This is a genomic window from Leisingera sp. JC1 (assembly GCF_001679925.1).
Taxonomy (GTDB): Bacteria; Pseudomonadota; Alphaproteobacteria; order Rhodobacterales; family Rhodobacteraceae; genus Leisingera.
This window is the reverse complement of sequence record NZ_LYUZ01000158.1, coordinates 23,871-77,833: the sequence shown is the minus strand read 5'-3', so window position 1 is coordinate 77,833 and position 53,963 is coordinate 23,871. Positions and strand designations below refer to the sequence as shown.

Annotated in this window: 59 protein-coding genes (1 of these 59 only partly in view); 29 read left to right on the top strand and 30 right to left on the bottom strand. The window is 65.0% G+C overall.

Annotation, left to right across the window (positions count from 1 at the left end; translation table 11 throughout):
- Positions 1-333, top strand: partial view of an ABC transporter permease gene (locus A9D60_RS24735; protein WP_065270043.1) — the end only. The gene continues 480 nt to the left of window position 1, outside the view; the window shows 333 of its 813 coding nt (coding positions 481-813); the start codon falls outside the window, past its left edge; the stop codon is at positions 331-333.
- A 5-nt stretch (positions 334-338) separates the two neighbouring features.
- Here the strand turns inward: A9D60_RS24735 and A9D60_RS24730 are convergent, their stop codons facing one another.
- Positions 339-1,577 carry an MFS transporter gene (locus A9D60_RS24730; protein ID WP_065270042.1) on the bottom strand — a complete coding sequence of 413 codons (1,239 nt, stop codon included), beginning with the start codon at positions 1,575-1,577 and terminating at the stop codon, positions 339-341.
- Positions 1,578-1,708: 131 nt separating this feature from the next.
- Entirely contained in the window at positions 1,709-2,620 is a 912-nt protein-coding gene (locus tag A9D60_RS24725; protein WP_065270041.1) for a DMT family transporter, read from the bottom strand.
- A 431-nt stretch (positions 2,621-3,051) separates the two neighbouring features.
- Between A9D60_RS24725 and A9D60_RS24720 the strand changes: the two genes are divergently transcribed.
- The 4 genes from A9D60_RS24720 to A9D60_RS24705 all read left to right on the top strand — a co-directional run bounded on the left by A9D60_RS24720 (position 3,052) and on the right by A9D60_RS24705 (position 6,785).
- Complete coding sequence (locus A9D60_RS24720; protein ID WP_065270109.1) at positions 3,052-4,227, top strand: aspartate aminotransferase family protein; 1,176 nt, start codon at positions 3,052-3,054, stop codon at positions 4,225-4,227.
- Between the two features lie 79 nt (positions 4,228-4,306).
- Positions 4,307-5,233, top strand: a complete 927-nt coding sequence (gene argF / locus A9D60_RS24715; RefSeq protein WP_065270040.1) for an ornithine carbamoyltransferase — start codon at positions 4,307-4,309, stop codon at positions 5,231-5,233.
- Positions 5,234-5,398: 165 nt separating this feature from the next.
- Positions 5,399-5,974, top strand: a complete 576-nt coding sequence (locus A9D60_RS24710) for an isochorismatase family protein (RefSeq protein WP_065270039.1) — start codon at positions 5,399-5,401, stop codon at positions 5,972-5,974.
- Positions 5,975-6,065: 91 nt separating this feature from the next.
- Positions 6,066-6,785, top strand: coding sequence for an SDR family NAD(P)-dependent oxidoreductase (locus tag A9D60_RS24705; RefSeq protein ID WP_065270038.1), 720 nt, complete (start codon positions 6,066-6,068; stop codon positions 6,783-6,785).
- Positions 6,786-6,859: 74 nt separating this feature from the next.
- Here the strand turns inward: A9D60_RS24705 and A9D60_RS24700 are convergent, their stop codons facing one another.
- From A9D60_RS24700 to hrpB, 3 genes are all read right to left on the bottom strand, one after another.
- On the bottom strand, positions 6,860-8,341 hold the full coding sequence (locus A9D60_RS24700) for an inorganic phosphate transporter (RefSeq protein ID WP_065270037.1): 1,482 nt from the start codon (positions 8,339-8,341) through the stop codon (positions 6,860-6,862).
- 90 nt (positions 8,342-8,431) lie between these two features.
- Positions 8,432-8,890 carry an NUDIX hydrolase gene (locus A9D60_RS24695; protein ID WP_065270036.1) on the bottom strand — a complete coding sequence of 153 codons (459 nt, stop codon included), beginning with the start codon at positions 8,888-8,890 and terminating at the stop codon, positions 8,432-8,434.
- A 291-nt stretch (positions 8,891-9,181) separates the two neighbouring features.
- The gene (hrpB, locus tag A9D60_RS24690) at positions 9,182-11,629 is read right to left on the bottom strand and encodes an ATP-dependent helicase HrpB (RefSeq protein ID WP_065270035.1); all 2,448 of its coding nucleotides are present in this window, start codon (positions 11,627-11,629) and stop codon (positions 9,182-9,184) included.
- Between the two features lie 200 nt (positions 11,630-11,829).
- Here hrpB and meaB point away from each other — a divergent pair, with 200 nt between their 5' ends.
- From meaB to A9D60_RS24670, 4 genes are all read left to right on the top strand, one after another.
- Positions 11,830-12,807 (top strand): methylmalonyl Co-A mutase-associated GTPase MeaB, encoded by a 978-nt coding sequence (gene meaB / locus A9D60_RS24685; protein ID WP_065270034.1) that lies wholly within the window; start codon positions 11,830-11,832, stop codon positions 12,805-12,807.
- A 204-nt stretch (positions 12,808-13,011) separates the two neighbouring features.
- Complete coding sequence (rpmB, locus tag A9D60_RS24680; RefSeq protein WP_065270033.1) at positions 13,012-13,302, top strand: 50S ribosomal protein L28; 291 nt, start codon at positions 13,012-13,014, stop codon at positions 13,300-13,302.
- 149 nt (positions 13,303-13,451) lie between these two features.
- Positions 13,452-13,790 (top strand): DUF2946 family protein, encoded by a 339-nt coding sequence (locus A9D60_RS24675; RefSeq protein WP_254656796.1) that lies wholly within the window; start codon positions 13,452-13,454, stop codon positions 13,788-13,790.
- A gap of 52 nt (positions 13,791-13,842) precedes the next feature.
- A complete protein-coding gene (locus tag A9D60_RS24670; protein WP_065270031.1) occupies positions 13,843-14,325 on the top strand; it encodes a copper chaperone PCu(A)C in 483 nt (160 codons plus the stop codon).
- An 89-nt stretch (positions 14,326-14,414) separates the two neighbouring features.
- On the opposite strand, the gene A9D60_RS24665 is transcribed toward A9D60_RS24670, so the two are convergent.
- Positions 14,415-15,122, bottom strand: a complete 708-nt coding sequence (locus tag A9D60_RS24665) for an NAD-dependent deacylase (RefSeq protein WP_065270030.1) — start codon at positions 15,120-15,122, stop codon at positions 14,415-14,417.
- A 50-nt stretch (positions 15,123-15,172) separates the two neighbouring features.
- Here A9D60_RS24665 and A9D60_RS24660 point away from each other — a divergent pair, with 50 nt between their 5' ends.
- On the top strand, positions 15,173-15,610 hold the full coding sequence (locus tag A9D60_RS24660) for a low molecular weight protein-tyrosine-phosphatase (RefSeq protein ID WP_065270029.1): 438 nt from the start codon (positions 15,173-15,175) through the stop codon (positions 15,608-15,610).
- On the opposite strand, the gene A9D60_RS24655 is transcribed toward A9D60_RS24660, so the two are convergent.
- The 5 genes from A9D60_RS24655 to A9D60_RS24635 all read right to left on the bottom strand — a co-directional run bounded on the left by A9D60_RS24655 (position 15,611) and on the right by A9D60_RS24635 (position 18,515).
- Positions 15,611-16,576 carry a LysR family transcriptional regulator gene (locus A9D60_RS24655; protein ID WP_039185627.1) on the bottom strand — a complete coding sequence of 322 codons (966 nt, stop codon included), beginning with the start codon at positions 16,574-16,576 and terminating at the stop codon, positions 15,611-15,613.
- A 166-nt stretch (positions 16,577-16,742) separates the two neighbouring features.
- On the bottom strand, positions 16,743-17,054 hold the full coding sequence (locus A9D60_RS24650) for a hypothetical protein (protein WP_065270028.1): 312 nt from the start codon (positions 17,052-17,054) through the stop codon (positions 16,743-16,745).
- Between the two features lie 149 nt (positions 17,055-17,203).
- Entirely contained in the window at positions 17,204-17,386 is a 183-nt protein-coding gene (locus tag A9D60_RS24645; protein WP_065270027.1) for a hypothetical protein, read from the bottom strand.
- Positions 17,387-17,609: 223 nt separating this feature from the next.
- Positions 17,610-17,936: a TraR/DksA family transcriptional regulator gene (locus A9D60_RS24640; RefSeq protein ID WP_065270026.1), complete on the bottom strand. Its 327-nt coding sequence runs from the start codon at positions 17,934-17,936 to the stop codon at positions 17,610-17,612.
- A gap of 99 nt (positions 17,937-18,035) precedes the next feature.
- On the bottom strand, positions 18,036-18,515 hold the full coding sequence (locus A9D60_RS24635) for a hypothetical protein (RefSeq protein ID WP_141118056.1): 480 nt from the start codon (positions 18,513-18,515) through the stop codon (positions 18,036-18,038).
- A gap of 203 nt (positions 18,516-18,718) precedes the next feature.
- Here A9D60_RS24635 and A9D60_RS25865 point away from each other — a divergent pair, with 203 nt between their 5' ends.
- A complete protein-coding gene (locus tag A9D60_RS25865; RefSeq protein WP_019296116.1) occupies positions 18,719-18,856 on the top strand; it encodes an entericidin A/B family lipoprotein in 138 nt (45 codons plus the stop codon).
- Positions 18,857-18,929: 73 nt separating this feature from the next.
- Here the strand turns inward: A9D60_RS25865 and A9D60_RS24630 are convergent, their stop codons facing one another.
- The 4 genes from A9D60_RS24630 to lepA form a co-directional block, all read right to left on the bottom strand.
- Positions 18,930-19,169, bottom strand: a complete 240-nt coding sequence (locus tag A9D60_RS24630) for a hypothetical protein (RefSeq protein ID WP_065270024.1) — start codon at positions 19,167-19,169, stop codon at positions 18,930-18,932.
- Positions 19,170-19,429: 260 nt separating this feature from the next.
- Positions 19,430-20,218 (bottom strand): pentapeptide repeat-containing protein, encoded by a 789-nt coding sequence (locus tag A9D60_RS25860; protein ID WP_141118055.1) that lies wholly within the window; start codon positions 20,216-20,218, stop codon positions 19,430-19,432.
- Positions 20,215-21,045, bottom strand: a complete 831-nt coding sequence (locus tag A9D60_RS24620; RefSeq protein WP_065270022.1) for a hypothetical protein — start codon at positions 21,043-21,045, stop codon at positions 20,215-20,217. Before A9D60_RS24620 ends, A9D60_RS25860 begins: the two co-directional genes overlap by 4 nt.
- Positions 21,046-21,136: 91 nt before the next feature.
- Positions 21,137-22,951 (bottom strand): translation elongation factor 4, encoded by a 1,815-nt coding sequence (gene lepA, locus A9D60_RS24615; protein ID WP_065270021.1) that lies wholly within the window; start codon positions 22,949-22,951, stop codon positions 21,137-21,139.
- Positions 22,952-22,997: 46 nt separating this feature from the next.
- On the opposite strand from lepA, the gene A9D60_RS26400 reads away from it, so the two are divergent.
- The 5 genes from A9D60_RS26400 (at position 22,998) to A9D60_RS26395 (ending at position 28,289) form a co-directional block, all read left to right on the top strand.
- Complete coding sequence (locus A9D60_RS26400) at positions 22,998-24,137, top strand: hypothetical protein (RefSeq protein WP_141118054.1); 1,140 nt, start codon at positions 22,998-23,000, stop codon at positions 24,135-24,137.
- Between the two features lie 312 nt (positions 24,138-24,449).
- Positions 24,450-24,668: a TraR/DksA family transcriptional regulator gene (locus A9D60_RS24605; RefSeq protein WP_254656795.1), complete on the top strand. Its 219-nt coding sequence runs from the start codon at positions 24,450-24,452 to the stop codon at positions 24,666-24,668.
- Between the two features lie 220 nt (positions 24,669-24,888).
- Positions 24,889-25,542, top strand: a complete 654-nt coding sequence (locus tag A9D60_RS24600) for a protein-L-isoaspartate O-methyltransferase family protein (protein ID WP_065270018.1) — start codon at positions 24,889-24,891, stop codon at positions 25,540-25,542.
- Positions 25,543-25,670: 128 nt separating this feature from the next.
- On the top strand, positions 25,671-27,095 hold the full coding sequence (locus A9D60_RS24595) for a TolC family outer membrane protein (RefSeq protein ID WP_065270017.1): 1,425 nt from the start codon (positions 25,671-25,673) through the stop codon (positions 27,093-27,095).
- A 75-nt stretch (positions 27,096-27,170) separates the two neighbouring features.
- Positions 27,171-28,289 (top strand): hypothetical protein, encoded by a 1,119-nt coding sequence (locus A9D60_RS26395; RefSeq protein WP_065270016.1) that lies wholly within the window; start codon positions 27,171-27,173, stop codon positions 28,287-28,289.
- 116 nt (positions 28,290-28,405) lie between these two features.
- On the opposite strand, the gene A9D60_RS24585 is transcribed toward A9D60_RS26395, so the two are convergent.
- Positions 28,406-29,860, bottom strand: coding sequence for a cobyric acid synthase (locus tag A9D60_RS24585; RefSeq protein ID WP_175393037.1), 1,455 nt, complete (start codon positions 29,858-29,860; stop codon positions 28,406-28,408).
- A 192-nt stretch (positions 29,861-30,052) separates the two neighbouring features.
- Complete coding sequence (locus A9D60_RS24580; protein WP_008556013.1) at positions 30,053-30,370, bottom strand: DUF6280 family protein; 318 nt, start codon at positions 30,368-30,370, stop codon at positions 30,053-30,055.
- Positions 30,371-30,589: 219 nt separating this feature from the next.
- On the opposite strand from A9D60_RS24580, the gene efp reads away from it, so the two are divergent.
- Positions 30,590-31,153, top strand: a complete 564-nt coding sequence (efp, locus tag A9D60_RS24575; protein ID WP_065270015.1) for an elongation factor P — start codon at positions 30,590-30,592, stop codon at positions 31,151-31,153.
- A 136-nt stretch (positions 31,154-31,289) separates the two neighbouring features.
- On the opposite strand, the gene A9D60_RS24570 is transcribed toward efp, so the two are convergent.
- Genes A9D60_RS24570 through ygfZ form a run of 3 tightly spaced genes read right to left on the bottom strand, consistent with a single transcriptional unit; the run spans position 31,290 to position 33,430 of the window.
- Positions 31,290-31,835: a hypothetical protein gene (locus A9D60_RS24570; protein WP_065270014.1), complete on the bottom strand. Its 546-nt coding sequence runs from the start codon at positions 31,833-31,835 to the stop codon at positions 31,290-31,292.
- Between the two features lie 60 nt (positions 31,836-31,895).
- Positions 31,896-32,699, bottom strand: a complete 804-nt coding sequence (locus A9D60_RS24565; protein WP_065270013.1) for a fructosamine kinase family protein — start codon at positions 32,697-32,699, stop codon at positions 31,896-31,898.
- Positions 32,696-33,430 (bottom strand): CAF17-like 4Fe-4S cluster assembly/insertion protein YgfZ, encoded by a 735-nt coding sequence (gene ygfZ / locus A9D60_RS24560; RefSeq protein ID WP_065270012.1) that lies wholly within the window; start codon positions 33,428-33,430, stop codon positions 32,696-32,698. Before ygfZ ends, A9D60_RS24565 begins: the two co-directional genes overlap by 4 nt.
- A gap of 99 nt (positions 33,431-33,529) precedes the next feature.
- Here ygfZ and A9D60_RS24555 point away from each other — a divergent pair, with 99 nt between their 5' ends.
- Positions 33,530-34,210, top strand: a complete 681-nt coding sequence (locus tag A9D60_RS24555) for a TIGR04283 family arsenosugar biosynthesis glycosyltransferase (protein WP_065270011.1) — start codon at positions 33,530-33,532, stop codon at positions 34,208-34,210.
- Between the two features lie 46 nt (positions 34,211-34,256).
- Here the strand turns inward: A9D60_RS24555 and A9D60_RS24550 are convergent, their stop codons facing one another.
- Positions 34,257-36,119 carry an ABC transporter ATP-binding protein gene (locus A9D60_RS24550; RefSeq protein WP_065270107.1) on the bottom strand — a complete coding sequence of 621 codons (1,863 nt, stop codon included), beginning with the start codon at positions 36,117-36,119 and terminating at the stop codon, positions 34,257-34,259.
- Positions 36,120-36,325: 206 nt separating this feature from the next.
- Here A9D60_RS24550 and A9D60_RS24545 point away from each other — a divergent pair, with 206 nt between their 5' ends.
- A complete protein-coding gene (locus A9D60_RS24545; RefSeq protein ID WP_065270010.1) occupies positions 36,326-37,534 on the top strand; it encodes a pyridoxal-phosphate-dependent aminotransferase family protein in 1,209 nt (402 codons plus the stop codon).
- Positions 37,535-37,567: 33 nt separating this feature from the next.
- On the opposite strand, the gene A9D60_RS24540 is transcribed toward A9D60_RS24545, so the two are convergent.
- Positions 37,568-37,762 (bottom strand): histidinol phosphate aminotransferase, encoded by a 195-nt coding sequence (locus tag A9D60_RS24540; protein ID WP_065270009.1) that lies wholly within the window; start codon positions 37,760-37,762, stop codon positions 37,568-37,570.
- A 90-nt stretch (positions 37,763-37,852) separates the two neighbouring features.
- Positions 37,853-38,962: a pyridoxal phosphate-dependent aminotransferase gene (locus tag A9D60_RS24535; RefSeq protein ID WP_065270008.1), complete on the bottom strand. Its 1,110-nt coding sequence runs from the start codon at positions 38,960-38,962 to the stop codon at positions 37,853-37,855.
- Positions 38,963-39,056: 94 nt separating this feature from the next.
- On the opposite strand from A9D60_RS24535, the gene A9D60_RS24530 reads away from it, so the two are divergent.
- From A9D60_RS24530 to A9D60_RS24515, 4 genes are all read left to right on the top strand, one after another.
- On the top strand, positions 39,057-40,127 hold the full coding sequence (locus A9D60_RS24530; RefSeq protein WP_065270007.1) for an SMP-30/gluconolactonase/LRE family protein: 1,071 nt from the start codon (positions 39,057-39,059) through the stop codon (positions 40,125-40,127).
- A 77-nt stretch (positions 40,128-40,204) separates the two neighbouring features.
- Positions 40,205-40,990 (top strand): crotonase/enoyl-CoA hydratase family protein, encoded by a 786-nt coding sequence (locus A9D60_RS24525; RefSeq protein WP_065270006.1) that lies wholly within the window; start codon positions 40,205-40,207, stop codon positions 40,988-40,990.
- Positions 40,991-41,493: 503 nt separating this feature from the next.
- The gene (locus A9D60_RS24520) at positions 41,494-41,691 is read left to right on the top strand and encodes a hypothetical protein (protein WP_019296134.1); all 198 of its coding nucleotides are present in this window, start codon (positions 41,494-41,496) and stop codon (positions 41,689-41,691) included.
- On the top strand, positions 41,688-41,966 hold the full coding sequence (locus tag A9D60_RS24515; RefSeq protein WP_241482671.1) for a hypothetical protein: 279 nt from the start codon (positions 41,688-41,690) through the stop codon (positions 41,964-41,966). The genes A9D60_RS24520 and A9D60_RS24515 overlap by 4 nt, the downstream gene beginning before the upstream one ends.
- An 83-nt stretch (positions 41,967-42,049) precedes the next feature.
- Here A9D60_RS24515 and A9D60_RS24510 read toward each other — a convergent pair whose 3' ends face one another.
- From A9D60_RS24510 to A9D60_RS24500, 3 genes are all read right to left on the bottom strand, one after another.
- On the bottom strand, positions 42,050-42,952 hold the full coding sequence (locus A9D60_RS24510) for a fructose bisphosphate aldolase (protein ID WP_065270005.1): 903 nt from the start codon (positions 42,950-42,952) through the stop codon (positions 42,050-42,052).
- An 80-nt stretch (positions 42,953-43,032) separates the two neighbouring features.
- A complete protein-coding gene (locus A9D60_RS24505; protein ID WP_065270004.1) occupies positions 43,033-43,365 on the bottom strand; it encodes a J-domain-containing protein in 333 nt (110 codons plus the stop codon).
- 41 nt (positions 43,366-43,406) lie between these two features.
- The gene (locus A9D60_RS24500; RefSeq protein WP_065270003.1) at positions 43,407-44,777 is read right to left on the bottom strand and encodes an aminotransferase-like domain-containing protein; all 1,371 of its coding nucleotides are present in this window, start codon (positions 44,775-44,777) and stop codon (positions 43,407-43,409) included.
- 145 nt (positions 44,778-44,922) lie between these two features.
- Here A9D60_RS24500 and A9D60_RS24495 point away from each other — a divergent pair, with 145 nt between their 5' ends.
- Complete coding sequence (locus A9D60_RS24495; RefSeq protein WP_065270002.1) at positions 44,923-45,303, top strand: DUF983 domain-containing protein; 381 nt, start codon at positions 44,923-44,925, stop codon at positions 45,301-45,303.
- 177 nt (positions 45,304-45,480) lie between these two features.
- On the opposite strand, the gene A9D60_RS24490 is transcribed toward A9D60_RS24495, so the two are convergent.
- The 3 genes from A9D60_RS24490 to secG form a co-directional block, all read right to left on the bottom strand.
- Positions 45,481-45,792: a hypothetical protein gene (locus A9D60_RS24490; RefSeq protein ID WP_141118053.1), complete on the bottom strand. Its 312-nt coding sequence runs from the start codon at positions 45,790-45,792 to the stop codon at positions 45,481-45,483.
- A 144-nt stretch (positions 45,793-45,936) separates the two neighbouring features.
- Positions 45,937-47,580, bottom strand: a complete 1,644-nt coding sequence (locus tag A9D60_RS24485) for a CTP synthase (RefSeq protein WP_065270000.1) — start codon at positions 47,578-47,580, stop codon at positions 45,937-45,939.
- A gap of 172 nt (positions 47,581-47,752) precedes the next feature.
- Positions 47,753-48,118, bottom strand: a complete 366-nt coding sequence (gene secG / locus A9D60_RS24480) for a preprotein translocase subunit SecG (protein ID WP_065269999.1) — start codon at positions 48,116-48,118, stop codon at positions 47,753-47,755.
- A gap of 174 nt (positions 48,119-48,292) precedes the next feature.
- Between secG and nthA the strand changes: the two genes are divergently transcribed.
- The 5 genes from nthA (at position 48,293) to A9D60_RS24455 (ending at position 52,184) form a co-directional block, all read left to right on the top strand.
- Positions 48,293-48,907: a nitrile hydratase subunit alpha gene (nthA, locus tag A9D60_RS24475; RefSeq protein ID WP_065269998.1), complete on the top strand. Its 615-nt coding sequence runs from the start codon at positions 48,293-48,295 to the stop codon at positions 48,905-48,907.
- Positions 48,904-49,581, top strand: a complete 678-nt coding sequence (gene nthB / locus A9D60_RS24470) for a nitrile hydratase subunit beta (protein WP_065269997.1) — start codon at positions 48,904-48,906, stop codon at positions 49,579-49,581. The genes nthA and nthB overlap by 4 nt, the downstream gene beginning before the upstream one ends.
- Positions 49,578-49,910 carry a nitrile hydratase accessory protein gene (locus tag A9D60_RS24465; protein WP_065269996.1) on the top strand — a complete coding sequence of 111 codons (333 nt, stop codon included), beginning with the start codon at positions 49,578-49,580 and terminating at the stop codon, positions 49,908-49,910. The genes nthB and A9D60_RS24465 overlap by 4 nt, the downstream gene beginning before the upstream one ends.
- A 724-nt stretch (positions 49,911-50,634) precedes the next feature.
- Complete coding sequence (locus A9D60_RS24460; RefSeq protein ID WP_065269995.1) at positions 50,635-51,948, top strand: adenylosuccinate synthase; 1,314 nt, start codon at positions 50,635-50,637, stop codon at positions 51,946-51,948.
- Complete coding sequence (locus A9D60_RS24455; RefSeq protein ID WP_065269994.1) at positions 51,948-52,184, top strand: DUF2842 domain-containing protein; 237 nt, start codon at positions 51,948-51,950, stop codon at positions 52,182-52,184. Before A9D60_RS24460 ends, A9D60_RS24455 begins: the two co-directional genes overlap by 1 nt.
- 135 nt (positions 52,185-52,319) lie before the next feature.
- Here A9D60_RS24455 and A9D60_RS26765 read toward each other — a convergent pair.
- Positions 52,320-53,963: chemotaxis protein CheA (locus A9D60_RS26765; protein WP_254656794.1), on the bottom strand; the 1,644-nt coding region annotated here is incomplete at its 5' end.

Below are 53,963 nucleotides of genomic sequence, written 5' to 3'. Positions count from 1 at the left end.
GTGCTGGGAGCGGCCTTCTTGGGCGGCCTGGGTATCGTGGCCGGCGTGTTTGCCGACAAGTTCGATCAGATGGCAGCGATCACCAATTTCATCGTGACGCCATTGGCGTTTCTCTCCGGCACTTTCTACTCGGTGGAGGCGCTGCCGCCGGTTCTGAAAGTGATCTCGCATCTGAACCCGGTGTTCTACCTGATCGACGGGGTGCGATTCGGGGTGATCGGCACCTCCGACAGCCCGCCCTTGCTGGGGCTGATGGTCTGCAGCGGCGCCACCTTTGCCGTCTGCCTGCTGGCCTGGGTGATGCTGCGTACGGGCTACCGGCTGAAACCCTGACGCTGTTATTCCGCGGGCAACGGGTCTTCCGCTGACGGGGCTTCCGCCTTCTTGCGCCCCAGCCGCGGATGCAGCTTGCCTGCCAGCAGCGCGGCATAGGCGGCAGCTGCGGCGCCAGCCGCAAAGATGCCGGCCAGCGGAGAAACCATCAAGACCAGCCAGGCAGCCCCGGGCGTCAGGATGCCGGAGATATCCCGGTAGCTGGAGTAGACCGCCGACATCTCGGTCCGCTCGGAGGGTTTCACCGCCATCAGAAACGGCAGCCCGCCGCAGATATCCAAGAGGATCAGCGCTGCTGAGCCCGCCATCAGCAGGCCCACCGCAACCTCTGGCCAGCCCTGCAGCGCGGCTGCTCCGCCGAAACACAGGGTGACGATCAGAAAACCGGTGCGCACCGCCAGCCGGATCGAATGCCGCTGTACCCAGCGCTGCAGCAGCGGCGCGCCGAACAGGCAGGCGTTGGTCACGGACAGCAGGATGCCGCCCAGTTCCTGCCCCAGCCCTTTCTCGATGGCGAAAATCGGCAGGTAGACCACATAGATCCACCAGCCGGCTGAGCGGATCACCGCAAACAGAAAGCCGGTGATCAGCCGCGGCTGCTCCAGGAACCGCGGCAGGTATCTCAGCGGGTTGGAAGCCGGGCCGCGGGCGCGGGCGATCTGCTTGCCGTTGCCCATGCGCATCCACCAGAAGGCCGCCAGCATCAGGAGCGCGGCGGCGCCGGAAATCAGGAACGGAGCAGGCGGCCACCAATCCAGCAGCAGCACGCCTGCCATCGGCCCGGCGGTCCACCCAAGGGCTGAATAGAACATCCGCGAGGTCTCGCATTTGCCCAGCTCCACCCGGGAAATGTAGTCCAGCACATAGGCGTTGAAGCAGACAAAGGTGGTGACCGCCGCCACGGTGTTGAGCGCCAGCGCCGCCAGCACCGAGGCCGGGCTGCCCCCGATCGCCAGCGCTGCGGCCAGCACGAACATCGCCGCGCCCAGGGAGTAGGCCCAGCGGCGCGGCACCAGCCGCACCAGCGCGGGCACCATCAGCCCCGCCAGCAGCGACAGGATGCCGACCGCGAAATAGGAGGCCGAGACCAGCCCGGCATCCCCCAGCGCCCGGTACATGATCAGCGGAAACACCGAGATCAGCGTGCCGCGCACGACCGCCTCCAGCCCCGCCAGGATGCCGAAGTCCCGGACCGAGGGCACCGGCGCGTGGCGCAGCCATTCGGGGATTCGCCTTTCGTGCATGGGTATTCTCCTGTCCTGTTACAGGTCAGGGTGCCGTGCCGTGCAGGCGGAAATTGCCACTTTTCGACCTCGGCGTCGCCATGGGGCCATTGAATGCAAATAACTTTTTGTGAGGCCGGCTCCGGCGCGGGTTACTTCCCGGCCGCCGCCGCGCGGCCTGCAGGCGGGCGCACCCGGCCCTCGCGCCAGGCCAGAATGGCGGCCCCCGCCAGGATGATGCAGGCGCCAAGGAAGGAAATCGCATCCGGCACCACGCCAAAGCCAAGGAAGTCGTAAAGCGCCGCAAACACCAGCGTGGCATAGCTGAACGGCGCCACAAAGGACGCATCGGCCCGCGCCATGCCGTTGATGAAACAGGCCTGCGCGCAAGCCATCAAGAGCCCCAGCGCCGCAAGCGCCCCCCATTGGCCCGCGCTTGGCATCTGCCAGACCGGCAGCACCGCGCAACTGGCAATCATCATGCCCAGCAGGTTGTTGAACCACAGCACCTGCAGCGGCCCTTCGCGGCCTGCCAGCTTCTTGATGAAGATCAGCTCCAGCCCCATCACCGCCGCAGCCCCCAGGGCCAGCAGGGCCGCTGGCTGGAAACTGGCGGGTGTGGGCCGCAGCAGGATCATCGCGCCGATCATCGCAACCAGCGCCGCACCCCAGCGCCAGGGGCCGACCCGCTCGCCCAGGAGCGGGATGGCCAGCAGCATCCCGAAGACCGGGTTCAGGAAGGTGATCGCGGTGGCATCCGCCAGCGGGATATAGGCGACAGAGGCAAACATCAGCGTGACCCCGGCCCAGCCGAACGAAGTGCGCCCGATGTGATAGCCCCAATGCGGGCGGCTGAAGCGCGGGCGCAGGATCAGCACGGCAGTGGAAATCGCCATGAAGGCAAACAGGAAGCGCCCGTGGCTGATCTGCAGCGGATGCAGCGGCGCGCCCAGCACATCTGTCCCCAATGACTTGGCCAGCAGCGTGGTGCCCGCAATGAAGGTGGTTGCCGCCAGGATCAGGGCGGCGGCCAGGGCCGGGTTCTGCGGGGTGTTGCGCGTCATGGCACAACCGGTGCGGCAAGCCGCCGCGGGATGCAAGGGGAAAGGCTGCGGCAGCTGTCGTAAATTGCCGCCAGGGCGGGCGCGCTGCCCCCCGCAGGTTTGTAAGGAAGAGGGGCGCTGCCCCTCTTGGCCTGCGGCCAATTCACCCCGGAGTATTTCGCCAAAGGTGAATGGGCCAGGCGGCGCTTTGGCGGGGAGGGCTGCACAAAAGGGGTTTTCTTTCGCCAAAACCTCCACTATGGAACCCATCCATGATCAAACGCGCATATACCCCCATCTCGCGACGCCGACGCCGCCTGGCGTAACCGGCCCTTGATCCCCTGTGCCTGCCGTGCAGCACATCCCCCATCTGAAATCCATTGATCCACCGTTGACCCAAGGCCCTTGCTGATGCACAGCTTTGGCTTCCACCTTTGAAAAGGATGATCCCGATGATCCCGTCCGTTCTGCCGACCTACAACCGTGCCCCGCTTGAGTTCGTCAAAGGCGAAGGCGCCTGGCTGACCACGGCGGACGGGCGCCGCTTTCTGGATCTGGGCTCCGGCATCGCGGTCAACGCGCTGGGCCATGCCCATCCGGCACTGGTGGAGGCGCTGACCACCCAGGCGCAAGCCTTGTGGCATGTCTCCAACCTCTACCATATTCCCCAGCAGCAGGCGCTGGCGGACAAGCTGGTGGAGCATACCTTTGCCGATACCGTGTTTTTCACCAACTCCGGCACCGAGGCCTGCGAACTGGCGGTGAAGATGGCGCGCAAGTATTTCTATGACAAAGGCCAGCCGGAGCGGGTGGAGATCATCACCTTTGACGGCTCCTTCCATGGCCGGTCCTCTGCCGGCATCGCCGCCGCGGGCTCCGAGAAGATGGTCAAGGGCTTCGGCCCGCTGCTGCCCGGCTTCGTGCATCTGACCTTTGGCGATCTGGATGGCGTGACCAATGCGATCTCTGAGACAACCGCCGCGATCATGATCGAGCCGGTGCAGGGCGAGGGCGGCATCCGCCCGGTGCCGGATGCAGAACTGAAGGCGCTGCGGCAGATCTGCGATGAGCACGGCCTGTTGCTGATCCTGGATGAGGTGCAATGCGGCGTCGGGCGCACCGGCAAGCTGTTTGCCCATGAATGGGCGGGCATTACACCCGACATCATGATGGTGGCCAAGGGCATCGGCGGCGGCTTCCCGCTGGGCGCGGTGCTGGCCACCGAGGACGCCGCCAGCGGCATGACCGCAGGCACCCACGGCTCCACCTACGGCGGCAACCCGCTGGGCTGCGCGGTGGGCTGCGCGGTGATGGATCATGTGGCAGACCCGGACTTCCTGGCCGAGGTGAACCGCAAGGCGGGCCTGTTGCGGCAGAAGCTGGAAGGGCTGGTGGCCGACCATCCCGAGGTCTTTGAAGAGGTGCGCGGTTCCGGCCTGATGCTGGGCCTCAAGTGCAAGGCGGTGAACGCCGATGTGGTGAAGGCGGGCTATGACAACGCGCTGATCACCGTCCCGGCTGCCGACAACGTGATCCGCCTGCTGCCGCCGCTGACCCTGACCGATGAAGACATCGCTGAGGCCGTCAGCCGCCTGGAGAAAACCGCCGCCCAGGTCGAAGCCGCCTGATCTTCATCTTTGCAGAAATACTCCCGGGGGTCCGGGGGCAGGCAGCCCCCGGCCTTTGCCAGAACAAAGCGATACGACCATGAACCATTTTCTCGACATCCACAAAACCGACCCTGCCGACCTGCGCGCGATCATCGACCAGGCCAAGGCCACCAAACAGGCGCGCCTTGGCCGCCCCAAGGCGGCGCTGGATGATGAGCTGCCGCTGAAGGACCGGATGGTGGCGCTGATCTTCGAAAAACCCTCAACCCGGACCCGGGTGTCCTTTGACGTCGGAGTGCGCCAGATGGGCGGCCAGACCATGGTGCTGTCGGGCAAGGACATGCAGCTGGGCCATGGCGAGACCATCGCCGACACCGCCCGCGTCCTCAGCCGCTATGTCGACATGATCATGATCCGCACCTTTGACGAGACCGTGCTGACCGAGATGGCGGAATATTCCGACGTGCCGGTGATCAACGGCCTGACCGACCGCACCCACCCCTGCCAGATCATGGCCGACATTCAGACCTACGAGGAGCATCGCGGCTCCATCAAGGGCAAGAAGGTGGTGTGGGCTGGCGATGGCAACAATGTCTGCGCCTCCTTCATCCATGCAGCCGGCCAGTTCGGCTTCGACCTCACCTTCACCGGGCCTTCGCAGCTGGACCCGGAGGAGGAATTCATGGGACTGGCGCGCAAGGCGGGCTCCAAGGTTGTGGTCGAGCGGGATGCGGTGAAAGCCGTGGAAGGCGCCGATCTGGTCGTCGCAGACACCTGGGTGTCGATGCACGACAGCCAGTCCTCCAAGGAACGCCGCCACAACATGCTGCGGCCCTACCAGGTCAACGACGCGCTGATGGCCCACGCGAAGCCCGACGCGCTGTTCATGCACTGCCTGCCCGCCCACCGCGAGGAAGAAGTGACCTCCGCCGTGATGGATGGCCCGCAGTCGGTGATCTTTGACGAGGCCGAAAACCGCCTGCACGCGCAGAAAGCGGTCATGCGCTGGTGCCTGGGCGGCTGAGCTGCCAGCCATCCCGATTTTGCCAGGGCGCGCAGCAGGTGACACTGCTGCGCGCCTTTTTCGTGCGCTATGCGCCCGTGACGCAGGGGCATGGGAGTTTGCACTGGCCGCCGGACGCGGTTTCGGCAAACTTTCTGCCAAGGATTTCACCGCGAGGATTTTCCCATGGACCGCAGTACAGCCCTGTTGATCGTCGACATGCAGCAGGAGATGGCCAACGTGGCCGCCGCTGGCCGCCCGCAGGCCAACCCGGATGCGCAAGAGACAGTGGCAGAGCTGGCCGCGGCCTTCCGCACCGCGGATCTGCCGGTGGTGCACGTGATGCATGACGATCCGCGAACCGAGAGCAAGTTCCGCCGCGATCTGCCCAGCGGCCAGCCCTTGCCCTGTGCGGTGCCTCAGGCGGGCGAGGCGGTGTTCTGGAAAACCGGCTCCTCTGGGTTCTATGGCACCGGGCTGGAGCGTCATTTGCAGGACGCCGGCATCACCCGGCTGGTGATCGTGGGCGGCGTGGCGGCCTTCTGCGTCAACTCAACCGCCCGTTCTGCCGCCAACCTCGGGTTTGAAATCGAGGTGGTGGAGGATGCGCTGATCGCCTTTGATATGCCCGCGCGCAACGGCGGGATGCTGGATGCCGGGACCGTTCTGGAGGTTACGCTGTCAGCCCTGCACGCGGGCTTCGGCAAGGTGGTAACCTCGGCTGATGTTCTGGCGCAGCTGCCTGCCGCGGCAGAGGCCTGATGCAGCCAACGGCCAAAGCCTCCTTTTGGAATGACTTGTGTCTGCCCCGAATTGCCGTCAGCATTTCCCGTAGGACAGGGGAGGGCTGAACATGGCTCAGACATCATCCAAACCGCAGGCGCTCATCGTCGGGGCAGGGACCGGCCTGTCGGCGGCCTTTGCCCGGCAGCTCTCTGCTGCGGGCTATGCGGTGCATCTGGCGGCCCGCAATACGGACAAGCTGGAGAAGCTGGCGGCGGAGTCCGGGGCGGCGCTGCACGTGCTCGACGGCACTGACGCAGACGGAACTGCCGCGCTGATCGGCAGCCTGCCGGGTGATCTGCGTGTGGCCTGCTACAACCCTTCAGCCCGGCTGCGCGGCCCCATTGCGGAGCTGGACCCGGAGGCGGCGCGCAAGGCGGTGGAGGTCACCGCCTTTGGCGCCTTTGTGTTGGGCCAGACTGCGGCGCGGCGGATGCTTTCGCAGCAGCCAGAAAATGGGCGGCGCGGCACCATCCTGTTCACTGGCGCCTCGGCAGGCGTGAAGGGTTTTGCCCAGTCCGCGCCCTTTGCGATGGGCAAATTCGCGCAGCGCGGTCTGGCGCAATCCATGGCGCGGGAGCTGCATCCCAAGGGCATTCACGTCGCCTGGGTCAATATCGACGGCGGCATCCGTAATGCCGCCCGGCCGGAGCGGACAGAGGCCGCGGATAACCCCGACAGCATGCTGGACCCGGAGGCGATTGCCGCTGAGTACATGCATCTGATCCATCAGCACCGCTCCGCCTGGTCGGATGAACTGGTGCTGCGGCCCTGGGTGGAGCGGTTCTAGGGGCCTAAAACCAAGGCAAAGAAAAACCCCCGCAGTCGGACGGCGCGGGGGCTTTGATTTTCCGGCTGAACGGCTCAGCCGACGAAGGTGTTGAGCAGCAGGTAGATCACCGCCGACAGCAGCGCGGCGGCCGGAACAGTGATCACCCAGGCGGCCACGATGGTCATGAAGTGGCTGCGGCGCACCAGCTTGCGGCGGCGGCGTTCCTCCGGCGCGATGCGTTTGGCCTCCGGGCGGCCCGCGGCGGATTTCTTCAGGCGGCGCTCCATGTGCCACTCGCGGAAGAAGCCGACGCCGAACACTGCGCCCACTGCGATATGGGTGGAGGAGACCGGCAGACCCAGCCAGCTGGCCACGATCACGGTGATGGCGGCGGACAGCGACACGCAGTAGGCGCGCATAGGGTTCAGCTTGGTGATCTGGCTGCCGACCATGCGGATAAGCTTGGGGCCGAACAGGAACAAGCCAAAGGAGATGCCGAAGGCGCCGATCACCATGACCCAGGTCGGGATTGCCACCTTGGCGGCAAAATCGCCGAACTCGGTGGCGTGCACGATGGCGGCCAGCGGGCCGACCGCGTTGGCAACGTCATTGGCGCCATGGGCAAAGGACAAGAGGCCCGCGGAGATCACCAGCGGCAGGCCGAACAGCGCCTTCAGCGACTTGTTGCGGTTCTCCATACCCTCGGACTGGCGCTTGATCAGCGGCGCGGTGATCACATAGGAGACCGCCCCGACGCCGGCACCGATCAGCAGCGCGGTTTCGAGATCGATTTTGACGATCTTTTTCAGGCCTTTGAGGGCCAGGTACGCACCAAATGCGCCTGCCATGATGGCGACTAGCACCGGCACCCAGCGGCGCGCGGCTGCGATCTTGTCGTCCTGATAGATGATCCTGGCCTTGATGAAGGCAAGGAACAGGGCCGCGATGATACCGCCCAGAACCGGCGAAATGACCCAGCTGGCGGCGATCTTGCCCATGGTGGGCCAGTTCACCGCGGCGGTGCCTGCCGCTGCCACACCGGCACCCAGCACGCCGCCCACGACTGAGTGGGTGGTGGAGACCGGCGCGCCGACCCAGGTGGCCAGGTTCACCCACAGCGCCGAGGAGATTAGCGCCGCCATCATCGCCCAGATGAAAATGCTGCTGCTGCTCACCGCGGCGGGGTCGATGATACCCTTGGAAATGGTCGAGACCACATCGCCGCCTGCCAGCAGGGCGCCTGCGCTTTCACAGATGGCGGCAATCACGATGGCGCCGCCCATGGTCAGCGCATTTGCGCCCACCGCCGGCCCCATGTTGTTAGCAACGTCATTGGCGCCGATGTTGATCGCCATATAGGCGCCGAAGGCCGCGGCGGCGATCACCACCATGCTCATCGCCGAGCCGCCGAAGAAGACGCCGGCGGCAAGGCCCGCCAGCACGATGAAGGCCAGGGCGATGCCCGGACCCACCAGCGGGCGGGAGACATAGCTTGTGGCCAGTTCAAGCTGGGAGATCCGGTTCAGATCCCTGTCCAGCGTGTTCCATTGAGTGCGCTGCGGTGCATCGCTCATCGTCGCATTCCTGATTCCGAGGTCTGCGCACGCGCCTATAGCCGCTCCGAAGGCGGTTCAAGCGTTTGACATAAAAATGTCACATAACTTTTACAATTGGCGTAAAACGGCCTGCAATTGCGGTTCCTGCACCAGCTCTGCGGCCTGGGCCGGTGCCATCCACTGGCGGGTCCGTTCCGCGGATTCCGGATAGTCTTCCTCCAGCTGCTCCACCTCGGCTGAGAAGATCAGCGTGGTCACCGGCTCGTCCAGCCCGTGCTCGCGGCGCTTTACATAGTGGTACTCGCCGATCGGCTGCTTGGAGATGTGCGCTTTCCTGACGCCGGCTTCTTCCCAGGCTTCCTGCAGCGCCGAGGCCGGACCATCCTTGCCCTCGACCGGCCAGCCCTTGGGGATGATCCAGCGGCCGGTGCCGCGGCTGGTAATCATCAGCACTTCCTTGCCCTCCGCGCCCATGCGGTAGCACAGGGCGGCAACTTGCAGGCGGTTGGGTCGTTTCAGCATCGGCCTGAGGATTTCCTCCCAGGCGCGGGTCAGGGTGCGGGTCATGTCTGCTCAGCCTTGATGTGTTGGGTTTGTCCCGGTTTTTTGTGCGTAGTTGTGGAAAAATATGCATTATTGCCCGAAGATTCAAGGCGGGCGGCGGGGCCGGGCCGGAATTCTGCATCTGACAGGTATTTTTTACGGTGCTATGGCGCCGGAAGTCACCGATCGCGGAAAACCGTGAAAATGCGCTTAAACCCCGGCGCAGGCAGAAGGCGGGGCTCCCGCCCGCTGATCCGCGCATCACGGATGCGCTGCCAGCCGTTGGGCCGGGCAGCGCGGCTGCGTAATGCGGCGCTACTTTCGCCGTTTCGCCCTGAGCGTGGGGTCTTCCTGGGTCGGGTCCTCGGGCCAGGGGTGCTTGGGGTACTGGGCGCGCATGTCCTTGCGCACATCGGCATAAGAACCGGCCCAGAAGCCGGGCAGATCGCGGGTGATCTGGATCGGGCGCTGGGCGGGCGACAAGAGCGAGACCTTCAACGGCACGCCGCCCACGGACGGATGCCGGGTGACGCCGAACATCTCCTGCAGGCGGACCGAGATTTCCGGGATCTCGCCGTCATAGCTGATCGGGATCTTGCGCCCAAGCGGGGTGGTGAAACTGCCCGGCGCCTCGCGGTCCAGCACCTGCGTCTGTTCCCAGCTGAGCGCGGCCTTCAGCGCGGGCAGCAGGTCAAAGCGTTTCCAGTCCTCGGCCGATTTCACCCCGTCCAGCATCGGCAGCAGCCAGTGCTCCAAACTGTTTGTCAGGCCGGGCAGGGAAAAGTCCGGCAGGTCAAAGCCTTCCGCCCGCACCAGCTCCACCCGTGCTGCCAGCCGCGCCGCCGCACCTGACAGTCGCAGGCCGAGGTCGCGCACGCCGTCGAGCATGGCTTGCGCCACCGCCTCCGGCGGCACCTCCTTCCAGATCCGGTCATCCAGCACCACGGCGCCAAAGCGCTCCTGCTGGCGGGCCGCCACCCGCCGGTCGCGCTTGGACCATTCGCAGCTGTCCTCCCAGGCAATCTGATCGGCAAACAGCTCGCGGATTTCACCCAGCGAAATCTGCGCCGCCATGCGGATCTTCGCTTCGCGCGGGTTGCCGTCGGTATCCAGCGCCACGATGAACGGCGCCCCCGCTAGCGTGTCGCCGCCATCCAGAATGGCACCCTTGCCGCCGGACAGCACGAACCGCGGGCTGTCGCCCTTGCGGCGCTGGCCGACGCGGTCCGGATAGGCGAGGGCGGCCATCATCGCGGCAGACAGGCCTGCATCCCGGCGGCCCGCCTGTTTCTCCAGCCGCCGCGCCTCGCTCTTGATCCGCTCCGCTACCGGGCGGTTCAGCTGATAGGGGTGATTGCGCGCAAAGCCCTTTGCATCCCGCAGCGCCTTCAGCCGCAAGGACAGATCCGCAGGCGCGCCGCGCAGCGGGTCGCGTTCGCCCAACAGCGCCGCCAAGGGGGCAGCCGCAGGGCCTGCTTGCAACAGCATATGGCCAAGCCGCGGATGCAAGGGCAGGGCGGCCAGCGCCTTGCCGTGCTCGGTGATCCGGCCCTGAGCATCCAGCGCCCCCAGCATGGCAAGCAGCGCCTGCGCCTCTGCCATCGCACCCGCGGGCGGCTGGGTCAGGAACATCAGATCGTCCGGTGCCGCACCCCACAACGCCAGCTCCAGCGCCAGCGCGGTCAGGTCGGCGCTTTCGATCTCGGCCGGCGGAAACGCCATCAGCGCACCTTCCTCGCCCTTGGTCCAGAGCCGGTAGCAGATGCCCTCTGCCACCCGGCCCGCGCGGCCCTGGCGCTGGGTGGCTTCGGCGCGGGTCACTTTCTCAGTCACCAGCCGCGACATGCCGGAGCCGGGATCAAACCGGGCACGGCGCGCCTGGCCCATATCCACCACCACGCGGATGTCCTGAATGGTCAGCGAGGTCTCGGCAATCGAGGTCGCCAGCACCACCTTGCGGCCCTGCGCCTCGGGCTGGATCGCTGCGCGCTGCTCGGCAAAGGGCAGGGCGCCGAACAGCGGCCGGATATGGCAGTGGCCCGGCAGGCGCTTCTCCAGCGCGCCGGCGGCGCGGCGGATCTCGCCCTCGCCGGGCAGGAACACCAGAATGCCGCCGCCGGTGGCCTTGGTATCCCTTTCAGCTTGCACCACCAGATCCGCCAAGGCGTCCACGCGCCGCGCCTGGGCGGGCAGCGGGCGCTCCAGCCAGCGGGTCTCTACCGGGTAGCTGCGCCCCTCAGATGTCACCATCGGCGCATCCATCAGCGCTGCCACCGGCCCGGCGTCCAGCGTTGCCGACATCGCCAGCAGCATCAGGTCATCCCGCAGCGCGCCTGCGACTTCCAGGCATAAGCCAAGACCAAGATCGGCGTTCAGCGAGCGTTCGTGGAATTCGTCAAAGATCACCGCGCCGACACCTGGCAAGTCCGGGTCCGATTGCAGCATCCGGGTCAGGATGCCCTCGGTCACCACCTCGATGCGGGTGGATTTGGAGACCTTGGCATCGCCGCGCACCCTGTAGCCGACGGTCTGGCCGGGTTTCTCCCCCAGCGTTTCCGCCATCCGCTCCGCTGCGGCTCGGGCGGCTAGGCGGCGGGGTTCCAGCATCACGATGCGGCCCTTTGTCAGCCCGGCCTCCAGCATCGCCAGCGGCACCCGCGTGGTCTTGCCCGCGCCGGGCGGGGCCTGCAGCACGGCACGGCCGCGGGCGCGCAGGGCGGTCAGCAGTTCGGGGAGGGCGTCTTCGATCGGCAATCTGGTCATTCCCGCCTTATCGCCAAAGCGGAGGGGGAGGTCTAGCGGCCAGTCTGCCCCGGCGCGTTTGCGCAAACCGCATCAGGCGCGGCGGATTTGCCGCCTTTCCTGCGGCGTGCGCTGATGTAGGGTGCGCGCCAGACGGCAGGGGCTGGACTTTGCGGCGCGGCTTGCGCCAAGGTCCAGCCCATCAAGACAGGAAGGCGCGCATGGACACCGGACAATTGACACAGAAGATCCTCGACGGCGACCGCCGGGCGCTGGCCCGTGCCATCACCCTGGTGGAAAGCGGCCGCGAGGATCACCGCGCCAAGGCGGGCGAACTGCTGTCGGAGCTGGCCAAGCACAAGCGCCAGTCGCTGCGCATCGGCCTGTCGGGCACGCCGGGCGTTGGCAAATCCACCTTCATCGAAAGCTTCGGCATGATGCTGACCGGGCTTGGCCTGCGCGTCGCGGTTCTGGCGGTTGATCCCAGCTCCGCCCGCTCCGGCGGGTCCATTCTGGGCGACAAGACCCGGATGGAGCGCCTCAGCCGCGAGCGCAATGCCTTCATCCGACCGTCCCCCAGCCAGAGCCACCTGGGCGGCGTCGCCCGCCGCTCCCGCGAAGCGGTTTCCTTATGCGAGGCGGCAGGCTTTGACGTGGTGCTGATCGAAACCGTCGGCGTTGGCCAGTCGGAAACCGTGGTGGCAGAGATGTCGGACCTGTTCCTGCTGCTGCTGGCGCCTGCTGGCGGTGATGAGCTGCAGGGGGTGAAGCGCGGCATCATGGAAATGGCCGACCTCATTCTGGTGAACAAGGCCGACGGGCCGCTGAAACCCGTCGCCACCCGCACCTGCGCCGACTACGCCGGCGCCCTGCGGCTGTTGCGCAAGCGCCCGCAGGACCCCGAGGGTTTCCCCAAGGCGCTGATGGTCTCCGCTGTTGAAGAGCACGGGCTGGACAAGGCCTGGGAAGAAATGCAGGCGCTGACCGCCTGGCGCAAGGAGAACAGCCATTGGGACCGCCGCCGCGCCGATCAGGCCTGCTACTGGTTCGATCAGGAAGTGCGCCAAGCGCTCTTGGCACGGCTGGAAACACCGGACGCCAAGGCGCAGATGGCGGAGCTGGCGGGAACAGTTGCCGAGGGCGGCAAAAGCCCGGGCGAGGCGGCGCGGATCATGCTGAAGGCGCTGGGCGCGTCCTGAGGCCCCTCCGGCAGGGCCGCAGGCCCCTTGCAGCGGGCCGGAAAAGGGTGCAGTAAGCCCGGCAAGAAAGCTGAGTTGAATCACTTGACGCTGTTGCCGGTTGAGCGTAAGAGCAGCGGACCAGTTTTCGGGCGCAGCCAATGGCCGCGCCCCTTGTGATTTGGCGCCGGACTGCCGGAGCCTCCAGAAACGAAGGATGAAGATATGTCGCGCCGTTGCGAACTGACCGGAAAAGGCCCGATGACTGGCAACAATGTCAGCCACGCCAACAACAAAACCAAGCGCCGCTTTCTGCCCAACCTGAACGACGTGACCCTGCAGTCCGAAGTTCTGGGCCGTGGCGTCAAGCTGAAGATCTCCGCAGCAGCCCTGCGCTCTGTCGACCACCGCGGCGGCCTGGACGCGTTCCTGGCCAAAGCCAAGGACGAAGAGCTGTCGGCAAACGCGCTGAAAGTGAAGAAAGAGATCGCCAAGGCACAAGCCGCACAGGCTTAATTCCCTGGCCTGATCCCTTCACCGGATCGGATTACACACACCGCGCAGAGGCAACTCTGCGCGGTGTTTGCGTTTGCGCAATCTGCCGCAGGATTGCGCCTTGCAGACGGCTTGCCTTGGGGGCATATCTGCCTGCGATGATACCCGCCTTGCGCATATTCCTTGGCCTGTTCCTGGCCCTGGCCGTTGCCTTGACGGCGCACAGCGCCGCAGCCCGGCAGGGGGAACGTAACGCTGCGGGCCAGATGGTGATCTGCACCGGCACCGGTCCGGTCACCATCTATGTGGACAGCGAGGGCCAGCCGGCCAAGCCGCCGCACAATTGCCCCGACTGCGTGATGCATGTGCTGGACGCGGTGGCGCCGCCTGCAGGGCTGTTGCCACCGGTTGCGGTTTGCAGCGAAGTGACAGCCGATCAGCAGGCCGCACTGGCCTCAGTGCAGCATATCCTGCAGGCCAGCGCCCGTGCGCCGCCAGCGGCTGCCTGACCGCCCCCTTACCCATCTGAAATTTGAAAACCCTGCTATGAGGAGACTGAAAATGTCCCTGAAGTCTGTTGTCTTTGCAGCTGCGGCTGCTGCTGCCTTTGCCACTTCTGCCTTTGCTGGCGATGCCATGATCATGGTGCATGACCAATACGCGCGGGTATCTTCCCCGGCGGCCAAGGCCGGTGCCGCCTTCATGGAGATCATGAACAAGGGCGAGGCCGATGATCAGCTGATCGACGTGCGTTCCGACGTGGCCGCCAAGGTGCAGCTGCACACCCACAAGGAAGGCGATGACGGCGTCATGAAGATGATGCATGTGGAGGAAGGCTTTGCTGTGCCCGCAGGCGAAACCCACATGCTGAAGCGCGGCGGCGACCACATCATGTTCATGGGCCTGAACCAGGAACTGAACCACGGCGACGTGGTGAAGGTTACGCTGGTGTTCGAGAAGGCCGGCGAGGTCGAGGTCGAAGTGCCGGTTGATCTGGAGCGCAAGGCCCAGGGCCACGGCGATCACTCCACCCACTCCAACTGATCCCGTGACGAGAAGGGCGGGCGCGGCGTCAGGCCGCGCTGCGGCCCTCCTGCGCGCCCAAAGCCCGCCGCTTGGCGGGCTTTTGCCGTCTAGGGCCGGCCCAGCAGCTCCGCCACCCAGGCGGGCACGGTTTCGCTGGCGGGGCCAAAGCGGCGCTCTGCAAAGCGGGAGGCGGTGGCCGACGGCTCCAGGTTCAATTCCACCGTATGCGCCCCCGCCAGATGCGCCTCATCGACAAAGGCCGCGGCCGGGTAGACCTCGCCCGAGGTGCCGATGGCGGCAAACAGATCCGCCCCGGCCAGATGGGCGTAGATCTCCTCCATGTAATACGGCATTTCGCCGAACCAAACCACGTCGGGCCGCCCCGCAGGCGCGGCGCAGGCGGGGCAGGGCTGGCCGGTTTGCATCTGCATTGGCGCAGCCCAGCGGTGGCTGCACGCACCGCACAGCGCCCCTGCCAGGGTGCCATGCATGTGCAGCACCGCGTTAGCACCGCCAGCCTCATGCAGCCCGTCCACGTTCTGGGTGACAATCACCACCTCGCCCGGATGGTCCGCCTGCAGCCGCGCCAGCGCCTGATGCGCCGGGTTGGGTTCAGCGCCCGCCGCCTGAACGCGGCGCGCATTGTAGAACCCGTGAACCAGATCCGGATTGCGTGCGAAGCCCTCCGGCGTCGCCACATCCTCGATCCGGTGCTGCGCCCAGAGGCCGCCTTCGTCGCGGAAGGTGCCCAGACCGCTTTCAGCGGAAATCCCGGCGCCGGTCAGGATCACGATCTTCCGGCTGCTCTTTCCCATCGCTGCAGAACCTCCTATCACTGGCCCTGTCCAGCAGGAGCCATGACCCAATGCCTACCCGTATTCTGTTTGTCTGCCTAGGAAACATCTGCCGCTCGCCGGCCGCCGAGGGTGTGTTCCGGGCGCTGAGCCCGGAGGTTGAGACCGACAGTGCAGGCACCGCGTCCTACCACGTGGGAGAGCCGCCCTACGGCCCGATGCAGGCGGCGGCACAGGCGCGGGGACTGGATATTTCGGACCTGCGCGCCCGCCAGTTCCGGCGCGGCGATTTCGAGGCTTTCGACCTGATCATTGCCATGGATGACAGCAACCTGGAGAACATCGAGGCGCTGCGCCCCGCGGGCAGCGAAACCCCGGTGCGCCTGTTCACCGACTACGCGCCGGAAACCGGCGCGGATCATGTGCCGGATCCCTATTACACCCGTGACTTCGACGGCTGCCTGGACCTGATCGAACAGGCCGCCAAGGGCCTCAAGGCGGCGCTGTAGTTACTCGCCTATCACCCTGAAACCGCCCGCCAGGAACGGCATCTGCTGCACCGCAGGGTCGATCATATGGCTCTGCACCAGGCGGCGCACGGTTTCAGCCACGTCCCGCGGCACCCGGTCGGCCCAGTCGGCAGCAGTGAACAAAGAAATCGTCCGGGACATCTCCCCGAAGGGCAGCGGAAAAGCGTCAATCTGGTCGTGGAACCGGCCCGCGCGCATGTACCCCAGCGGCGTGGTGATCGCCCAGCCGATCCGCCGCGCCACCATCGCCATCAGCGCCAGATGCGAACCGACCTCGAAACGGTCCTCGAACTCCAGCTTCTGGCGCCCCAAAAGCCCCTCGATCTGCTGCGAGATAAGCTGCTCGCGGGCATAACGCAGAAACGGCAGGTCCTGCAGCTGCTCCGCCGCCTGCGCCGCATCCGAGACCGCGCCGCGCGGCGCCACCAGGATGAAGGGATCGCGCACCAGCGGGTATTCCACCAGCCCCTCATGCAAGCCCCCGGCAGTGGCGGCAATGGCGATATGCAGCTCCCGCGCTTCCATCGCCCGCACCACGTCATGGCTGGAGGCGGTGATCATCTTGAACCGGCATTGGGTCAGGCTGTCGGCCAGGATGGTGGCCAGCCGCGGCGTCAGGTCATTGTCGAAATCGTCAATCAGCCCGATCGACAGCGCCTGCAGGTGGGTAAGGTCCATCACCGTCAGCTCGCTCTGGGCCAGCCGCAGTTCGCCCAGCACCGCCTCGGTCCGTGCCAGGAAGCTGCGCCCGGCGGCGGTCAGCACCATCGGGCGGCGGCCATGGTCGATCAGCTCGCTGTCCAGCGCCTTTTCCAGGTTCCGCATCTGCTGGCTGACGGCCGGCTGGCTGAGCCCGGTCATCTCGGCGGCCTGCGCCACGGACCCGGTCTTGGCCAAGGCCTCAAACACTTCCAGCCCGCGCAAGGAAACGCCCTTGATCAACATATCAACTGCTCCAATACCTTAGGCCGTTCTTTGCGGATTGAGGCTGCGCGGGTCAAGGGTGGCAATGCCGCAGTCTTTCCCCCTTGCGAAAATGCCGCAGTGCGAATGCATCAATAGAAAAGGCGCCCCGAAGGACGCCCCCAGCAATCGTGAATGTGCCGCCGCCTCAGCCGCAGCTGCGTGCCGCATGGTCGCCAAAGGCCTTGTAGCGCAGCCACAGCCGCTCGTCGTTGCGGTTGGAGGACTGGCGCACCACCTGGGCCTGGTGCGGATCGGCAAACCACTTGGAGACGGTCTTGCGCTCGGAGGCGGTCAGGCTGACGTTGGCCACCTTCTGGATGCAGTTGCACAGCGAAGGCGAGGCCGCAGTGCGGTCCGACTGGCGGCAGGCGCGCTCAATCGAGCCCGCCTCAGCACCCGCGGGTGCCAGTGCTGCAAGAAATCCAGCGCATAGCGCGGTTGTCAGGAAAATTTTCATCTGCTCATGCCCCGTTCTTGGCAAGCGGGTCTGATGCCCGCGGAATTGGCCATAGTATGGCGCAATCCGGCGCCGTTTTCAATCGTGGTAAACGGGGAGTGAGGGCGGCTGGAGCGCCGCCTTCCGCGGCCCTCCAGCGCTGGTTTCGCTCAGGTCTGGTTCGGCCCGCGCATCGCGCGGACGGCCTGGCGGACGGCTTTCCAGTCTGCCGCCTCGCTGTCCTTGCCGGCCTCTTCGCAGGCGCGCATCTTCTGCGCGGCTTCGGCCTCGGCCTTGTCGCCATGCGCGCTGTAGAGCGCGCGGGCATATTCAGCGGCTTTGATTGCATCCATGCGGATCGTCCTCCGTTGCTTGTGTCTTCCGCCACAAGGGGTGCGCGTCCCGGGTACCGCAGCAGTATAGCGCATTTCTGCGCGACGTGCAGGCGGCGCGGAGAATTTGCCGGGTTTTGGCAGGGATGCGCGGAGGGCAGGGGCCGTCCGCGGGCCGCAGCCGGGCGGCCTGAATGCCCGGCCCCGGCAGGTTGCGCCGAAAGGATACGGCTGGTGCCGCCATTTATCCTGCCGCAGCGCCGGCGCAGGTCTTGCACAGCGGGGCGGCGGGCAGCAGGTCCAGCCGCGCGTCCGAAATCCGCTCGCCGCAGGCCGCGCAGATGCCATAGGTGCCCGCCTTGATCCGCTCCAGTGCAGCATCAATCCGGCGCAGTTCATCCAGCTCTGCATTGCCGAGGCTTTCCAGCACCTCGTCGCCCTGGCGCTCCGACGCGCGGTCCTCCCAGTCCTGCGGCATCGGCGCGTCCAGCGTGTGCTCCACCTTGCTCAGATGCCCGGTCAGCTCGGCGCGGCGCGCCTCCAGCGCCTGTTTGCGGGTTGATAGGTCCATGGTTCTGCCTCCTTTTGCGGTGCGTTCTCCACGCTAGCGGCGCTGCCGGCTTTGGCCTTGATTTGTGTCAACAGCGCAGCCGCCTGCCCGAAGGGGCTGTCAGAACATGCAGAGGAGAAACTGTTCAATTCTGCTGGAGCCGAGCAGCACGACCAGCGCATTCAGCAGCATCGCGGCGCCTATCACACAATGAATGACCGTGTCCCCTGTCACCCGGGGAAGCCGCTTGGCCTTGGCAATGATGCCGTCTCCATCCTGCCAGGTGAATTTGCCCTCCAGATAGCGGTTTATCCCGGGCAGGAAGCGGTCGCGCACCTCGATGTCCCGCCGCATCACCAGCAGAACCGCCAGCAGGGCCAGGAAGCTGACGCCATTCAGCAGCCGCTCTGTCAGGCCCGGCAGATCAAGCCCGTAGGTGCCTGCCAGCACCGCAAGCTGGATGGAAATCACATGCTGCACACGGCTCCAGAGCAGGCCGTTCTGGTGCCGGTACTGGTTCAGCAGCTCTTGGAAAATGGCGATGTTTTCAGAAGCTTCCCCGCTGAATTGCGGGCCTGCCCCGCCTCCGTCCTGTGCCACAAGCGCGCTCCCCCATTGCTCCGCTTTGACGGACACCCGCGCAGCGGGCGCCCTGCCGCAGGAGATAGCCCGGAAACCGGCTTCAGCAACCATGACGCGATCCGCGCCGGAGACGTCTCCTCTCAGGACCCTCTGGCGCAGGCGCGGACAGCTTGCTAGACATCAGTAAAAGAGGATTGAGCAGAGATGAGGAGCCTTCACCGATGATGCGGATTTTTGCCTGCGCGCTGATGCTGCTGGGGCTGGCAGCCTGTGAGACCGCTAAGGGCGCCGGGCGCGACATTTCCAAGGCCGGCAACGCCATCAGCGGCGCGGCGCAGGACGTGCAGGACGCGCTGTAAGCGCAGCTGCCTGCGTGAGGAGATGCAAAACGCCCGGTGTTCCGCCGGGCGTTTTCTGTTTCGGGGGCGGGCCTCAGATCCCCAGCATCGCCTTGGCTTCCGCCAGGGTTTCGACCGAGGCGCCGTGGTCGCCCGCGTCATGCTGGGCCTGCCCCTCGTCGCGCAGTTCCTGGACGGTTGCGAGGTCTTCCTCCGACAGTTCGGTGCCTGCGGCCAGCGCGGCGTCGATGGCGGCAATATCGGCGGGGCATTGCCCGGCCAGAAGCGGCGACGCCAGGAGGGTGATCGCGGCGGCCAAAGTCAGATGTTTCATGGTGTACTCCTCCCCAGATGAACGGGGCGGAGAATAGCATGGAACGGGTGGGTTTTCAGCGGGTTGGTGCGGAGAGGCCGCGGATGGGCGGAGAGTGGCGCATGGGGGCGGGGCTGGAGGAAAGGGCTGCCTGCACTCCAGGGTAAAAAAGGTCCTAACCACGCAAATTGTTCCTAGAGCCCGAGGCAAGAAGAGTTCAATCAGCACACACAAGGCAGAACCCGGACCTTGTAGGCGGGATGTGAATCAATCACTTAACCTCACAGGAGGTCGTAACCCGCCTCCATTAAGTACCCCCTCTTTCTGGCATCAAAGCCTTTCAACCAAGGTTTTGTCGCAAAATTCCCAATCCCATGCTCCAAGTCCCAAATCTCTGGCTGCTCCTGTAGGAAGTCCGCCAGCAATTCATAAAGGGCCATGGATCGTACTTCACCTGGGACGCGAAGCCTAGGGTGATATGCCTTTAGCCCCTCTTGTGCCGTAAACAAATAATAGAGAAGCCTACACTTACTCGGAGCCGTCAGGCGTTTATTTTTCGTCGACAGGCAGCGGCGCACGATTGAGATCGGCTTTGGGTGCTCAAGGTAGCCCGCAACCATTAAAGTCAAAGCAAAAATCTTGAAAACTATGCTTTTGTCAAAACGACCTTTGTCAGAAAATTCTTCAAGCACGACGTCGACGAGCCCGCAAACTCGCAGCAACTCATCAAAGCTTTCAAGCCTTTCATACCAACGACTTTTAGTGCTCACCGAGTCTAGGCACGACGCGAGATCAAAAACTGCAGAAGTAAAACCTGAACCACGTAAAGAATAGCGAAAATTCTTTAGGGTTTTAAGTGACTGCGTATCCCAAGTGCAACCTCTCAAATCAGCGAAAGAAAAGTCAAAGCCCGTGAGTTCAGATTTTCTAAAATCTGCGCCGCTTAAATCAGCTTCCCGAAGATCCCTTTCAGGGTTTAACCCGGACAATGTCACGAGAACATCAAATCGGTCATCAGGTGACGTAGCAACGGCATCAATTGCTTCCTCAGAGCGTGTATCAACTTTCAATCTTGGTACTCCGCTTTGATTTCGGCGAATCCGACGTCCACATAGTCACTAGTTCCTTGAATTTGCTCCCCATCCACCAAGGATTGGCCTTCTACTTTCGCCCTGCGAACTAACTCTTGAACGATTATTTCCTTGTTTCGCGACAAGGAAGCATCGTCGTTTTCGTTTCCCAACCGCACCTTCAGAGAGCGGCGTGGAATCCGCAACCACACTCTTATAAGAACAACTTTTCCAGAAGACATAACTTGGCAGAGAGGGACGAAAACCTCCTCACCGTTAGTTAACCTAACCAATCCTAGATACTTTCCATCGAGTATACCGGGCGGTGTTGGCTCCAAGATCTGCCACCTTCCCTGCGGTCTCGCAACGACCCTCTGCAGGGTTTTCTCGCTGGTCAGCTGCCCTTTACCCTCACTCTCAATGGATACAGAGCCTCCTAGCCCAAAATCAATTCCTGACTCAACTTTCGAACCTCCACCGATTACGCCACCCACCTTAGCTCTCAAACTTGCACTGCTGGCTTTCTTTTGTGAGCGAATATCACTTAGCTCAATTTTTAAAGTTTCTCCTTGCGTTAAGGTTTTTTCGCCGTACCTCGATCCCCTTACAACAGATCCACCGCTGATGGTAATTTTAACTTCCGCTTCTGCCGCCCAAACATCCAAGTGCGTTTTTTGAGTTTTCACAACTTCTTTAAAAAACTCAACATCAAGTTCAACGGGGAAATTGTCAGCGCTCGTGCCTTGCTCTGGCGCCCAAAGGTGCATCTCTGCGATTGAAATGGATGTTGGTTGGTTGTAGACGTCGAAATTGGACCTGTTGGACATTCCTTAATACAAACCTCACTTCATCTTACAAAATAAAAAAGGTGGAGACTTAACTCCACCTTTTATAGACAATCACCAAGAATACTTTCAATCACGAGTCCATCTTGAGCGCCGAGATGAATGCCTCCTGCGGGATGTCCACCTTGCCGAACTGACGCATCTTCTTCTTGCCCGCTTTTTGCTTGTCCAGCAGTTTCCGCTTCCGCGTCGCGTCGCCGCCGTAGCACTTGGCGGTCACGTCCTTGCGCAGGGCGGAGAGGGTCTCGCGGGCGATCACCTTGCCGCCGATGGCGGCCTGGATCGGGATCTTGAACATGTGGCGCGGGATCAGCTCTTTCAGCTTCTCACACATCGCCCGGCCGCGCATCTCGGCGCGGTCGCGGTGGACCATGGTGGAGAGCGCATCGACCGGCTCGTCATTCACCAGCACCGACATCTTGACCAGGTTGTCCTGGCGGTAGCCGGTCATCTGGTAGTCGAAGGAGGCATAGCCCTTGGTCACCGATTTCAGGCGGTCGTAGAAGTCGAACACCACCTCGTTCAGCGGCAGGTCATAGACCACCATGGCGCGGGAGCCGGCGTAGGACAGGTCCATCTGGATGCCGCGGCGGTCCTGGCAGAGCTTCAGCACGTCGCCGAGGTATTCGTCCGGCACCAGGATGGTCGCCTTGATGCGCGGCTCCTGGATGTGGTCGACCTTGGAGGGGTCGGGCATGTCGGCGGGGTTGTGCAGCTCGATCATCTCGCCGGGCACGTTGTCCTTGCCCTTCATATAGACGTGGTAGATCACGCTCGGCGCGGTGGTGATCAGCTCGATGTTGTATTCGCGTTCGATCCGGTCGCGGATCACCTCCAGGTGCAACAGGCCGAGGAAGCCGCAGCGGAAGCCGAAGCCGAGGGCGGCGGAGGTTTCCATTTCGAAGCTGAAGGAGGCGTCGTTCAGGGCCAGCTTGTCGATGGCGTCGCGCAGGTCCTCGAATTCGGCGGAATCAACCGGGAACAAGCCGCAGAACACCACCGGCTGCGCGGGTTTGAAGCCCGGCAGCGCTTTTTCGGTGCCGTTGCGGTCGTTGGTGATGGTGTCGCCGACGCGGGTGTCGCGCACCTGCTTGATCGAGGCGGTGAGGAAGCCGATCTCGCCCGGCCCCAGCTCATCCACCACCTGCATGGCGGGGCGGAACACGCCGATGCGGTCAACGTGGTGCAGGGTGTTGTTCGACATGAACTTGACGCGCATGCCTTTCTTCAGGACGCCGTCCATGATGCGGACCAGAACGATCACGCCGAGGTAGCTGTCGTACCAGGAGTCCACCAGCATCGCCTTCAGCGGCGCGTCCCGGGTGCCCTGCGGCGCGGGCAGATGCTGGACGATCGCCTCCAGCGTTTCGCGGATGCCCTGGCCGGTCTTGGCCGAGACCTGAATGGCGCCGGTGGCGTCGATGCCGATCACATCCTCGATCTGCTCCGCCACCCGGTCGCAGTCCGATGCGGGCAGGTCGATCTTGTTCAGGACGGGAACGATCTCATGATCCGCATCAATCGCCTGGTAGACGTTGGCCAGCGTCTGCGCCTCCACCCCTTGGGTCGAGTCCACGACCAGCAGCGAGCCTTCAACCGCGCGCATGGAGCGGGAGACCTCATAGGCAAAGTCGACGTGGCCGGGGGTGTCGATCAGGTTCAGCACATAGGTCTCGCCGTTCTGCGCGGTGTAGTCGATGCGCACGGTGTTGGCCTTGATGGTGATCCCGCGCTCGCGCTCGATGTCCATGGCGTCGAGCAGCTGCTCCTTCATATCGCGGTCCTTCACCGTTCCGGTCTCCTGGATGAGCCGGTCAGCGAGGGTGGATTTGCCATGGTCGATATGGGCGACGATGGAGAAATTGCGGATGTGAGCGAGGTCAGTCATGCTGAGGCATATGATTTGGATTCGGGGTTTGGTCAAGGTGGATTGAATGGACGTGAACCACGATTATCGTAGAGAGATTGCCGCACTACCTGACTTACCTGCACGGTTCTTAACCGCAGTTTCTACACGAATATTCATGCGAGGCTTGTACCTGGCTGCGGACGACCCTCCGTTCCTGTCCACTGAGTACCTTTTAGACTTCTTCCGTGGGCTGTTGGATATCAGTCTGGAGAGCATCGGCACAAGAGTTCACACAACGAGCGAAACTTCTTGGCATTGGGATTTCTCTGACGACGAAGTGGTTTGCAGCTTAACTCGCCCCTCCGTGGGAACCGACGTTACAATTCTGGAAGATGGCACGATCTATGAACTTGCCACTCCCATCAATGGCGTTGATAAACACTCTAGGATAGTAGCTTCCACATTCGTACGGCCTGCGTCTATACGCAATATTGTTGAGCTAGGAGACCTTAAAGATGACATCGAATTGGTAGCAAGTCTTGAAGGCACCCAAAGCCTGTTCGAAATTCCGCTTTGGCGTGCTCCAGCCCCGCACATTCAAACTGATATTGTGAAACTCCTTGGTTTCCTTGAGGCGACAGACAATGACTGGTCCTTTTGGACAGAGTGGCTCAAGGGCCTTCTAGACGGCAGACCGTTAGACTGGGAACTCCAGCACCAAGTAGCACTGATCGACGATGCCATTTGGGACGCTGGCCCCGAAGCCGTCGCCGCCGAAATCGAGCGCATCCGCCGCCATTTCGAACTGGAGCAGGAAGTCGCCCGCCTCAAGGAACAGCTGGCGGCAGTTGAACGCACTCCTGCAGCCGCTCTGATCGGAGACAATGGCGGGCCGCCGCTGGAGGATGCTGCGGTGCGGGCCTTGCAGACCGACCTTGCGCTGATCTGGAAACAGGTTGAGGAACTGGAGGAGGAGATCGCGAAACCGTCGCCCTCCCCGTCGCTGCTGGAAAAGATCGCCAAGACTCTTTGGGAGATTTCCCTGCGCATGGCGGCCTACTGCGGGTCCGTTGCGGACGGCATGATCCGCGAGGGAACCAAGGAATTGGCGAAAGCCGGCGCAAAATGGACCGCTGGGGCAACAGTCGTCACCTTCACGGCGCAAACCGAAAGCGTTCAATCGGTTGTCAAAGCCATTGGGGCTTTTGTCAAAGCGCTCCAATAGGCTGAAAGCTCCCGCCCGGCTGCAAGGCCGGGCCGCGCCTCCCCAAGGTCAGCCGCACCCCTCCGCCCGCATCTTCCGTCGATGGGCATTTACCAGAAATTTGCAACTTATGGGGTAGTGCATTCCCCGTAAATCGCGAGTACCTTGACTTGGATCAAGGAAATAGAACTGACCCGGGGACACGTTGCGCGAAACCTGAACTGGAGGGCATGGACTATGGACTTTTCCGCCAGAAAACAAATACTTGAAACACGCCGTCAGCAGCTGGCCGGGTTGCTGTCCCGGACCGGGCAGGCCCCGCGCGGGCCCCGCATGGGGTCCCACCGCCAGCCGCAGTCAGAGCGCGGCGCCGGCTGCGCGATTGAGGTTCTGCCTTATGCCAGCCACGAAGAGCTGCGCCGGATCGAGGCTGCGCTGGCCCGCCTGCACGACGGCTCTTACGGCTACTGCCGGATTTGCGGCGACGACATGGGCGACGACTGGCTGGACCAGCGGCCGGCCTCTGCCTTCTGCAAAACCTGCTCCCAGTAACTGCGGCGCCTTCAGCGGCGCGGACGTGGTCCTCTCTCCGATTGCCAGCGGCCTGCCGGACCGCTGGCCTTTTTGCGCCTGCCATGCCCCTGCGCGCAACGACCCGTTGCCCCGCGGCAGCGCTGCACTACTTTAGCCCTTCGCGCGCACGGGCCCCGTTGCCGTGCCGGGCGGGATATGCCACAACCGGCCTGACCGACTGAACAAATGAGTTTAGCAGATGCCAGAATTCACTGAGCGCCGCCGCATGATGGTGGATACCCAGATCCGTCCCTCGGATGTCACCAAATACCCGATCATCGAGGCCATGCTGGCAGTCCCGCGGGAGAAATTCGTGCCCGATGCGCAGCGCGAGGCGGCTTATGCGGACCAGAACGTGCCGCTGGGCGGCGGCCGGGTTCTGCTGGAGCCGCGCACCCTGGCCAAGATGCTGGACGCGGTGGATCTGCAGAACGACGAACTGGTGCTCGATGTGGCCTGCGGGTTCGGCTATTCCACCGCTGTGGCAGCCCGCATCGCGCAGATGGTGATCGGTGTCGAGGAAGACGAGTCCATGGCCGCGGACGCCCAGGAACTGCTGTCCGAGACCGGTGCAGACAATGCCATCGTGCACACCGGCCCGCTGGCCGAAGGCGCGGCGGAACATGGCGCCTATGACGTGATCCTGGTGCAGGGCGGCGCAGAGGAACTGCCTGCAGCGCTTCTGGACCAGCTCAAGGATGGCGGCCGCGTCGCCGCGCTGATGATGACCGGCAATCTGGGCGAGGTCAAAGTCGGCTACAAGACCGGCGGCCGTATCTCCTGGCGGTTTGAATTCAACGCCAGTGCCCCGGTGCTGCCGGGCTTCGCCGAGGCAAAGGAATTCGCGCTCTGAACCTTCGGGCCGGGCGCTGCGGCGGCACCGCCGCGCAACGATGAAGAGGCCGGGCGCTGCGCAATCAGGCGCCCGGGACAGCGATAAAACCACCGCGGCTGGCGGCGCGGCAAAAGATAAGGCAACCGATGCGAATGAAATTTCCTGCGAGTGTGTTTAAGGCTTTTGTGTTTGCCGGCAGCGTGACAGCCACCGTGCTGATGCCGCTCAAGGCCGCGGCGGACAACCTGTCCGATGCGATGATCGGCGCGTATAAGACCAGCGGCCTGCTGGAACAGAACCGGGCGCTGCTGCGCGTCGCGGATGAGGATGTTGCGATCGCGCTGTCGCAGCTGCGGCCGCTGATTGAATGGACCGTCACCGCCAGCCACAGCTATTCCCGCGGCGCCAACCAGTTCGGCACCTTCAACGAGCTGACCAGCAACGATATCAGCACCCAGCTGCAGCTGACCCAGCTTCTTTACGATGGCGGCGAGACGCGCCTGCGCAAGGAAGCCGCGCAGGAGCTGGTGCTGGCCACCCGCCAGCAGCTGCTCGGGGTGGAGCAGCAAGTGCTGTTCGCCGCGGTTCAGGCCTATGTCGGTGTACTGCAGGGGCAGGAAAACGTATCGCTGCGCCGCAACAACCTGCGTCTGCTGCAGGAGGAGCAGAAAGCCGCCCAGGACCGTTTCGAGGTCGGCGAGGTCACCCGCACCGATGTCGCCCTGGCCGAAAGCCGGGTCGCCGCCGCCCGCGCCAACCTGACCGATGCCGAGGGCACATTGCTGACCGCCCGCGCAACTTATCAGCAGGTGGTCGGCCACGCGCCCGGCAGCATTGCCGGCCAGCCGCGGCTGCCCTCCCGGTCCTCCTCGCTGGACCGCGCACAGTCCATTGCGCAGCGCAACCAGCCGGATCTGCTGGCGCAGCAGCACGCGGTCAAGGCCGCCGACATCCTGGTCCAGGCCGCAACCCGCGCTCTGGGGCCGAGCGTCAGCTTCCGCGCCACTGCCGGGCTGAGCGACGACATCAACGATGGCACCGGCATCAGTTCGGATGCAACGGCGTCGGTGATCATGTCCCAGGAGCTGTATACCGGCGGCCGCAACGCCGCCACCCGGCGCCGCGCCATCGCCAGCGCCGATGCGGAGCGCGGCACCCTGATCACCACCCAGCGGTCGGTGCGCCAGGCGGTCAGCGCCGCCTTCTACAATGCCGAAACCGCCCGCGTCAGCCTGATCTCCTCGGGCGAACGGGTGCGTGCCTCCAAGGTCGCCTTTGACGGTATCCGCGAGGAAGCCACCCTGGGCGCCCGCACCACGCTGGACGTGCTGCAGGCGGAGCAGGAATACCTCGACGCCCAGACAGAGCAGGTGAACGCTCGCGCAAGCCAGGCCATTGCCGCCTACCAGCTGCTGCAGTCGCAGGGCCTGCTGACCGCCGAACACCTCGGCCTGGCGGTGGAGATCTATGATCCGACGCTCTATTACAACCTGGTCAAGGACGCGCCGGCCCAGCACAGCAAACGCGGCAAGGATCTGGACCGCGTGCTCAAGGCCTTGGGGCGGGACTGACAATTCACTCTATCTGTTGTGCGGGGACGGGAAGGCCGCTACACTCTGACTCAAGAGGCAAGAGTGGTAAAATAAATGTCCGACCCAGTTACCCACGCCGAGATTGAAGATGTCCTGTCCTCGATCCGCCGCTTGGTGAGCGAAGACACCCGGGAACAGCCTGCGGCGCCGGAACCGGCGGCGCGGCTGGTGCTGACGCCCGCCCTGCGGGTGCAGGAAACCGCCCCTCGCAACGATCCGCGGCCTGACCCTGCGGCGGAGTCTGCTGAGCAGCCGGAAACGCAATCACAGGCTGAGCCCCGGCAGACCGCCTCCGGCGCAGCCGCGGATGCCGGAACCGCTGCTGAGGACGCCGCCAGCCTGCTGATCGAGGAGCCGGCGCTGGCTTTCCGCCATCACAGGGAGCTGTCCCGGTCGCGGCGCAATGCCACCGCGGCGGATCCGTCTGAAACCGAACAGGCAGATACGGATCAAGCAAAGCCGGACGCGCCCTGGGGCAATCCGGAAACCACCCTGTTTGCAGCCGCGGCCGGTGCCGGCAGGCACGGCGCCGCTGCGGCGGAAGAAGCTGAGACCGGGGCCGGGATTGACGCTGAGGCTGAGGCCGCTGACCCGGCGCCAGTCCTGCTCAAGGACGGCGGGCTCGCGGGCGGCACTGCCGGCGCCCGGGCCGCCTCAGTGGTCCGAAAGATCGCCGAGATGGAGGCGCGCAGCTCTGCCGCGCAGGCCAGCACTCAGCAGGCGGGTACCCAGCAGGCCGGCACGCAACATGACTGGGAGCCTGACAGCCAGACCGAAGCGCCTTTTGCCGGCGCCGACACCATCGAATGGCGCGACGAGCCGCTGCCGCTGCGCCGCGAACAGGACCCGGAGGAAGAAATCCTGGATGTTCCGGCGTCCTGTTTCGAGCCGGAAACCGTCACAGCCCCGGACAATCCCGAGGCTGCGCTGAACCCGCACACGGCGGCTGCTTCGGCGGAATCGGCGGTGGAAGATGCGGTCACCGGCGCGGCCATGGACACCCTGGCGGAGGAGGGCGACAGCTTCCTCGACGAGGACGCCCTGCGCGATCTGGTGGCCTCCATCGTGCGCGAGGAACTGCAAGGCCCCCTGGGCGAGCGCATCACCCGCAACGTCCGCAAACTGGTCCGCCGCGAAATCCAGCGCGCTTTGGCCGCCCACGATCTGCTGTGAACGGGCCAGGCTGAAGACCGGGGCAGGCTGAAGACCGGGGCGGACTGAAGAACCGGGCAGGCTGAGGTTTCGCTTCCGGCTCAAGAGAAAACGGGAAACCAGCCCCGCGGCTGCGGTCAGGCCCGCACCGGCTGCGCCAGCTCCAGCAGCTGATCCAGATCCATGTAACGCTCCAGGTGATCGGCCAGCGCGTCCAGCACTTCCTCCACACCGTCCTCGTACCCGGCCTGGCTTTCATGGCCGAGGCTTGCCAGCACGCTGGCGCGGAAGGCATCCTCGGAAAACAGCCCGTGCAGGTAGGAGCCCTTGACGCGCCCGTCGGCTGAGGCCGCGCCCTCAGCCCGCCCGCCGATGCTGAGCCAGGCGCGGGCACAGTCGGCGCCGGTGGTGCGGCCCATGTGAATCTCATAGCCGCTGACGGGCAGGTTGCCGTCCCGCGTGACCGCCTCGGTCAGCGTCACCCGCTTTTCGCCGGCCATCACCGTGTGCACGTCCAACAGGCCCAGCCCCTCCACCTTGCCGGGCCGCCCGTCGACACCCTCCGGGTCGTCGATGGTTTTGCCCAGCATCTGATAGCCGCCGCACAGACCCAGCACATGGCCGCCGCGGCGGTGATGCGCCAGAATGTCGATGTCCCAGCCCTGTGCGCGCAGGTAGTTGAGGTCGCCGATCGTCGATTTGCTGCCGGGCAGGATCACCAGATCCGCATCGCCGGGCAGGGCACGCCCCGGCGGCACGATCTCCACTGTCACCGAAGGCTCCGCCGCCAGCGGGTCCAGATCGTCGAAATTCGCCATCCGCTCCAGCTGCGGCACCACCACCTTGCAGGCGCCGCCCTTGTGCGAGGCGATATCCATCATGTCTTCGGCCGGCAGCTTCCAGGCATCCCAGAACCACGGCACCACCCCCAGCGAGGGCCAGCCGGTGCGCGCGGCGATGTCATCGCGGCCGCCGTCAAACAAGCTGAGGTCGCCGCGGAACCGGTTCACCATGAACCCCACGACCCGCTCCAGGTCCTGAGGTTCCAGCACCGCATGGGTGCCAACGATCTGCGCAATCACCCCGCCGCGGTGGATGTCGCCGGCAATCACCACCGGCACCCCGGCGGCGCAGGCAAAGCCCATGTTGGCAATGTCGTTCTTGCGCAGGTTGGTCTCGGCCGGGGAGCCCGCACCTTCGATCAGCATCAGATCGGCATCTGCCGCCAGCCGGTGAAAGCTCTCCAGCGCCGCTTCCAGCAGTCCCGATTTGTCGCGCAGGAAGGACCCGGCCCCTTGGGTGCCCCGGCGCTTGCCCTGCACGATCACCTGGGCGCCGGTGTCGGTCTCCGGCTTCAGCAGCACCGGGTTCATATCGGTATGGGGCGCGCGTTTGGCGGCCCGCGCCTGCAGCGCCTGGGCGCGGCCGATCTCGCCGCCCTCCGGCGTGACGGCGGCGTTGTTCGACATGTTCTGCGGCTTGAACGGCGCCACCTTCAGCCCGCGCCGCACATAGGCGCGCGCCAGCCCTGCCACCAGCAGTGACTTGCCGACATTGCTGCCGGTGCCCTGGATCATGATTGCGCGTGCCATCAGCCGCTCCCTGCCTGCGCCCCGTTGTTCAGGGGCCTGCATAGCAGGTTAGACGCCCCCGTCCATGGGGGCTGTGCCGCAAGCGTCCCGCGGCAGCCGCCGCGCGACAGGGTTCCCCTGCGGAAACCCCGGCATGCAAAAAGAAAAACGCGCCCCTAAGGGCGCGCTTTTCAGCAATGCGCAGGGGAAGCCTTAAGCGGCTTCAGCCTGTGCAGCGTTGCGGCGTTCGCTTTCTTCACGCGACAAAGCAACCGAGGTCCGCACACCGCGGCCCACGAAGTCCATCAGGCCTTCCACAACCCGTTCGTTCGGGTCGATGCCGGCGCAGGACAGCACTTCGCGGCCATCGCGCGAGCGCGCCCAGCGGGCAATCTGTTCCGGGCCATTGCCGTATTTCTTGTCGTCGGCGATGGCATCATCCAGTGCGGCCAGGACAACGGCTGCAAACAGTTTGCGGGCGCGGTTGCCTTGCTCGTTATTATAAGCGGTGCCGTCTACGAAATCTCGCATCTCGTATCCCTTGTTGTTCTTGCTATTGCAATTTTCGGCGTAGCGCTGCTTATGACGGAAGTGTGACGATTCGGATAGAGCGCAGATGCATAGCTTTCATGCAATTTGCGCATATCTTATTCACAGATCTTCCATACCATATCCTTGTCTTGCCAGCGATCAGCCCGCCAGATATAGGGTCTTGCAAATTATCATCAACCATCTGAAAGGCATTTTCCCATGCCCAAGATCAACGGCAACGAAATCCGTCCCGGCAACGTGCTGGAACATAATGGCGGCCTTTGGGCAGCGGTGAAGGTCGACCACGTCAAACCCGGCAAGGGCGGCGCCTTTGCCCAGGTCGAGATGCGCAACCTGCGCAACGGCTCCAAGCTGAACGAACGCTTCCGCTCCGCAGACAAGGTGGAGCGCGTCCGCCTGGAGCAGAAAGACCAGCAGTTCCTTTATGAGAGCGACGGCATGCTGGTGTTCATGGACGCCGAAACCTATGAGCAGATCGAGCTGCCTGCGGAACTGCTGGGCGACCGCCGCCCGTTCCTGCAGGACGGCATGACCATCGTGGTGGAATTCTACGAATCCGAGGCGCTGAACGCGACCGTGCCGCAGAAAGTCACCTGCAAGATCGTCGAGACCGAGCCGGTCGTCAAAGGCCAGACCGCGGCAAACTCTTTCAAGCCTGCGATCCTGGATAATGGCGTCAAGGTCATGGTGCCGCCGTTTGTCGGCCAGGACGAGATGATCGTGGTGAACACCGAGACCATGGAATATTCCGAGCGCGCCTGATCCAGGCCGCATCCGGAAAACGGAAAAGCCGCCCTCCCTCGGGGGCGGCTTTTTCTGTTTCTGCGCACCGCCCAAGACTTTTCAAAAAGTCTTGGCAAAAGTTTTCAGAAAGCTTTTGCACTAGCCGTCAGACGGGTCACCCCGCAGGCAGCGTCAGGCTGAAGCCGCATTCATCCATCATCTTGCCATAGGCCGCGGTGAACCCGCTCAGCGAGGCCTCGTAGAACATGTCATTGCCGGCCCAGATCTCCACCCAGCGGCCCTGTTGCATCGCCTGCAGCATCACCAGGTGGTCCTGGAACCGCAGCGCGGTCTCTGCTTCGGCCAGGCCTTCCCCGTTGATCCAGGAATTGATCCCGGCAGAGAGGGAGAAGCTCCGGTCGAAGTCAAAGATGAAGTCCACCGTGCCGCCCTGCTGCATCAGCGTCGGGTGGTGGCGCGGCGCATATTCCTGCACCTTGGCCATCGGGTAGAACTCCGGCGGGCCCGCGTCGCCGGAAAACACTTCCAGCGCCAGCAGCGGATCGCCATCGCCGCCGGTCCAGGCGCGGCAGGTCAGATGGCTGTCCTGCTCGGTCTCATGGCGTTCCGTGGCGGCATGCCAGTCCTTGTAACTCCAGTACTCCGCCCAAACGGGGGAGGCCGCCAGCACGGCGGCGCAAGCTGCAAATATCAGACGCATCAAATACCCTTTCAGCAAATCCTGCGGCGACCCTAACGCAATCAGGTGAACAGAGGCTTGTCAGAAGCCCAATGCCTCCAGCCGCGCCTCCACCATGCTGCGGTAGCTGGCACCAAACAGCCGCAGATGCACCAGCGCGGGCCACAGCTGGTAGATAGCGCGGCGCGATTCATGCCCCGGCTCCAGCGCGCCGTAAGCCTTGTGGAACGGGGCAGGCGGGGTTCCGAAAAGATGCAGCATCGCCAGATCCACCTCGCCATGGCCGTAATAGCAAGCCGGGTCGATCAGATAGGCTTGGGAGCCGCTGAACAGCACATTGCCGCTCCACAGATCGCCATGCAGCAGAGCGGCGGGGGGCGTGTCGGGCAGCAGCTCCGGCAGGCGCGCGCACAGCGCTTCAATGCGCGGCCGCAGTTCGCGGGGCAGGGCGTCCGGCGCTGCCAGCAGACGGCGGCTGGCCCAGAAGTCCGGCCAGCTCTGCAGCGGCGCATTGGGGATCGCCACCGGGCCAAAGGCGTAATCCTCCGCCCAGCCGAAGTGCGGCCCGGTTGCAGAATGCAGCTGCCGCAAGGCATGCCCCAGCGCCTGCCAGCCCATTGCGCCGGCCCCGGTCTCCTCCAAAGCCTGCATCAGCAGCACTTGACCGGCAACGCCCAACACCTCGGGCGCAGGCGCGCCCGCGTCCCGGATCGCGCGCAGCATCGCAGCTTCTGCAGCCACCAGAGGTCCGCTCTTGGCCACCACGCGGCGGCCATCGCTTAAGGAAAGAAGCTGCACTTCCGACAAGTCGCCGCCATGCAGCGGGCGGGTGCGCGAAACCTCCGCGCCCAGCAGGGAGAGAACGGTATCGTTCAGCCCGTTCACGCCTGCCAGGTGACGCGGGCGTCCCCAGCCTGCATCTCCCCCGTGGCGCGGTCAAACCGCAGATAGGCAATGCCCTTGCCGCCGGACTGGGTGTAGAGCGTGCCCACGGGCTTGCCACCGGCGGTGATTTCGGTGCCAACCGGCGCTGCGCCCTCGACTTGCACAGTCCGGAATCCTTTGCGCAGCTCGGTCTTGTGCTTCATCCGCGCCGTCACCTCCTGGCCGACATAGCAGCCCTTGCGGAAATCGACGCCCTTCAGCGCCTCGAACCCGGCCTCCAGGATATAGCTCTCCGGTCCCAGCTCCACGCCGGTTTCGGGGATGCAATGGGCCACCCGGATCGCGTCCCAGTCTGAACCGTCATCGCCGCCTTCAGAGCCGTAAAGCCGCCAGCCCAGACCGGCATGGCGCGGGTCCATCAGCGCGCCATCCGGCGCCTCCCCGGTGCCGCGCTGCACCTGCAGATCAGTCATTTCCACCTGCACATCGGCGCGCAGCCGGTACATGTTCAGCCGCTTCATAAGCCCCTCTGCCAGCGACGCCTCCACGTCCAGCAGCACCGCATCGCCGTCTGCTGCCAGAAAGAAATCCGCCAGGTATTTTCCCTGCGGCGTCAGCAGCGCGGCATAGACAAGCCCGCCGTCCAGGCGGTCCACATTGTTGGTCACCAGCCCCTGCAGGAAGCTCTTGGCGTCAGCGCCAGTCAGGCGCAGGATGCGGCGGTCGCTCATTTGTGTCTCCGGGTTGCTGCCAACGGCGTTTCACTGCTTGGCCCAGTGATATAGGAAGCAGGGCGGAAGAAAACAGCAAATCCGCCTCAAGGAGCCTCCATGCCCGCGCCGGTCAGTATCGTGATCCCCACCCTGAATGCCGAGGCAGAGCTGCCCGCCACGCTGGAGCACTTGATGGAGGGGCTGGCCGCAGGGCTGATCCGCGAACTGGTGATCACCGATGGCGGGTCCACGGATGCGACCCGCGCCATTGCCGAAGCGTCCGGAGCTGAATGGATCACCGGCACTCCGTCCCGCGGCGGCCAGCTGCGGCGCGGCTGTGGGGCGGCGCAGGGGGAGTGGCTGCTGGTGCTGCACGCCGACACCCATCTGGAACCCGGCTGGGCCGCATCGGTGGCGAAGCACTTGGCAGAGGGGCAGGGCAGGCCGGCCTGCTTCCGCTTGCGGTTCCGGGCGCGCGGGCTGATACCTGCTTGGGTTGCGGGCTGGGCCAACCTGCGCACGCGCCTGTTCGCGCTGCCTTATGGCGATCAGGGGCTGCTGATGCCCCGCGCGGCGTACGAGGCTGCGGGCGGCTTCCCCGATCAGCCGCTGATGGAGGACGTGGCGCTGGTGCGGCGCCTGCACGGGCTGACAGTTCTGCCGTCCGCCGCGCTGACCAGCGCCGCACGCTACCAGCGCGCAGGCTGGCTGCGGCGCGGGGCGCGCAACCTGTGGACGCTGATACGGTACTTTCTGGGTGCAGCGCCGGAACGGCTGGCACGGTCCTACAGCAAGTAGACGTCGCGCCCGGCCCGCAGGCCGGGCGGGCGGGCGCGTGTTTTGCTTACCCGAACACCTTGCTGGCAAAGCGGCGGAACCAGCGGTTCCGGCCGCGGGCGCTGCCGCCGGGTACCTGTTTCGCCTGGGCGGCGATGCCTTTTGTGTCCACCACCGTCTTGCCGTCCTGGAACTGCAGCCGGTAGAGATCGGCATAGATACCGCCGCGCGCCAGGAGCTCGTCGTGGCTGCCCTGGTCCACCACCCGGCCGCGGTCCATCACCACGATCTTGTCGGCGTTGCGGATGGTCGACAGCCGGTGCGCGATCACCAGCGTTGTGCGCCCGCCCGCCAGCTTGTCCAGCGCCCGCTGCACCACTTTTTCCGACTGCGCATCCAGCGCCGAGGTCGCCTCGTCCAGCAGCAGAACCGGGGTGTTGCGCAGCAGCGCACGGGCGATCACCACCCGCTGCCGCTGGCCGCCCGACAGGGCCGATCCCCGCGGCCCCACCGGCGTGTCCAGCCCGTTCGCCAGATGCGGCAGAAAATCCGCCACATGCGAGGCCTCCAGCGCCGCCTGCAGCTCTTCCTCGCTCACGTCGGTGCGGCCCAGAACAATGTTTTCCCGCAGCGTCTCGTCAAACAGCAGCGCATCCTGGGTCACCACCGAGAACAGGCTGCGCAGGTCTTCGGTCCTGAGGTCATTGACCCGGACGCCGCCCACCGACACGCGTCCCTCCTGGGGATCGACCATGCGGGTCAGCAGGTTGAAGATCGTGGACTTGCCCGCGCCCGAGGCGCCGACCAGCGCGGTGGTCTTGCCGCCTTCGGCCACCAGATCCAGGCTATGCAGGATCTTGCTGTCCCCGTAGCTCAGGCTGACGTTGTCGAGGTTGATCGGCGGCAGCCCTTCGGGGGCCGGTTTCGGATCTTCGGGCTCGGTCAGCAGAATCGGCGTATCCAGCAGTTCCTTGACCCGCTCCAGCGAGGCCGCCGCGGATTGCCAGACGCCGGAAATCGCCGCCAGCCGCCGCATCGGCTCGAACGACAGCCCGACCGAGGTGAAGAACGCCATGAACTGGCCGACGGTCTTTTCGCCGGCAATGATCTCATTGCCGCCATACAGCAGCACCGCCATGAAGCCCGCGCCCGCCATGATGTCGGTCATGCCGGAGATCGACGCGCCGCCCAGCGAGGTCTTCACGTCGGCCTTGACCAGATTGTCCATCACGGTGCCGAAGCGCGCGTTCTGATAGTCTTCCAGACGGTTCAGCTTGATCGGCACGATGCCGTGGAAAATCTCGTTCAGCCGGGTCGACAGCTTGGCGCTCAGGTCCCGCGACAGCGTGGCTTTCCGGCGCACATAACGCTGCGCCATCTTGATCGGCGCCAGCAAAACCGGCACTCCGATCAGCAGCACCAGCGTCCAGCGCCAGTCAATGCTGACCGCAACTCCCAGCACCGCGATCAGCGATACGAAATCCTTGCCCGCACCGGTGATCACCGCCCGCCACACCGCGTCGATGGCGCCGACGTCGCCCAGTACACGGTGCATCAGCACCCCCGGCGGATGCTCCTGATGAAACGCCGGGTCCTGCCGGATCAGCCGCGCCAGCATATCCTTGCGCAGATGCGCGGCCGAGGTCTGCGAGACCTTGCTCAGCAGCACCTTCTGGGTGACGCCGGAGATGCCGCGCAGGGCGAAAATGGCAAAAAACGCCAGGCTGACCCAGAACAGCGCATCGGTATTGCCGTCCACAAACACCAGGTCGAACATCGGCTGCATCATGTAGCCAAGCGCGCCCATGGTGCCGCCTTCCACCAGCATGAAGACCACGGCGATGCCCAGCAGGCCGATGTAGTGGCGCAGGTAACCGCGCCACAGCCAGCCCAGAAGCTCCCGTGCGGATTTGTGCTCCTGCTGGCTCATGACGGCGTGCCCCTGCGGGAAATTCGTGACATTGCGGGCCTTTCCCTGTCGTTCCTGCGCCATTTAAGCAGGTGGGGGGCAGGGCGCAAGCACTTCGCCGTGACCCTGCGTCAGCGGCAATTGACGCCGGCATCGGTGCGGCTACTGTGCCGCCATGGATCAACCGCGGCGGCCCCGGGGCCGCGCGCTGTCAGGGAACATCAGGCATGAGCGGACCAGCGAACGTATCGGCAGGGCGGCAGTATCTGGCCATTCCGGGCCCCTCGGTGGTGCCGGACCCGGTGCTGCAGGCGATGCACCGGCCGTCACCCAACATCTACGCGGGCGAACTGGTGGAGATGACCGCAGGCCTGATCCCGGACCTGCGCCGGGTGGCGCGCACGGATCATCACGCCGCGATCTACATCGCCAACGGCCACGGCGCCTGGGAGGCGGCGCTGCAAAACACCCTGCAGCCCGGCGACCTGGTGCTGGTGCCGTCCTCCGGCCGCTTCGCCATCGGCTGGTCGGAAATGGCGGATAGTTTGGGGATCGAAACCCAGGTGCTCGATTTCGGCACCCGCGCCCCCTGGGACATGGCCCGCATTGCCGAGGTGCTGGCCGCCGATACCGCGCACCGGATCAAGGCGGTGCTGGGCGTGCATGTGGACACCTCCAGCTCCATCCGCAACGACATTCCGGGCCTGCGCCATCTGCTGGATGAGGCAGGCCACCCGGCGCTGCTGATGGCCGACTGCATCGCCTCATTGGGGTGCGAGCGGTTCGAGATGGACGCCTGGGGCGTCGACGTCATGGTCACCGCCAGCCAGAAAGGGCTGATGATGCCGCCGGGACTCAGCTTCGTGTTCTTCAACGAAAAGGCGGCCGCCGCCCGCAAGGCGCTGCCGCGGATCAGCCGCTACTGGGACTGGGCGCCGCGCGCCAACCCGTCCGAATACTACCAGTATTTCGGCGGCACCGCGCCCACCCACCACCTTTACGGCCTGCGCGCCGCGCTGGACATGATCCACGAGGAAGGCATCGAAAACGTGTGGCACCGCCACGCCCGCCTGGCCCGCGCCATCTGGGCCGCCTGCGAGGCCTGGGGCGCGGATGGCCCGCTGCAAATGAACGTGGCGGAGCGGCCCTTGCGCTCCCACGCGGTGACCGCGCTGCGCCTTGACGCGCCGGACGGCTCCCGGCTGCGGGAGTGGCTGGAGCAGAACCTGGGCCTCACCCTGGGCATCGGCCTTGGCATGGCGCCGCCGGGCAGCCCGGACTGGCACGGGTTTTTCCGGCTCGGCCACATGGGCCACGTGAACGGTCAGATGGTGATGGGGCTGCTCGGCGGCATTCAAACCGGCCTCACCGCGCTGGATATCCCGCACGGCACCGGCGCGCTGGAGGCGGCTGCACGGGCGCTGGCGGGCCGCTGACGGCCCGTTTGCGGCGCCCGGTGCGTGCGGGCGTCACGCCTTTTGCGAGTTCAGCCGGATATCCAGCCTGGTGATGAAATGGTTGATCAGCACGGCCAGCACCAGCACCGGCACCAGCCCGTACATCACCCAGACCACAAAGAAGATCCACATCAGGTTGATGCCGGCAAACATGATCGCGGCGGTAAAGAAATCCGGCATGGCGTCCGGCAGTTCAGGGTCACGCATGACAATTCTCCCGGTGATACCCTTCGATGGTAGGCCAGGAGGGGTGAATGTCCGGTAAAACCGCCGCGATCAGATGGCCATAGGCGGGTTTCAGCCATCCCGTGCCATGGCCAGCGCCTTGGGCAGCGCCGCGGCAAAGGCCTCCATCTCCGCCTCAGGCCCGCAGCTCACCCTTATGCAGCGGTTCTGCGGTTCGGCAAAGGGCATCCGCACAAAGATCCCCTGATCCACCAGCCCGTCCAGCACCGCCTTGGCAAACGCGCCGTCACGCCCGCAGTCGATGGCCACGAAATTGGTGGCAGAGGGCAGGGCGGCCAGACCGTTCTCCGCCGCAATCTCCGCAATCCGCTCCCGCGCCGCTTCGATCTGCGCTAGCACCTGTGCCAGCCACACTTGATCCTGCAGCGCCGCCAGCGCCCCCGCCTGCGCCGCCCGGTTCATGCCGAAATGGTTGCGCACCTTGTTGAAGGCGGCAATCAGATCCACGTGACCGATGGCATAGCCCACCCGCGCCCCTGCCATTGCATAGGCCTTGGAGAAGGTCCGCATCCGGATCACCCGCACATCATCCGCACTGACCGGCGCCGCAGTGCCCTCCGGCGCGCATTCCACATAGGCCTCGTCCAGCAGCAAGAGGCACCCCTCGGGCAGATGCTCCAGCGCCGCCGCAATCTCAGCCCCCTTGTGCCAGCTGCCCATCGGGTTGTCCGGATTGGCCAGGTAGACGATCTTTGCATCCACCTCCGCCGCTTTGGCAAACAGCGCCTCAAAATCCTCGTGGTCGTCCTTGTAAGGCACCGTGTGGATCACCCCGCCAAAGCCCGCCACATGGTAGTTGAAGGTCGGATAAGCCCCCAGCGAGGTCACCACCGCATCGCCTGCGCCCACCAGCAGCCGCACCAGATACCCCAGCAGCCCGTCGATGCCCTCGCCGACGATGATATGCGCGGGACTTACCCCGTGATGCACCGCCAGCGCGTGGCGCGGATCATAGTTCTCCGCATCGCCGTATTTCCAGATCTCCGCCGCGGCCTGCGCCATCGCCTCCACCGCCCGGGGCGAGGGGCCGAAGATGTTCTCATTCGCCCCCAGCCGCGCGGCAAAGCCATGGCCGCGCGCGCGCTCCTGTGTCTCGGGGCCGACAAACGGCACGGTGGCAGGCAGGGATTGCGCAAGCGGGGTGTATCGGGGACCAGTCATGGCCGCAGATAAGCGCAAGCGCGGTCCCCGGGCAAGGCTTGCGTCACCGCCCCGCCCGGCGCAGTCTGCCCGCAGATTTCTAAGGGATTCTTTCATGCGCATTGTCCTGGCCCTGCTGGCCGCTGCTCTCGGCTACCTCCTGTTCTGGCCGGTGCCGGTCACCCCCATCGCCTATGATCCGCCCGCCGCTCCGGGCTTTACCGGCGAGTATGCCGAAAACAACGCCCTCGACGCGGCCGCGCTGGTCCAACTGCCGGACGGAGAGCTGGGGCCGGAAGACATCGCCCAAACCCCGGATGGCGCCATCTACACCACCAGCCTCGCAGGCAACCTCTACCGCATCGACGGGGATGAGCCGGTGCTGGCGGACAAACTCGGCGGCCGCCCGCTGGGGCTCAAGGCCGGCCCCGACGGCGCGCTCTACATCGCCGACAGCTTCCGCGGCATCCTGCGCTGGTCCGGCCCCGGCACGCTGGAGGTTGTGGCAGACAGCGTGGACGGCAGTCCCATCATCTATGCCAACCAGCTCGACGTGGCCCGCGACGGCACTGTCTACTTTTCCAACTCGTCGGACCGCTTCGACCCCGAAACCATGGGCGGCACCAAGCCCACCTCGATCCTGACCATCTGGGAGCAATCGGACACCGGCTACGTCGCCCGCATCCGCCCCGATGGCACTACGGAAAAACTCGCCACCGGCTTCGTCTACACCAATGGCATCGCCCTTTCACCAGACGGGGATTTCCTGCTGATCAACGAAACCGGCCGCACCCGCGTCCACCGTCTCTGGCTCAAGGGCGACCGCGCAGGCCAGCAGGAGGTGTTCCTCGATAACCTCCCCGGCTACCCCGACAATCTGGAGGCACAGGGCGACGGCACCTATTGGCTCGCCTTTGCCAGCCCGCGGGTGCCGTCGGAGAAACTGATGCCCTATCCCTTCCTGCGCAAGGTGATCTGGCGCCTCGGCCCGATGGTGCGCCCGGCCCCCATCCACCGCGGCATGCTGGTGCAGTTTGACGGCCAGGGCAAAATCCTGCGCAGCCTGCAGGACCCGGACGGCCGCCTCGGCGTCACCACCGGGGGCAAGGTGATGGACGGGCAGCTCTACGTGATGACCCTCGACTCGCCGTTCTTCGCCCGGATGCCGCTGACGCCGCGCCCCTGACCCTTCCCCCACGTTGGACTGGCACCTGTCCCGCATCCGGGGCAGGCTGAACCCAGATCATCAGCGGGGAAGAAACCATGAGCAGAGTCACCACCGGCTACAAGGACCACATCGCCTATGTCACGCTTGCCCGCCCGGACAAGCACAATGCGCTCGACGAGGAGATGATCGAGGCCATCATCGCCGCGGGCCAGGAGGTGGCCGCATCCGACGCCCGCGCGGTGGTGCTGTCCGGCGCCGGCAACAGCTTCTGCGCAGGTCTCGACATGGCCGCTCTGGCCGGCTTTGCGCAGCGCGACCTCAGCACCCTGATCATGGAACGCACCCATGAGGACGCCAACGCCTTCCAGGAGGTGGCGATGGTCTGGCGCCGGGTGCCGGTGCCGGTGATCGCGGCAATCCACGGCGCCTGTTTCGGCGGCGGCCTGCAGATCGCGCTGGGCGCCGACATCCGCATCGCCCACCCGGAGGCGCAGCTGTCGGTGATGGAGATGAAATGGGGCCTGATCCCCGACATGGGCGGCATGGCGCTCTTGCCGCGGCTGCTGCGCTCGGACGTACTGCGCCGCCTCACCTGGACGGCAGAGAAGGTGGCAGGCCCGCAGGCGCTCGACTGGGGGCTGGTCACCGAACTGGCGGGCAACCCGCTCAGCCGCGCCAATGAACTGGCGCATGAAATTGCCGCCAAAAGCCCCTCCGCCGTGCGTGCCGCCAAACGGCTGATCGCCTATGCTGAATCGGGTGCCTCCCAGGCGGAAGTGCTGCTGCGCGAAAGCGCCGAACAGCTCGATCTGATCGGCAAGCCCGATCAGATCGAGGCGGTGGCAGCCCAGCTGCAAAAACGCCCGCCGGACTTCACCTGACAGGCCGCACCGGGGCTGCCGGACCGCGGCCCCGGCGGCGCTCCTGCTGCTGCGGGACTGCGCCCGTTCAGCCCGGAAACCGCGCTCCTGCAGGTTTCATCTTTCCCCAAATACTCATGCCTTGCTGCCCGCCGGCCGATGCCGCTGGCGGGGTGCCGTGCCGCCACCGGAGAAGGCATTTACGCTCCGGTAACACTTTCGGATTCTGCAACAGCGGAATTTCGCCAAATTGTCTGGAACCCCCTTGCGGCAGGCGGGAAACCGCCGCCCGCCGGCGGGAAAATGCCGCGTAAAACCAGCGCCAATTCCTGTTAACTTTTTGGCAACATCTGGGGGCGAATTCTGCCTTCAGCAGGGCGCAAGAATGGCCAATCCAGCATCTGGAAATCTGCTGACCGGCAGCCCGGCGGGCGGCCGGGTGGCCGCTTGCACCCTGGGGAATGCAATAGAACCGGCGGCGGCGGAGACGGGCCAATGCCGGACTTCAGAAAGGAGTGAGGCTGATGCAACTGGTGCAGAAGAAGTGGTTCATCCTGTTTGAAAGCGGCGGCCTGCTGTCCCGGACCGGGGACCGGATCACCTATTTCTATGACGAGGCGCTGAGCTTCGGAGACCGCGAGGAGGCGCAGCGCTACCTGGCAGTTAACGAGAACAAGGTCAGCTACACGGGGCTGCGCCCCTCGCTGACCCAGGCGGCGTGAGCGGTTGGCTCGCCGCCAGCCGCACGGCGGAACGGCTGGCCGTCAGCGACGGAAAGATGCCTAGGTCCGCACGCTGGCTGCTGGCGCTGACGGGGGTGGTGATCTCCGCCTCGGCGCTGATCTTCTGGGCCTGGCTCGGCGGTGCGGGCCAGGCGCCGGAGGACCAGCCGGGGTGGTTCACCCTCACCGCGCTGCGCTTCTTCTGGCTGCCCTTCCTCAGCGGTGCGGGGCTGGTGCTGGCAGTCTGCTGCGCCGGGCGCAACAACGGCTACTGACACGGCCCAACCAGGAAAGGCCCAACAGAAAAGGCCGCGCCCGGGTGCAGGCGCGGCCTTCTCAATGTCAGCTCTGCAAAGCCTTACAGCGAGGCGTCGTAGATCTTGCCGATGTTGGCGCCCAGGGCCGCGTCATAATCCGCATCGGACATGGCAACGTTCAGCCCCTCGGTCAGCGCACGGCTGAAGGAAGCGATCATCTTGGCGTTCTGCGCCAGGCGCGCGCAGGCGTCGTCGGTGGTGTAGCCGCCGGACAGCGCCACAACCCGGACCACATTGGCGTGATCGGCCAGATCGTCGTACAGCCCGGCCTGGGTCGGGATGGTCAGCTTCAACGCCACTTTGCTGTCCGCGGGCAGCGCATCCAGCTGTGCCTTGATCTCCGCTTTCAGGAGCGCTTCGGCCTCGGCTTTGGTGGCAGAGTTGATGTCCACTTCCGGCTCGATGATCGGCACCAGGCCCGCGGCCACGATCTGCTGGCCCACCTCGAACTGCTGGGCAACAACCGCCTTGATGCCCTCGGCATTGGCTTCCTTGATGACCGAACGCATCTTGGTGCCGAAGATGCCTTTGTCGTTGGCCCGCGCCAGCAGCGCGTCCAGCTCCGGCATCGGCTTCATCATCTGCACGCCGTTGGCCTCATCGGCCAGGCCCTTGTCCACCTTCAGGAACGGCACCACGCCGCAGTTGCCCCACAGGAAATCCGCGGTCGGCTTGCCGTCGATCTCGCCGTCCATGGTCTTCTCGAACAGGATCGCGCCCAGGATGCGCTCCTTGCCGAAGCTCGGCGAGGTGATGATGCGGGTGCGCATCTTGTGGATCTCGGCGAACATCTCGTCGTCGTTCGAATAGGCGTCCTCGTTCACGCCATAAAGCGCCAGCGCCTTCGGGGTCGAGCCGCCGGACTGGTCCAGCGCGGCAATGAAGCCTTTGCCGGTTGCAATGCGGTCGAGTTGTTCCTGCCGTGTGGAAGCGTCATTGGCCATAATGCGTCACTCTTCTTTGGAATGGTCGGTCTTGGCGCTGTCTATACCGCGAATCCGGCGGGAAACAACTGGGTGTTGCGCTAACGGAAGAAGGATTTCCGCGCATCCCGCGCCATGTTGTAGCGCATTTCCAGATCGGAGATCCGCGCCATTGCCGCCTTGCGTGCCTCCGGATCGGTCAATCCGGCGTAATCCCTGCGCGCCTCAGCCAGCTGTTCCTTCAGTGCGAACTCCTCCGGCACCACGCCGGCCTGCGCCATGATCCGCATTCCGGCGGCCAGTCCGGCGTCCACATGCGCCTCGCTGCTGCGGTCGGGCAGCGGCTTGCCTTCGCCCTCCAGGCCCTGCAGCTGCCCCTCGGCCTGGGCCTTGGCCAGCTGGCGTTCAATCAGGTTGCGGAAGGCGCGGATCATGCGGGCTCCTGTGGTTGCGGCAGCAGCATATCAGCCGCCGCTCAGCCCAGCCAGTCCTTGCGGGTGACGGCATCGTTCAGCGCCAGCAGGTCTTCGCGCAGGTCCGCCAATGTGATCGGCCCGCCCAGGCACACCCGCACCGCTTCCTGCGGCAGACCGGAGACAGTGAAGGCATCGCTGGGCATGATGCCGATCTGGCGGCCCGCCATGCGGCCCATCACCTCGGCCCGGCTGGTGCCCCGCGGCAGGCTGAGCCACAGGTTGAAGGCCAGCGGATCGCTGTCGATGAAACACCCTTGCAGCACCTCCGCCGCCAGCGCCTGCCGCTGTGCCGCGGCTTTGCGGATGAACCGCTGGATCTCCGCCGCGGTTCCATCCTCTATCCAGCGTCCCAAGAGCGCCAGGTTCAGGGGCGACACCATCACATGCATCGACCTCAGCGCCTGGCTGAACTGTCCCAGCAGCGCGCGTTTCGGCACTGTGGCATAGGCCAGCCGCAGCCCGGCGCCGAAGCATTTGGAGAGGCCGGCGATGTGCCAGCCCAGATCGGGGATCAGGCTGCTGATTGCCGCCGGCGCGCCATTGTCGACAAAGCAATAGGCGTCATCCTCGATCAGCGGCAGCTCATGCTTGCGCAGCACCGCGGCAATCTCCTGGCGCCGCTTGGCCGGAATGGTCCGCGTCGAGGGGTTCTGCAGGGTGGGGTTGAGATACAGCGCCGCGGGCCAGTCGCCGGTGATGGCCTGCTCCAGTGCCGCTGGCAGGATGCCGTCCTTGTCGCCCTCCAGCCCGATCAGCCGGAGCCCCAGCCGCGCCGCGATGGAACGCAGCCCGGGATAGGTCACTTGCTCGCACAGCACGGTGGACCCCGGTTCGCACAGGACTGTCAGAATTGCATAGAGGCTGGCATGGGCCCCGGGGGTGATCACCAGCCGGTCCGCGGCGCAGTCCAGCCCGTTGGCCTGCATCCACTCTGCCGCCAGCGCCCGGTCCTGCGGGCTGCCGGTCACCGACTGGTAGCGCAGCAGCGGCACCAGGTTGGCAGCGACATGCTCCAGCCCCTTCTGCATCCGCGCCAGCAGCGCCGGATCATCCGGTTCCGGCGGCATGTTCATCATCGGGTCTTCTTCCAGCGCCCGGCGCGGGTCGGGGCGTTCCGGCAGCGCCTCCCGGCTGCGCACAAAGGTGCCGCGGCCGACAAAGCTCTCGATATAGCCGCGCCGCACCGCTTCGGCGTAGCCCCGCGACACGGTGGAGAAATCCACCCCCAGCTCCTGCGCCACCCGCCGCTGCGGCGGCAGCCGGTCGCCGGGGGACAGCACGCCTGCGTCGATGTCAGCGCCGATTGCCTCGGCCAGTTCAATGTAGCGCGGCCGGGCGCCGTCCAGACGGGCAGGGGTCCATTGTGTCATCGTCGGGTCTCCGCACAGGCTTTGTGTCGTGATTGATTGGTTCAATGCAGGAATGCGGCAATAAATGCAATATCAATGTTTCCATATTGATTGCATTCAATCCGGGAATCGCGCTATCAGGCTGCGGAACCGAAGGAGACGCGCGATGACCCAAGCGGACGTGTTGCAGACTGAGCAGCGGGAGCTGAAGCCCGCCTTGTGGAAGGGGCTGCGGCTGCGCTGCCCGAACTGCGGCGGGGGCAAGCTCTTGCACAGCTATCTCAAGGTGAACGACAGCTGCACCGAGTGCGGCCAGGAGCTGCACCACCAGCGCGCCGACGACGGCCCGGCCTATCTGACCATCCTGGTGGTGGGCCACATCCTCGGCTTTGCGCTGCACATCGTCTACACCCAGCTGCGCCCGGACCCCTGGACATTGGCGATCATCATGTCGGTGATCACTGTGGGGGCCTCGCTGCTGATGCTGCCGCGGATGAAGGGTCTGGTGGTGGCCTATCAATGGGCCAAGCGGATGCACGGCTTCTGAGCCGGGAAAAAAACCATTCAATCGAAATGCAAAAGGCGGGCCAGCGGCCCGCCTTTTTCTGTATTCTCCCTGCGCCGCCTTGGCGGCGCCGGGCCCAACGGGAGTGGATCACTCCCTATGTGATCCGGGACGGGCGGGAGAACCTTCGTGCACCGCCTCCGGTCCCGGGAAAATCGCCTACTTCCCGCAATAGTCAGCGGTGACTGCGATGACCCGTTTGTCCTGAAAATAAAGGATCTGACCGTTCTGGACCATGCCATTCAGCGCATTGGTTACACGACGGCCGGTTGTAATGTTGTTCTTGATGAACACGGGTTCCCACTCGCTGGCTTGCAATACGCATTTCGGCGGGTTCACGCGCCCCAGTTGCAGCGCAAGTTCGGGAAAGCCATTTGCTGCGCTTTCATTCAGATCCGAGTACTTCGGGTCAACGTCCATACATGCCGCTGTAAGAAGAACGGCGCTCAAGCCAATTGCTGCCTTTTTCAATGTAAGTTCCTTAAAGCCAGTGAAAAAATCAGGATGATGGATGTCAGGTAGTAGAGGCGCAGTTCGGAAACTACAACTTCAAACTAAAAAAGCGGGCCATTGGCCCGCCCTTGCAATTTCTTTCCGGCACTCCCGGCCCGGTGGTCAGACCAGCCGCGAGGCGTCCTTGGCCGCGCGGACGAAATCGTCGAACAGCGGGTGCGGCGCGAATGGTTTGGATTTCAGCTCCGGGTGGAACTGCACGCCGATGAACCACGGGTGGTCTTTCCACTCCACGATTTCCGGCAGGCGGCCGTCCGGCGACATGCCGGAGAAGGTGAGGCCGCATTCTTCCAGCTGCGCGCGGTACTTGGTGTCGACCTCATAGCGGTGGCGGTGGCGCTCCTCGATATGGGTGCTGCCATAGACTTCCGCGACCTTGGAGCCTTCCTCCAGCGCTGCGTCATAGGCGCCGAGCCGCATGGTGCCGCCCTTGTCGTCGCCCACTTTGCGCTCGACGGTCATGTTGCCCTGCACCCATTCCTTGAGGTGATAGACAACCGGCTCGAACCGTTTCTTGCCGGCCTCGTGGTCGAACTCCTCCGACCCCGCCTCGGCAATGCCCGCCACGTTGCGCGCGGCCTCGATCACCGCCATCTGCATGCCGAGGCAGATGCCGAGATACGGCACCTTGTTCTCGCGCGCGTATTGCGCCGCCTTGATCTTGCCTTCGGTGCCGCGCTCGCCAAAGCCGCCGGGCACCAGGATCGCGTGGTAGCCCTGCAGGTAGGGGGCGGCGTCGTCCTTGTCGAACAGCTCCGCATCGACCCATTCGATCGAGACCTTGACGCGGTTCGACATGCCGCCGTGGGTCAGCGCCTCGGCCACCGATTTATAGGCGTCTTCCAGCTGGGTGTATTTGCCGACGATGGCCACCTTGACCTCGCCTTCGGGGTTGTAGATGCGGTCGGCCACATCTTCCCAGCGCTCCAGGTTCGGTTTCGGGGCAGGGGCGATGCCGAAGGCATCCAGCACCGCCTGGTCGAGGCCCTCGCGGTGGTAGGCCAGCGGCGCCTCGTAGATGGATTTCAGGTCCTGCGCGGCAATCACGGAGTCGGCGCGCACGTTGCAGAACAGCGCCAGTTTTTCGCGCTCCTTGACCGGGATCGGCCCCTCGGAGCGGCAGACCAGGATGTCGGGCGCCAGGCCGATGGAGCGAAGCTCCTTCACGGAGTGCTGGGTCGGCTTGGTCTTCAGCTCGCCGGAGGCCTTGATATAGGGCAGCAGGGTCAGGTGCATGAAGATGCATTCGCCGCGCGGCTTGTCCTGGGCGAACTGGCGGATCGCCTCGAAGAAGGGCAGGCCCTCGATATCGCCGACAGTGCCGCCGATCTCGCAGAGCATGAAGTCGACCTCATCTTCGCCGATGGAGATGAAGTCCTTGATTTCGTTGGTGACGTGCGGAATGACTTGGATGGTCTTGCCAAGGTAGTCGCCGCGGCGCTCCTTCTCCAGCACGTTGGTGTAGATGCGGCCGGAGGAGATCGAGTCGGTCTTGCGCGCCGGAACCCCGGTGAAACGCTCGTAATGGCCGAGGTCGAGGTCGGTCTCTGCGCCGTCGTCGGTGATGAACACCTCGCCGTGCTCAAACGGGCTCATGGTGCCCGGATCGACGTTCAGATAGGGGTCCAGCTTGCGCAGGCGGACCGAGTAGCCGCGTGCTTGCAGCAATGCGCCCAGTGCAGCGGACGCCAGGCCTTTGCCCAGGGATGAAACAACACCGCCAGTGATGAAGATAAAACGCGCCATATGTGTTCGGCTGCCCCCGTGAGAAGTCAGATTTCAGCTGCCCGGCGGTGATTGGAATCAGTCCAAAAACCGCAGCATCACGGGACTTCATATATAAAGGATTCGCACGAAATGCGCAAGGGAACCGCAAGATGCTGTTGCGGTTCCTAAAACCCTCTCAAGGTGTAGTGGATCAGTCTGCGCTGGGAACCAGCGGAGCGTTGTCGCCCTCGGCGGGCGGCAGAAGATCGCTGCCAAGCGCCGGAACTGCCGGAGCCTCGCCGCTTTCCTCGGTTTGCGGCACGCCGATGCGGTCCGCAACAGAGGAGCCCGCGGATTTCTGCGCGGCCATGATGGTCAGGGTGATCGAGGTGCAGATGAAGGCGATGGCCAGAACCCAGGTGATCTTGCCAAGTGCGGTTGCTGCCGCGCGGCCGGAGATCGCGCCGCCGCCGCCGCCGCCCATGCCCAGGCCGCCGCCCTCGGAGCGCTGCAGCAGAACCACGGCAATGAGGCCGAGAGCCAGAAGAAGATGGATGATCAGAACAACGTTTTCCATGGGTCCCTGCGGCGGTTGGCTAAGTACCGGGCGGTAAATAGGCAAGATTGCCCGGGGGGGCAAGGGCGGAGTTGCAGGCTGTTCTGCGAACCGGTCCCGGACGTCACGCAACGTGATTGTTTGCATCAGGAAACGTGACTGGACAGAAGCCCCCGCACGGGAGCAGCATGGGGTATGCCTCATGACCATTCCGACCACCCGCACGCCCTTTTGCCGCCCGATCCTGCCCTGCGGGTGAAGGCGCTGGAAACGATTCTGACCGAGAAAGGCCTGATCGATCCCGCCGCGCTGGAGGAGATCATCGACACCTATCAGAACAGGATCGGCCCGCAGAACGGCGCAAGGGTGGTGGCCAGGGCGTGGAGTGATCCGGACTTCAAGGAGGCGCTGCTGGCGGATGCCGATCCGGTGCTGGCGGACCTCGGATACTACGGCCGCCAAGGAGAGCATATGGTGGTGGTGGAGAACACGCCCCAGCAGCACAATATGGTCGTCTGCACCTTATGCAGCTGCTACCCGTGGCCGCTCCTGGGCATTCCGCCGGGGTGGTACAAGTCCGACGCCTACCGCGCCCGCGCAGTGCGGGAGCCGCGCAAGGTGCTGGCGGAGTTCGGAGTGACCTTGCCCGAGGGAAGCGCGGTGCGGGTCTGGGATTCGACCGCCGAAGTCCGCTATCTGGTGCTGCCGGTGCGGCCTGAGGGTACAGAAGGAATGAGCGAGGACGATCTGGCGGCGCTGGTGACTCGTGACAGCATGATCGGCACGGGATTGGCGAAGGTGCCGGCATGACCCGGGTGCATGACATGGGCGGGCGATTCGGTGACGGGCCGGTGAAGCCTGAGGCTGAGGACGCGCCGGTTTTTGCCGAGGACTGGCACGCCCGCGCGCTGGCGGTGACGCTGGCCTGCGGTGCGCTGGGTCAGTGGAATATCGACACCTCGCGCCATGCGCGGGAGAGGCTGTCACCCAAGGATTACACGCGGTTTTCCTATTACGAGAAATGGATCTCTGCGCTGGCGGACCTGCTGGTCGAGAAGGGGGTGCTGACGCGCGAAGACCTTGCAGGGCAGGGCGCGACCGGGCTGCATGCGCTGGCGGAGCGGGCCTTGAAGGCGGAGAACGTGGCTGCCGCGCTGGCCAAGGGCGGACCGGCCAGCCGTGAGGGCGGGCCGAAGCCGCGGTTCACGCCGGGGCAGGCGGTGCGGGCGCGAATCCCCGCGGATAATGCACTGGTGGAGGGCGGCCACACCCGGCTGCCGCAATACGCCGCGGGCGCGCAGGGCTATATCCTGCGGCTGCATGGCACCCATGTATTCCCCGACAGCAGCGCCCATGGGCTGGGCGAGGCGCCGGAGCCGCTTTATGCGGTGCGGTTTCATGCCAGCTCCTTGTGGGCGCACCCTGAACATCCGGAGGATGAGGTGGTGCTGGACCTGTGGCAGAGCTATCTGGAGCCGCTATGAGCCTCTGTCCCGAAGTATCCGTGCCGGAGCCGGTTTTTGCCGAACCCTGGCACGCGCAAGTCTTTGCGCTGACTGTGCATCTGAATGAAGCGGGGCGATTCAGCTGGGGCGAGTGGGTGGAGCGGTTTTCGGCCACGTTGAAACGCCATGGGTTGAGCCGGGAACTGGACGGCGGCGAGGATTACTTCCGCGCCTGGCTGGAAACGCTGGAGGTGTTTCTGGCGGAACAGGGCGCGGCCTCGCCAGCAGAGGCGGAAGTGATGCGCAGCCGCTGGGAAGAGGCGTATCTGAGCACCCCGCATGGCGCGCCGGTGCATCTGCGCGGCTGAAGGCGCGCAGCTTTGGCCGCCGGGGCCGCTTGCGGGCCGGGGCGGTTTTGCCTTGCCGTGTCTGTTGCTTCGTTTCCGTCTTTGCGCTGTGTCCCAATTAAGGGGGCGGCGCCGCCGGGGTGGAGTTGGACAGACCCCGCCGGGGGCCTGCTCGGACAGGATATCCTGGACGCCCCCCTTTTTATCAGGGCCGGTCTCCGGGTGTTGCCCATTCAGCCGCACAGATGCCTGGGCCTCGTATCATGGCCCCGCGCGCGGGAACCATGGCTGGGGGATCGCGATCTGATTGCAGTGTGGCATCAGGGGGTGAGGATCGCGTGAACGGGGCGTACGGTGGGTGCGCAACACCCTGCATAGAGAAATACCATCCGCCCGGAACAAGGCGCGCAGCGCCGCCGGGCAGAGCCCGTCCGCCCCCACGGGCGGGCTCTTCTGCAAGGGAGAGTTTCAAATCTGAACTGGGGAAGTGGTGGAGGAATAAACTGCCATGCACTTCTGTACCGCCGCCAGCCCGCGGACGGTCTCTGCCCGGCTGTGTGGACGCCTTCAGTAAACGGGAATCAGCGGCAAGCCGGCGCATTCGCGCCCGCCCAGGCAGGCGCAGCCCTCTGCGATTGAGCGAAAACCTTGGCTAAGCCTTCTCCTGCGGCGAATTTGCGGTTCCCCTGCCTGCGCAGCATCGCTATATGAGCGTGGGTTTGAACCAGACTGTAAAGGACCGGATATGGCCAATGTCGTCGTAGTCGGCGCCCAGTGGGGCGACGAGGGTAAAGGCAAGATCGTGGATTGGCTGAGCGAGCGCGCTGACGTGATCGCCCGCTTCCAGGGCGGCCACAACGCCGGCCACACGCTGGTCATTGACGGCAAGGTCTACAAGCTGCACGCGCTGCCCTCGGGTGTGGTGCGCGGCGGCAAGCTGTCGGTCATCGGCAATGGCGTGGTGCTGGATCCCTGGCACCTGCTGAAGGAAATCGAAACGGTCCGCGAACAGGGTGTCGAGATCACCCCCGAAACGCTGATGATCGCCGAGAACACGCCGCTGATCCTGCCGCTGCATGGCGAGCTGGACCGGGCGCGCGAGGAAGCGGCCTCCAAGGGCACCAAGATCGGCACCACCGGCCGCGGCATCGGCCCGGCTTATGAGGACAAGGTGGGCCGCCGTGCGGTCCGCGTGGCCGACCTGGCGGATGAGGCGACCCTGGTGGCCCGCGTCGACCGGGCGCTGCAGCACCATGACCCGCTGCGCAAGGGCCTGGGCGTCGATCCCATCGACCGCGATGCGCTGATCGAGCAGCTGAAGGAGATCGCGCCGAAGATCCTGCCCTATGCGGCGCCGGTCTGGAAGGTGCTGAACGAGAAGCGCAAGGCGGGCAAGCGGATCCTGTTCGAAGGCGCCCAGGGCGCGCTGCTGGACATCGATTTCGGCACCTACCCGTTTGTGACCTCCTCGAACGTGATTGCGGGCCAGGCGGCCACCGGCGTCGGCATCGGCCCGGGCTCGATCGATTACGTGCTGGGCATCGTCAAGGCCTATACCACCCGCGTCGGCGAAGGCCCGTTCCCGACCGAATTGCTGAAGGAAGACGGCACCCCGGATGCGGATGGCGAGCGCCTGGGCACCCGCGGCCATGAGTTCGGCACCACCACCGGCCGTCAGCGCCGCTGCGGCTGGTTTGATGCGGCGCTGGTGCGCCAGACCTGCGCCACCTCCGGCATCAAGGGCATCTGCCTGACCAAGCTGGACGTTCTGGACGGGTTTGAAACCCTGAAGATCTGCACCGGCTATGACCTCGACGGCGAGCATCTGGATTACCTGCCGACCGCGGCTGATCAGCAGGCCCGCTGCAAGCCGGTCTATGAGGAAATGCCGGGCTGGAGCGAGTCGACCGAAGGCGCCCGCAGCTGGAACGATCTGCCGGCCAATGCGATCAAATACGTGAAGCGCGTGGAAGAGCTGATCGAATGCCCGGTTGCACTGCTGTCCACCAGCCCGGAGCGGGACGACACCATCCTGGTGACCGACCCGTTCGCCGACTGATGGCAGAGAAGCAAGGCCTGAGCTACAAGGCCCGGCGGCGCTGGGCCCTGGTCATCCTGCTGGTCGGGATGCCGGTTTATATCGTGGCTGCGGTCACGGTGATGAACTGGCTGGACCGGCCGCCGCTGTGGCTGGAGCTGATCGTCTATGTGGCGCTGGGCATTGTCTGGGTGCTGCCGTTCAAGTTCGTGTTCCGCGGCGTCGGCAAGGAAGACCCGGACGCCAAGGACCAGTAAGGGGAGGGGCGCTGCCCCTCTTGACCTTTCGGCCAATTCACCCCGGAGTATTTCCGCAAAGGTGAATAGCGGTCTGGTTTGAAATGAAAAAAGGCGGCCTTGCGGGGCCGCCTTTTCTGTTGGTCTGCAGGCTGTTCAGCCTGCGGCGCGTTTGCCGGGCTTGAAGCCGATGTCGCCGGAGGCGGTGAACTTGCCATTGCCGGAGCGTTCGATTTTGCCGTCGCGCAGCAGCTGGCCGAAGGAGCGCAGCCCGTCCTCGCGGTTGAAGCCTTCGCTGCCGGCGCTGCGCACCGTGTTCATCAGTTGCGGGCGCGAGAAGTGGTCGCGGCCTTCGACAAAGCTCATATAGGCCGCGGCGGCCTCCAGCAGCTCATGCAGTTCGGCGGCACCGCGTTCTTCGGCGTAGGCCGCAAAGCCGCTGCTGTCGCCGTCGGTTCCGGCAGCGAGCACACCTGCGGAGACCCGGCGCGGGCGGATCGGTTGCGGCTGTTGCTGTTCGGCGCCGTCGTCGATGCGCTGTTCTGCCACCAGTTTCAGCGGCGCAGGCCGGGCTGCAGGGCTGGCCGGGCGTTCCGAGGCGGCCTGACGGGATTCGGGGCGGCGCGGGCGCACCACGCTGGCCAGGTCGTCGCGGTAAGGCTTGGCATCGTCGCCTGCGGTTTCGCTGCCCGCAGCGCCGGCCTTGGTGGCGGCGACGGCAGCGCGCAGCTGGCTGTAAGCCTCGCGCGAGGAAGCGGTTTCCGGGTCTTCCAGTTTCTCGTCGGCGGCGGCCATCAGGCGGGAGACATCGCTGTCGGCCAGCCCGGCAGCTGCCGGTTCCGCTGTGTCCTCTGCGGCGGTCTCTTCATCGGGCGCTTCCTCAGTGGCGGGCTGTTCGGAGGCGGCAAGGATTTCCGCTTCCACCTCGGCCAGTTCGCGCATCAGGTCGGCCTCGTCCTCTTCCGAGAGGGCGGTCTGTGCCGCTTCGGCAGCTGCGGAATCTTCAGTTTCCTCCTCCGCTTCCTGCAGCTGGCCCGAGGCAAGCGCCTCGTCGAAAACGGCGCGCTTGATCTTGGTGATGCGGACGCGGGCCGGAGCCGGGGCGGGCGGCTCATCTTCTTCGCCGCCGGCCGGCAGAATGCTGCTGTCTTCCGCGGCCGCATCTGCGCTGTCCGCTTCGGCTTCCGGGGCGTCATCGGAGAGGCCGGAGAAAATTCCGTCTTCTGCTTCGTCCTCTTCCGCTTCCCCCTCATCTTCGGCCGCCTCTTCAGCTTCGGCGGTGTCCTCAGCGTCTGCTTCAGCAGCGGCGGAGTTCAGGTCCAGGCGGTCCAGGGCGCGGGCGATTTCGTCGTCGCCTTCGTCATCGAATTCAGACGCGCCGTCGTCTTCCAGCAGGGCGGCGGAGATGTCCTCTTCGGCGCCTTCCAGCACGTCGTCGGCGTGCTCGTCCTCGCTGAAGTCTTCCTCCGGGGTCTGCGCAACCACGGCGCGGATGCGCTGCAGCTTGGCGGCGATGCTGTCGGCTGCGGGGGAAGCTGCGGGGGCTTCGGCCTCAACCGCTTCTGCTTCGTCCTCTGCTTCGGTGAAGCCGGCCTCGGATTCGGTCACTTCCAGCAGTTCGACGGCGGGCGCGGGCTCTTCTTCGCTTGCGGTTCCCAGCACAGCTGCGATGGCTTCTTCGGCTTCGGCTTCGGCTTCGGCTTCGGCTTCGGCTTCGGCTTCGGCTTCGGCTTCGGCTTCGGCTTCGGCTTCGGCTTCGGCTTCGGCTTCGGCTTCGGCTTCGGCTTCGGCTTCGGCTTC

What these genes read in the sequence shown, in the direction of transcription:
- A9D60_RS24730 (WP_065270042.1), bottom strand. Translation starts at nt 1,577, where the DNA reads ATGCACGAAAGGCGAATCCCCGAATGGCTGCGCCACGCGCCGGTGCCC.
- A9D60_RS24725 (WP_065270041.1), bottom strand. Translation starts at nt 2,620, where the DNA reads ATGACGCGCAACACCCCGCAGAACCCGGCCCTGGCCGCCGCCCTGATC.
- A9D60_RS24720 (WP_065270109.1), top strand. Translation starts at nt 3,052, where the DNA reads ATGATCCCGTCCGTTCTGCCGACCTACAACCGTGCCCCGCTTGAGTTC.
- argF (WP_065270040.1), top strand. Translation starts at nt 4,307, where the DNA reads ATGAACCATTTTCTCGACATCCACAAAACCGACCCTGCCGACCTGCGC.
- A9D60_RS24710 (WP_065270039.1), top strand. Translation starts at nt 5,399, where the DNA reads ATGGACCGCAGTACAGCCCTGTTGATCGTCGACATGCAGCAGGAGATG.
- A9D60_RS24705 (WP_065270038.1), top strand. Translation starts at nt 6,066, where the DNA reads ATGGCTCAGACATCATCCAAACCGCAGGCGCTCATCGTCGGGGCAGGG.
- A9D60_RS24700 (WP_065270037.1), bottom strand. Translation starts at nt 8,341, where the DNA reads ATGAGCGATGCACCGCAGCGCACTCAATGGAACACGCTGGACAGGGAT.
- A9D60_RS24695 (WP_065270036.1), bottom strand. Translation starts at nt 8,890, where the DNA reads ATGACCCGCACCCTGACCCGCGCCTGGGAGGAAATCCTCAGGCCGATG.
- hrpB (WP_065270035.1), bottom strand. Translation starts at nt 11,629, where the DNA reads ATGACCAGATTGCCGATCGAAGACGCCCTCCCCGAACTGCTGACCGCC.
- meaB (WP_065270034.1), top strand. Translation starts at nt 11,830, where the DNA reads ATGGACACCGGACAATTGACACAGAAGATCCTCGACGGCGACCGCCGG.
- rpmB (WP_065270033.1), top strand. Translation starts at nt 13,012, where the DNA reads ATGTCGCGCCGTTGCGAACTGACCGGAAAAGGCCCGATGACTGGCAAC.
- A9D60_RS24670 (WP_065270031.1), top strand. Translation starts at nt 13,843, where the DNA reads ATGTCCCTGAAGTCTGTTGTCTTTGCAGCTGCGGCTGCTGCTGCCTTT.
- A9D60_RS24665 (WP_065270030.1), bottom strand. Translation starts at nt 15,122, where the DNA reads ATGGGAAAGAGCAGCCGGAAGATCGTGATCCTGACCGGCGCCGGGATT.
- A9D60_RS24660 (WP_065270029.1), top strand. Translation starts at nt 15,173, where the DNA reads ATGCCTACCCGTATTCTGTTTGTCTGCCTAGGAAACATCTGCCGCTCG.
- A9D60_RS24655 (WP_039185627.1), bottom strand. Translation starts at nt 16,576, where the DNA reads ATGTTGATCAAGGGCGTTTCCTTGCGCGGGCTGGAAGTGTTTGAGGCC.
- A9D60_RS24650 (WP_065270028.1), bottom strand. Translation starts at nt 17,054, where the DNA reads ATGAAAATTTTCCTGACAACCGCGCTATGCGCTGGATTTCTTGCAGCA.
- A9D60_RS24645 (WP_065270027.1), bottom strand. Translation starts at nt 17,386, where the DNA reads ATGGATGCAATCAAAGCCGCTGAATATGCCCGCGCGCTCTACAGCGCG.
- A9D60_RS24640 (WP_065270026.1), bottom strand. Translation starts at nt 17,936, where the DNA reads ATGGACCTATCAACCCGCAAACAGGCGCTGGAGGCGCGCCGCGCCGAG.
- A9D60_RS25865 (WP_019296116.1), top strand. Translation starts at nt 18,719, where the DNA reads ATGATGCGGATTTTTGCCTGCGCGCTGATGCTGCTGGGGCTGGCAGCC.
- A9D60_RS24630 (WP_065270024.1), bottom strand. Translation starts at nt 19,169, where the DNA reads ATGAAACATCTGACTTTGGCCGCCGCGATCACCCTCCTGGCGTCGCCG.
- A9D60_RS24620 (WP_065270022.1), bottom strand. Translation starts at nt 21,045, where the DNA reads ATGTCCAACAGGTCCAATTTCGACGTCTACAACCAACCAACATCCATT.
- lepA (WP_065270021.1), bottom strand. Translation starts at nt 22,951, where the DNA reads ATGACTGACCTCGCTCACATCCGCAATTTCTCCATCGTCGCCCATATC.
- A9D60_RS26400 (WP_141118054.1), top strand. Translation starts at nt 22,998, where the DNA reads ATGGACGTGAACCACGATTATCGTAGAGAGATTGCCGCACTACCTGAC.
- A9D60_RS24605 (WP_254656795.1), top strand. Translation starts at nt 24,450, where the DNA reads ATGGGGTCCCACCGCCAGCCGCAGTCAGAGCGCGGCGCCGGCTGCGCG.
- A9D60_RS24600 (WP_065270018.1), top strand. Translation starts at nt 24,889, where the DNA reads ATGCCAGAATTCACTGAGCGCCGCCGCATGATGGTGGATACCCAGATC.
- A9D60_RS24595 (WP_065270017.1), top strand. Translation starts at nt 25,671, where the DNA reads ATGCGAATGAAATTTCCTGCGAGTGTGTTTAAGGCTTTTGTGTTTGCC.
- A9D60_RS26395 (WP_065270016.1), top strand. Translation starts at nt 27,171, where the DNA reads ATGTCCGACCCAGTTACCCACGCCGAGATTGAAGATGTCCTGTCCTCG.
- A9D60_RS24585 (WP_175393037.1), bottom strand. Translation starts at nt 29,860, where the DNA reads ATGGCACGCGCAATCATGATCCAGGGCACCGGCAGCAATGTCGGCAAG.
- A9D60_RS24580 (WP_008556013.1), bottom strand. Translation starts at nt 30,370, where the DNA reads ATGCGAGATTTCGTAGACGGCACCGCTTATAATAACGAGCAAGGCAAC.
- efp (WP_065270015.1), top strand. Translation starts at nt 30,590, where the DNA reads ATGCCCAAGATCAACGGCAACGAAATCCGTCCCGGCAACGTGCTGGAA.
- A9D60_RS24570 (WP_065270014.1), bottom strand. Translation starts at nt 31,835, where the DNA reads ATGCGTCTGATATTTGCAGCTTGCGCCGCCGTGCTGGCGGCCTCCCCC.
- ygfZ (WP_065270012.1), bottom strand. Translation starts at nt 33,430, where the DNA reads ATGAGCGACCGCCGCATCCTGCGCCTGACTGGCGCTGACGCCAAGAGC.
- A9D60_RS24555 (WP_065270011.1), top strand. Translation starts at nt 33,530, where the DNA reads ATGCCCGCGCCGGTCAGTATCGTGATCCCCACCCTGAATGCCGAGGCA.
- A9D60_RS24550 (WP_065270107.1), bottom strand. Translation starts at nt 36,119, where the DNA reads ATGAGCCAGCAGGAGCACAAATCCGCACGGGAGCTTCTGGGCTGGCTG.
- A9D60_RS24545 (WP_065270010.1), top strand. Translation starts at nt 36,326, where the DNA reads ATGAGCGGACCAGCGAACGTATCGGCAGGGCGGCAGTATCTGGCCATT.
- A9D60_RS24540 (WP_065270009.1), bottom strand. Translation starts at nt 37,762, where the DNA reads ATGCGTGACCCTGAACTGCCGGACGCCATGCCGGATTTCTTTACCGCC.
- A9D60_RS24535 (WP_065270008.1), bottom strand. Translation starts at nt 38,962, where the DNA reads ATGACTGGTCCCCGATACACCCCGCTTGCGCAATCCCTGCCTGCCACC.
- A9D60_RS24530 (WP_065270007.1), top strand. Translation starts at nt 39,057, where the DNA reads ATGCGCATTGTCCTGGCCCTGCTGGCCGCTGCTCTCGGCTACCTCCTG.
- A9D60_RS24525 (WP_065270006.1), top strand. Translation starts at nt 40,205, where the DNA reads ATGAGCAGAGTCACCACCGGCTACAAGGACCACATCGCCTATGTCACG.
- A9D60_RS24520 (WP_019296134.1), top strand. Translation starts at nt 41,494, where the DNA reads ATGCAACTGGTGCAGAAGAAGTGGTTCATCCTGTTTGAAAGCGGCGGC.
- A9D60_RS24510 (WP_065270005.1), bottom strand. Translation starts at nt 42,952, where the DNA reads ATGGCCAATGACGCTTCCACACGGCAGGAACAACTCGACCGCATTGCA.
- A9D60_RS24505 (WP_065270004.1), bottom strand. Translation starts at nt 43,365, where the DNA reads ATGATCCGCGCCTTCCGCAACCTGATTGAACGCCAGCTGGCCAAGGCC.
- A9D60_RS24500 (WP_065270003.1), bottom strand. Translation starts at nt 44,777, where the DNA reads ATGACACAATGGACCCCTGCCCGTCTGGACGGCGCCCGGCCGCGCTAC.
- A9D60_RS24495 (WP_065270002.1), top strand. Translation starts at nt 44,923, where the DNA reads ATGACCCAAGCGGACGTGTTGCAGACTGAGCAGCGGGAGCTGAAGCCC.
- A9D60_RS24485 (WP_065270000.1), bottom strand. Translation starts at nt 47,580, where the DNA reads ATGGCGCGTTTTATCTTCATCACTGGCGGTGTTGTTTCATCCCTGGGC.
- secG (WP_065269999.1), bottom strand. Translation starts at nt 48,118, where the DNA reads ATGGAAAACGTTGTTCTGATCATCCATCTTCTTCTGGCTCTCGGCCTC.
- nthA (WP_065269998.1), top strand. Translation starts at nt 48,293, where the DNA reads ATGCCTCATGACCATTCCGACCACCCGCACGCCCTTTTGCCGCCCGAT.
- nthB (WP_065269997.1), top strand. Translation starts at nt 48,904, where the DNA reads ATGACCCGGGTGCATGACATGGGCGGGCGATTCGGTGACGGGCCGGTG.
- A9D60_RS24465 (WP_065269996.1), top strand. Translation starts at nt 49,578, where the DNA reads ATGAGCCTCTGTCCCGAAGTATCCGTGCCGGAGCCGGTTTTTGCCGAA.
- A9D60_RS24460 (WP_065269995.1), top strand. Translation starts at nt 50,635, where the DNA reads ATGGCCAATGTCGTCGTAGTCGGCGCCCAGTGGGGCGACGAGGGTAAA.
- A9D60_RS24455 (WP_065269994.1), top strand. Translation starts at nt 51,948, where the DNA reads ATGGCAGAGAAGCAAGGCCTGAGCTACAAGGCCCGGCGGCGCTGGGCC.